Here is a 55,492-nt window from a genome sequence, read left to right as displayed (position 1 = left end):
CGCCAAGCCTGCTCAGCAGCGGCTCCACGCGTTCACGCACCGGTCCGTAGACGCTGTCCTGCACCAGCACATGATCCCCGGGCGAGAGCAGCGCGATGAAGGTCAGCGAAATCGCCGCGAGTCCTGACGGCGCAAGCAGCAGATGCTGCGCCACTTCGAGTTCACCCAGCGCCGCTTCGAGCGCGCGATGAGTCGCCGAGCCGTGACGTCCATAAGTCGCCACCGGTTCTCCGGCTTCGCGCCGGTGATGCAGCTCGGCACGCGTCGCGTCACGTTCGAAGCGCAATGTGCTGGCGCGCACCAGCGGTACATTCACCGGCGCCACGCCATCGACGAACGGCGGCGCGCCCGCATGCAGCAGACGCGTGTAGGTTCGATCGCGCGGCGCCGACATCAGCCCACCGCCTGCGTCGAGCGCTGCATATGACTGGCGTTGTAACGCACCACGCGGCCCGTGTCCGGTTCGAATCCCAAACGTCCCGTCAGCGTTTCGAGAGGCCGGCCATACAGATGAAAATGCAGCGTCGGTGTAGCGCCATCCACATGGATGCTGTGAATGTCTTCCGGCAGAAATGCGATCGGCGTACCCGGACGCACGGCGACCTCACGATCCAGTTCGAGCCGCGCACGGTCCGGATCGGTCTGATCGTCCACCCGGCGATAGACGCGATTCAGCTCTTCCCCATGCACGGCGACGATCACCGCCCACGTGTCGTGGTTATGCGGAATCGTCGTCTTGCCGGGCAGAAGCGAGTTCAGATAGAGCGCGAAACCGTCTTCGCCCGGATTGAGCCGATAGCGCACCGACGTATCGCCACTGTCCGGCTGCGGCGGCGGGAAGTCGGCGGTATCGAAGAGGTCCTGGCTCGTAGCCAGCACGGAAAGCCGCTCGCTCAGCCGCCTGAGCGCTGCGCGTGTCACGCCCTCTTCTGCAACGATACCGCGCGCATCGTCCAGCAACGCCTGCACGCTTTCATTGCGCTTCTTTGTGATTAGTTCGTTATGCTCGGTAGTCATGGGGGATCGGGGAGATTATCAAACAGGGGTTAGCGATGCATAGCTTCGCTTCTCGCCTCTTGCGCGCTGCAGAAAGAGGCGCGTTCGCTCGTTGACCGGATTGCCGAACATGCGCTCGGCCGTTCCGTGTTCGACGATGGCGCCCTGCTCCGTAAAGAACACTTCGTCGCTGATTTCCGCGGCGAAGGCCATTTCATGTGTGACGAGCACACAGGTCTGCCCTTCCTCCGCAAGTTCGCCGATCACGTTGAGCACTTCGCCTACGGTTTCGGGATCGAGCGCGGACGTCACTTCGTCGAACAGAATCAGGTCCGGCCGCATGGCAAGCGTGCGCGCGATCGCAACGCGCTGTTGCTGACCGCCCGACAGCGCACCGGGATAGGCGCGCGCCTTGTCGGCCAGCCGAACCTTGGCGAGCAGAGCATGCGCTTCGCTTTCGGCCTGCGCACGGCTCTTGCCAAGCACGCGGCGCGGTGCAATGGTCAGGTTGTCGAGCACGCTCAGGTGCGGAAACAGGTTGTATTGCTGGAATACGAAACCAACACGCTTGCGCAATGCAGTTCGCTCTGCCTCGCTTTGCTGTGCGACCACCTCGGTTCCATCGATATGAATCGTGCCGCGTTGCGGCTTCACCAGCCCGTTGATGCAGCGCAGGATCGTCGACTTGCCCGAGCCGGAAGGCCCGATGATCGATACGGCCTGCCCGCGCTTCACGTCCAGATCGATACCGTTCAGCACCGTCACGCCGTCATACGCCAGATGCAGATCGCGGATCGACAGCAAGACGCCTGGCACATGCAGATCGGGCGCCTGCCGCGCTTCGATATCCGGGACGACAACGGCGCTATTCATGCGGCCTCCTGAATCGGCATAGTGTTCGGTAATGCGTCCGGGCGAGATACCTTCGCACGATAAAACCCGCCTCAGACCAGCCTTTGATTTTATGAAGCGTCCCGGCGCACGCTAAACAACGATTGCGCACATGCATATCGCAAACCGTGCGATGTGCCCTTGTCATTGCCGGTGATTTGCTTAGCAGATTCGTTTCGTTTCCGATGCCAGGCGATCTCGCTATCGTTCGATGCTGCCCTCGTTCGCCAAAACCGTGCGAGGCCCGTATCTCGTTCATCCGACCTGCATGATTACGACCCTATACAAAAACTGCATCCGCACGCGTCCGTTGCTTCGGTTTCCTGCGCTGATCGCCGCCCTGCTGGCAACGCTCAGCGGTCCGGCCTGCGCGGACGCCACGCTTGACCGAATCGCCTCGCGTCATGAGATCGACGTGGGTGTGATGATCGCCGGCAGTCCGTTCGGATCGCTCGATCCTCAAACGCAGCAGCCGCGCGGCATCAATGTCGATCTGGCCAACGACATCGGCAAACGGCTCGGCGTGAAGGTGAATTTAGTTTCGGTCCAACCATCGACGCGCGTACAGTTCCTTCAACAGGGCAAGGTCGATATCCTGATCGCGAATATGGAATACAACGCGCAGCGCGCGGAGATCCTGGATTACGTGCCTACGCCTTACTATCGCGTCGGCGGTACCGCCATCACCGCCAACAACAGCGGTATCACGCGCTGGGAAGATCTGCGCGGCAAGCCGGTTTGCATATCGCAGGGGAGCAGTTATATCCGTCCGGTGGTCGAGCAATACGGCGCGGTGCCGCGCGCGTTTCCGGGTGCATCGCAGTCCTTGCTGGCGCTGCGCGGCGGAAGTTGCGTCGCTGCCGTACACGATGCTGCGCCGCTTCTTTATCCCTTGCAGCAGCATGATCCCGAATGGCGGGACTATCGGACGCTGCAACCGGAGCTGATTCCGGCATCGTCGGTGATCTGGGTGCGTCAGGGCGAAAAGGATACGGTCGCGAAACTCAATGGCATTGTCGAGGACTGGCATCGCAGCGGCTTTCTGATTGCTGCCGAAGCCAAAGCGGGCTTGCCGCCCTCTCATGCGCTGGTCGAATGGCACGCGAATCTGCCCAAGGGTCCGTGAGATGAATGGATCGCTACATGCGCTGCTGAATACGGCGGCACATCACGGTCTGGACTTCCGCTTCCTGCTCGATGCCTATGACCGCGACCCTTTTCTGCATGGTCTGGCCGTGAGCATCGAAATCATCGTTGCGACGATGCTCGGAAGCGCCGTTGCCGGGATCGCGCTGCTACTGGCTTCACGCAGCCGCCACGCATGGATGGCGGCAAGTGCACGCGCATTCATCGAACTGACGCGTTGTACGCCGACCGTGGTGCAGCTTTACTGCGCGTTTCTCGTGGTGAACATGCTGATCACGCAGTGGCTGCAGCAGCACCACGCCGAGAACCCGTTCCGACCGATGTTCTGGGTCGTACTGGTGCTATCGCTGCATCAGGGCGCGTTTCATGCCGAAGCATTGCGGGCCGGGTTCGACGCAGTGCCTGCGCAGACAATCGAGGGCGCCGAGTCCCTCGGACTGGACAGGCGCACGCGTTTCTGGCGCATCGAAATGCCGCTGGCGCTGCGCACCGCACTGCCTACGCTGATCAATAACGCGGTGGAACTGGTCAAGGCTTCGTCGCTCGCCTCGGCCATCGCGGTCGGCGACATCACGTATCAATCGATCATGATCTGGACGCAGCGCGATAACGTACTCGCGCTGATGCTGCTGATCCTGCTGTTCTACGGTGCATTGACGTTGCTGGTCAGCCGCACGGGGCGCTGGCTCGAACACCGACTCTGGATTCCCGGCTATGGCACTTGATACCTTTGCGGCGCGGCGTACCGCTGAATCCCGCGCGGCTTCGAAACTATCGAACCGGATCCGCGCGGGCTCGGGCTTCGCATCCGGACCCGCTGCGATCCTCGGCGTACTCGTGTTCGGCGGATTGCTCTGGGCGGTAGCGCCCGAGTCCGGCTCGCGGATCGACACGCTGCGCCGGTTGATCGAATGGGCGCCGGCGCTGGCGCGCGGTTTCGCATTGAACGTTCTGATCAGCCTCGGCGCCGTGGCGATCGGCACCGCCATAGGCGTGATCGTCGGCGCGCTGGCCTTGTCGCACTCCGTCGCAGGCCGTCTGGCGCGTGGGTTGATTCAGGTCTTCCGCAACGCGCCCTGGCTGGTGCTCATCTACTTCACCACCTATGTCTTCCCATTCGAATTCAACCTGTTCGGCAAGATCCTGCCGTTTCCCGACTGGCTCAAAGTGACGCTTGCACTGGCCTTGCCCGCGAGCGCGAATATTGCCGAAATCTTTCGCGGAGCCATCGCCTCCACACCGAGCACCCAGTGGGACGCCGCCCGATCGCTCGCATTTTCGAGGCGCCAGGTTCTGGTTCTGATCGTGCTGCCTCAATGCGTGCGCCGCATGTTGCCGCCGTGGACCAATGTCTACGCCATCATCACGATGGGAACGGCCCTGTCCTCGCTGGTCGGCATTCATGACCTGATCGACACGGCACAGATCGCCAGCAGCACCGTGGCGCGATCGAGCTTCACGGTGCTGACTTATGTCGCGACGCTGGTGATCTTCTTCGCCTATTGCTATCCGGTATCGCGTCTGACGCGCTGGCTCGAACGGCGCGTCAGCATCGCGTGACGTTTCAGCTCAGCACCGCATCCCGGGTCGTGATCTTGCGAGGAATCAGCTTCAGGTCGAAGAACGTATCCGCGATGCGTTGCTGCTCGGCGAGAACGGGCGCATCGATCGGCTTGTAGATGTGTTCGTAGTGCTGCAAGCCGGCCTGGATGGTAGCGGCATCAAGCCCCTGGATGGGCGAGAGTTGCGCGGCGGCGGCCGCCACGTTCTGGCGCACCCACTGCCCTTCCTTGCCTAGCTCTTCCATGGTGATGCCGATCACGTCTTTGCGCTTCTGCGCGAATTCGCGCTGGCTGAGAAAGAACTGGTGATGACTGGCGACGCCATGCGCATCCGCCAGCAACCGTGCATTGCCTTGCGACTGCGCGGCCGAGAGGAACGGGTCCCAGATCGCCCATGCATCGATCGCCTGGCGTTCGAGCGCGGCGCGCGCGTCGGCGGGCGCGAGGAACGTCGGCTGAATGTCGGTGTAATCGAGGCCGTGCTTGCGCAGCAGCGCGACGATAAACCAGTGAACGTCCGAACCCTTGTTGAAGGCAACTTTCTTGCCCTTGAGATCGGCGACCGTCTTGATCGGCGAGTCCTTGGCGACGACCACGCCTTCGGCATGCGGCGTCGGCACTTCGTAGGCGGTGTAGACAAAGTCAGCGCCCGCGGCTTGCGCGAACACAGGCGGCGCTTCGCCGACATACCCGAAGTCGATCGCGCCGACGTTCAGCCCTTCGAGCAACTGCGGTCCGGCAGGAAACTCGGTCCAGGTGACCTTCACCCCGAGGGGTGCAAGCTTCTTGTCCAGCGTACCCTTGGCCTTGAGCAGCACGAGCGTGCTGGCCGCCTTTTGATAGCCGATCCGAAACTGCCCGTCTTCGTATTTGGCCCAGGACGGCAAGGCGAATCCCGCCAGTGCGGCAGGAACGGTGGCGAGGAAGGTTCGGCGGCCTTTCGAGGTCAGGCGATTCATGTTCATGCGTCCGGGAAGAGTGTTCTGAAGAATGCGCCTGCGCGGACAAAGCGCCGGGCGGCGCGGCGAGCCATGCTATCTCGCGCGGTCGAATCGGCTAAATGATGTATGGAGCTAAGCAAAGCACGCGCTGTCGCATATGCGGCGTCGTCGGAGACGCTTGCGGGATGGGCCGGCATCAGCGGCAAGGCGTGTGGATCGCCTGCAGATCCGGAAAACATCCTTTTTTGAGGCTATGGTCCAGCCGCCGCCTTGCCTCGGTGATCCGATGGAGCGGGGTCGTGGCAAGCTGGGTATCGTGCGCGCACAGGATTGCCTCGATCGACTTGCATCGAAGATCGTCGATGTGCCAGGCGTCGGGTGCGACCGGCTCTCTGATGAAGGCCTTGAGAATCGCTTCGGCCGCAAGATAGGTTTCGACCGGCGGCTCGAACCGGTTCGGATCGCAGATGAAATAGGTCAGATACAAGGTCTTGATCAGTTCGCTGATATGTTCGGCGCTGCCATATCCGTTGCGCATCGCCAGCAGCGCCAGATGGTTTCTCAACGAGACGGTTCGCACAGTCGCGGCTGACAACGGAAGCAACTGAGTTCGAGTCGGCGGCGGGCGCTTGGCCGCGTTCGTTCTTCCGGGCTTATTCGACATGACGCTAAGCTCCACGGGATGCAATCTGTCCGGCATGCGGATGCGGCAAACATTACGGTAGTGCATTGAATCATTCAGCGGGCGCGCGCCTTGCTGAGTCGTCTCCCACACTCTTTCCACTACGGCGGAGAAACCTCATGTCGGATCACGTGTACAAGCAGATCGAGCTAACCGGTTCATCGCCTGTTTCGAGCGATGACGCGGTGCGCGTCGCATTGAACAAGGCCTCGAAAACGCTGCGAAATATTCACTGGTTCCAGGTAACCGAGACACGCGGTTTGGTCGAAAATAACACTGTCGCACATTGGCAGGTCACATTGAAGGTCGGATTTCGTATTGATGATTGAACGGTCTGGGCGGCGCACAAAACAACGCGTCGTCTCGGTCTATATTCAGTAACCCGAATGAGTTTCCGAGCTGATCGAGGAACTTGTTCAGGCTGGCACAACGACCGTTTTCCTGGCTTCCCCGTTTCCCGCACTCACCCCCCATCAACACTCTTATCTACAATGTCGGGACCGGGCGCCTGATCGACGTATCCGACGCGCCGTCCGGCGTAAGCCACTATGGCGTCGACACCCATTCAGTCACCGCGAGACCTGTCACGGTTTTGTTCGGGGCTGCGTCAGGTCTTCCCTAAAGACAATGAAATGAAGAGAAGATCCACGGTCATATGCGAGCGCGACGGATATGTTCTGCTGGTGGCAAGAGAAGCGGGCCGCTGGTCCTTTCCGGGCGGGCGGCAAAAGGCCGGCGAAGACGCGGCGGACACCGCACGGCGCGAACTGCTCGAGGAAACCCGCCTCGTCGCAACCCAGATGCGCTATGCCTTCCAATTCCGCGGAATGCGCACGGGCCATTTTGTCTTTATCGCGCAGGTCGACGGCGGGGCCGAAGCGGTACCATCGAACGAGATCGCCCGCTGTCAATGGATGCGGCTCGGTGAACTGCTCCGCGTCCAGGCCAGCATTCCGACCAAGGGCATTGCAGAAATATTCCTCAAGCAGGCACGCAGCACGCGGGTTACATCCCTGCAAGAGGCCATTGGTTCGATGGCTAGCTGAGCCGTGCATCAACGCAGATAAGCGTCATTTGCGTGCGAGATGCTTTCTCTCGCGCAACCATTCCCGCCCCGCGTACACCACGGAAAATACCCCGATAAGCAACGCCGCGACGGCCAGCGATTCATCATCGGGGTCGGGCACGATCAGTGATCCGCGTCACCATAATGCGGCGGTCACGGTCATCAAAAGACCGAACGCGACACCCCATGCGGGACCGGCTTTCGCGGCGCTTTTTCCGTCACTCATGATCGCTTGCCGTCGACTGCGCGGATGTCGAATGCACCGCCGGTCTGCCGCGCATCGGTGGTCACGCGGCCTTTGCCTGGCAGCAGCGGAAACACCAGTTCGGCAAAGCGATACGCTTCCTCCAGATGAGGATAGCCCCACAGCACGAAGCTATCCGCGCCCGCTCCCACGTACTCCTGCAAACGTGCCGCGACGGTTTGCGCATCACCTACCAGCGCCGTGCCCGCTCCTCCGCGTACCAGTCCGACACCCGCCCACAGATTCGGGCTGATCTCCAGCCGATCGCGCCGGCCGCCGTGCAATTCGGCCATGCGTCGCTGGCCGACCGAATCCATGCGGGCGAAATTCTGCTGCGAACGCGCGATGTCTTCATCGGACAGGCGACTGATCAGGGAATCCGCCGCGGCCCACGCTTCCTCGTTGGTTTCGCGCACGATCACATGGAGGCGCACGCCGAAGCGCAGTTGCCGTCCGCGACGCGCGGCGCGTTCGCGCACGTCGGCGAATTTTTCGGCGACTGCGGCAGGCGGCTCACCCCATGTCAGATAAGTGTCGACATGTTCGGCCGCGATTTCGTGTGCCGCTTCCGACGATCCGCCGAAATACAGTGGCGGATAGGGCTTCTGCACGGGCTCATGGAAATTCCTGGCGCCGCGCACGCGCACATGTTTGCCGTCGAAGTCGATCGACTCGCCCGAGAACAGCTTGCGCCACACGCCGAGAAATTCGTCGGCATATTCGTAGCGCTGTTCGTGATCCAGAAAAAAACGCCGTCGGCGGCGAGTTCCGTCGCATCGCCGCCGGGCACGACATTGAGCAGCAGGCAGCCGCCCAGCGCTTCGTCCAGCGTGGCCGCCTGACGCGCCGATGCGGTGACATTGCCAAGCGACGTGCGCAGCGCAACCAGCAGCTTGATCCGTCGCGTAACGGCGACGAGACTGGCGGCCGTCACCCACGGATCGAGACAGCTGCTGCCAGTGGGAATCAGCAGACCGTCGTAACCGAGTTCGTCTGCGGCGACCGCGACCTGACGCATATACGCATTGGTCGGCGCGCGGCCGAAATCGGACACGCCGAGATAGCGGGTATCGCCCGAGGTCGGCAGAAACCAGAATATGTCGACACTCATTTTGCACTCCAGAACAGCGTGTGACGGGCCATGATAGCGTCGTGAGGTCGCCCGTTTGGGCAAATGGTACCTGCAATTATGCGTTCCGCAATACGGGCGCTTCTTCGCACCGTGAGCGATTTGGATATAAAAATTGATTCGTTGAATACGACGATCAGACAGCCAACAATCACGCTCTCGCCAACGCGGAACCGGCTGGCATCGGCAGCCCGATCGTCCCGCGCACAGCCCCCTGGAATTACCCTTCTGACCTGCGCGAACGTTCGCGCGTGCTTCCCCTTTTTTCTTCCATCACTTTCAGGGCGCGCAGGCGCTTCGCCAGATGAGCAATGTCTTTACGCTGGAGCATGTGAGCAAAACCTTCAGCAGGGCCGGCGAGTCCATCCACGCACTCGACGACGTTTCGCTCGACATTCCTGCCGGCTCGTTCTACGGAATCGTCGGCACCTCGGGCGCTGGAAAGAGCACGCTGTTGCGCCTGCTCAACCTGCACGACAAGCCCACCGCCGGTTCGATCCGATTCCACGACACGGCGCTCGCGGATTTGCAAGGACCCGCGCTGCGCGCCTATCTCAGCAAGGTGGCGACGGTATTCCAGCACTTCAATCTCTTTCACGGCAAGACCGTGGCCGAGAATATCGAACTGCCGCTCGCGGTGCGCGGCGTGTCGCGTGCAATACGCCGCAGCAAGGCAGCGGAACTAATCGAGCTGGTCGGCCTGCAAGGCAAGGAGCGCGCCTATCCGTCACAGTTGTCGGGCGGACAGACGCAGCGCGTGGGTATTGCGCGGGCGCTCGTCGCTGACGCCGAAGTCCTGCTCTGCGACGAAGCCACCAGCGCCCTCGATTCCGATACGACCATGGTCGTCCTCGATCTGTTGCTGAGACTCAAACGCCAGTTGAATCTGACCATCGTGCTCATCACGCATTCGTGGCATGTGGTCCGTTACGCCGCCGATATCGTCACGCTCGTGCAAAAGGGCCGCGCTGTCGAAACCGGCGCCGTGCGCGATCTGCTGCACGACGCGGACTCGTGGCTGGGACGTCAATACTGCCCGCGCCGGATCTGGGCCCGGCACCCTCGAATGGTTGGATTCGCTACGAACTGATCCTCGCGGACGTAAGAGAACAAAGCACTTTTCTCCGATGTCGCGCGTCGCCTGGATGTGACCGCCTCGGTCGTATCGGGCAGTGTCGAGCGACTCGGCGGAACGGAAGCCGCACGTTTCAAGGTGGATTTCGATCTGCGCGACAAACAGCCGACCATCCGCGATACGCTTTCCTCGATGCTGCGTGAAAAGAGCATCGTGCTCGGCAAGGTGGCATGATGGTCCGCGACTGGAAACAATACATTCCCGATTTCTGGGTCGCACTCGGGCAGACGCTTTACATGGCCACGCTCTCCGGCGTGCTGGTCATCTCGCTCGGTATTGCGATCGGCCTGCTGCTGTATCTCAGCGCGCCCGACTCCTGGAAGCCGCGCCCGGTGCTTTATCAGGTGGTCAACACCATCGTCAATGTAGGCCGGTCGATTCCATTCATCATCATGATCGTCATTCTCATACCCGTGACGCGGATGGTGATCGGTACGCCGCTCGGCCCGGTCGCCGCGCTGTTTCCGCTCACGGTGGGCTTCACGCCGTTTTGCTCGCGACTGATCGAATCCAACTTGCGCGAACTGGATCAGGGGCGCATCGAAGCGGCGCGCGTCATCGGCGTGACCACGCGCCAGTTCATTTTCCGCATTCTGCTGCCTGAGTCGCTGTCGGGGATCATCGCCTCGGCAACCATCATTCTGGTCGGTCTGGTCGAAGGCACAGCGGTTGCCGGTGCGATCGGCGCGGGTGGCGTAGGAGATTTTCGCCCTCACCTATGGTTATCAGCGCGGGTTCACCCAGCTGATCCTGATCGCCGTGGTGTCGATGGTTCTGATCGTCAAGGTCATTCAGATCACAGGCGATGTGTGGATCAGACTCAGACGGCACAAACGTTGATACGACTTTTACCAGTACTCCCAAGGAAATCACCATGTTCCAGCGCGCCGTATCCGGCCAATCCATTGTTGCTGCCGTCGCCTTGTCTTTCAGCTGTGCATTCACCGCGGTTGCGCCGACGGCGGCTCGCGCAGCCGCTGTCTCCGGCGAGCCGCTCAAAGTCTACGTCACCCCCACGCCGCAAGGCGACGTGCTGCGCTACGTGCAGAAACTCGCCGATCAGGACGGCAGCGGCCTCAAGCTCAAGGTGATCGAGAGCAGTCAGGGACTCGACTCGAATCAGTTGCTGTTCAAGGGCGACGTGGATGCCAATCTCATTCAACACCGGCCTTATTTCAATTCGTGGATCGCCGTGCACCCTTAAGCCAAAGGTCAGATCGTGAATGTGGCGACAGTGCTGATCAACGTCTTCGGGCTGTATTCGTCCAAATATCGCTCGGTAAAGGATATTCCGGATGGCGCTTCGCTGCTGGTGCCCAATGAACGGACCAACCTGCCGCGCGCGCTCTTCATTTTGCAGAACGACGGTCTCATCAAGCTCAGTTACCCGAAGTCCGATGGCTCGTCTTCGGCGGTAGCCATCGACGAAAAGAATATCGTCGCCAACCCGAAGCATCTGAAATTCATTCCGACCGAAACGCAATTGCGCGCCAAGTCCTTGCCGGATGTTCAGGCCTCGTTCATCAATGGCGATATCGCGCTGACCAACGACGTCGATCCGTCGACGGCGCTGTCGATCGAAGACAAGCAGAATAATCCGTATGCCAACGTGCTGACGACGCGCCGCGAACTGGTCAAGGACCCGCGCATTCAACTGCTGATCAACTACCTGACCGGTCACAAGGTCGCGCGTTTCATCAACGACAATTACAAGGGCTTCGTCGCGCCCGTGCAGGCGCGACTGGTTCAGCAGTGAGCATGAAGGCGTGCGGGGCGGTCAGAAAAACAGTAGCGTGCGCAGTTCGATACTGCGGCGCGGCCGCGCATCCGGCGGCGAGGAAGGATCGTCGAAGGCCGTGTGCGCGGTGAAACGCGCCACGCCGTCGCCGGCCGAATCGTAGATCTTGATCAGGATGGCTTCATCGGGCGACATCTGCGGGAAGTAGTACCAGCGATGCTGCGCGTTGTGAACGAAGGCGTAGGTCTCGCCCGTCATGGTCGGATAGATGAAGTCCTGCGCGACCGCATCGCGCGCATCGATGCTGCGCGAATCGCACAGAGCGAGCGGCGAAGATTCCACCGGCTCGCCGATCGGACGCCAGAGATTGACGATGGCGAAGCGCCCGCGCAAGAGCTGGGCGGCTTCATCGGCGGGCAGATGATCGCGCACGCGGCGCGGACCGGAAACGAAGGTCTGGTCGTTGTGAATCAGATGCACCGGCTCCTTTACGCCGCCGGAGCGTGACGCGCTGTCATCGCGCAAAGTGTGGTCAAAGATGACCACGCGGTTCGCACCGGTCCACTGTATGAGCAGCCGTTCAGATTGCGCGTAGTAGGCCGAACGAATCGACGCCTCATCCGAATAGTCGCTTACGGCGCTTCGCTCGCGATGCAGTTCGAAGCCGTTCCGGTCCAGCGATAGGCCGGCCGGCGGCGGACGCAGGCGCGCATTCGCAATCTTTACCGCATGCGTACGATATTCCCCGGTGCGGCGCGGCACACCCGGCGGCGGTTCGTAGGCGTACGAACTCGGCTTGACGCCGGTAGGCACCAGATAATTCAGACTGGCCTCGACTTCCGTCAACTGCTCAACCGGCCGCTCGATGATGACGTCGCTCATTGCGTGACTCCGCGCGGGCAACCCGCTTTTTCCTGTGAAAAGATCGGCAGGCCCTCAATGCCGCGGCGTTTCGAAGCCATCGACCGTGTGACCGATATCGAAATAGCCTGCGCGTGCATAGACGGCGATATCGGCAAGCTGCTCGGCGCGGGTAACACGATCCGTAACGCGATCGCGCCCGGCGTTCCCGGCATGCGCGTCGGGTGCCGGCGTGCGGCGAGCCGGATGCGATACCACCCGCCAGCATTGCGTAAGAAAATGGGACATGCTCGCCTCCCGCGTGACCTGATCATTCAATCTAGGCCGCTGGAAACGGTCCCACAACCAAGCGATTCTGCAATGCATTGCACGACATCATGGATGTGCGGATGCCGCCCGCCGCTCAAACGACGCACAGCGATCGCGCGGCATCACCAGCACGTCGTGCAGCAGGCACAGACGGCTTTCACCTACGCTCGCGCCGTATGCCGAACCGAACGACGCCAGCCCCGCAATCCGCCGCTCCAGCAAGGCGCGGTCATCGGCACGATGCACACAGGATGCGCACGTGGCCGGCGAGGCGGCGTCGCAGGCGCTCATTGACCGAGCGCCGCCCAATACGGCGCAAACACGTGGACCGACAGCAGATAGCCGATCACGACATTGACCACGACGCCTGCCGTGAAGGCCACCAGCGGCTTGCCGCCCGCACCGGCAAGCAAGGAAAATCGCGTGGTCAGTCCGATGCTCAGAAAGCAGAAGGTGAAGGCCCATGTGCGCAGCGCAACGATAGGCGCCACGAACGCGGGTGTCACGACGCTGCGATAGTCGGCCAGCGAATAATGCGAGGCGACCCACGTGACGCTCGCCGAGGCAATCACGAAGCCGATGACGAACTTGGGAAAGCGGCTCCATATCTCGCCTGCGTGCGGCCTGGCTTGCACGCCATCGGCGGCGTCCCGCTCCCATCGCGTGGTCGCGATGATCGCCAGCACGAAGGCCCAGATACCGATCCAGATATCGCGTCCGACCACCTTCATCAACACGAACGCCTGCAACGATGCTTCCGGCGCACCGGCGACTGCGCCGGCTGCGTGCCGCGCGTAATCGCCGTATGCCTGTGCGGCGGCGATCCCTGCCGCATCCGCGAATTCCGACGTCCCGATCCACGCGCCCGCGATACCGGTCGGCAGACCGAGCACGCGCGACACGGCGGGCAGCGCAAACACCATCACGATTGCCCAGATCACCACCAGCGTAATCGCCACCGACGCTTGCTCGCGCCGCGCCCGCACGGCGCCGGCAATCGCAATCGCCGCAGATACGCCGCACACCGCGCCACCCACGCCCAGCACGGCGGCAAAACGCTTGTCGATCGACAAGGCGCGCGCCACGCCGTAAATCACGAAGAACGTCACCAGCGAAACGATGGTCGCCTGCCCGATCGCAACCGGTCCCGCCCACACGATCAGTGTCAGCGGCAGCGTTGCGCCCAGCAGGACGATGCCCACCTTGATATAGAACTCGACGCGCAGGGCCGGTGCGAGCCAGGCCGGCAGCGTGAACAGATTCGACACCACCAGTCCGAGCGCCAGCGCAATCAGCGGCGGCTCCAGGTTATAGGTGCTCGCCTGAGCCCATGCGCCTGCGGCGAAAATAATCGCCGAGGCGACGAACACCACGAAAAAACCCGCCAGAAAGCGACCCACGGGCAATCCCAGCGCACCGATCGCTAACGAGAACGCGGCGGCAAATACGACGAAAAGCGCGATATACCCGTTCGCATGACTCGCGAGGTCGCCCGTGAGCTGAGTCACGCTCGACCATTTCGCAGGCGCGACCGCCAGCCACTTGATGCTGCTGCCCGCAGCGAACGACGCGTAGGCCACCACGATCGCCAGCAGCCCGATGCCGACGGCCCACCAGTCCTCGGTGCCGATGGGCTGCCGCGCTTCGGTGAGCGGAGCATCGCCCGCATCGCCGGTGATGGATCGGTTGCTCATTGTTTTCCCCTCGTGCGTTGTCTAGACGTCTCAGTATGAAATCGTCGCAAGAACGGGGGAAATGACTTTTTTGTCTTTGTTTATAGCCGCGAGTCAGACAAGGATTTCGCCTGATTGCATTCCAGCATCATGGGCATGCGTCAGTTCGCGGGTTTGGAAAATCCCGCGAAACGCTCGTCGATCACCCGTTTGAATTCCTCCGAACGATAGGCATTGGCGATGTCCTTCACATACGGCTTGTTCAGGTCTGCCGTACGCACGGCGACAAGGTTCAGGTAGTACGGCGGGATCTTTTCGAGCAGCAGCGCGTCTGGAAGCTTCAATCCCGCCGCCAGCGCGAAGTTGCCGTTGACGAAGGCGTAATCCACATCGTCCAGCGAACGCGGTAACTGGGCGGCTTCCAGCGGAACGAGCCTGATTTTGTGAGGATTGCTGGCGATATCGCGCTCCGACGACTTCACCGGATCGACGCCGGGCTTCAGCGTCACCCAGCCGAGTTGCTGCAACAGAATGATGGCGCGCGCCTGGTTGGTGACGTCGTTGGGCAAGGACACCGTGGCACCCTCCTTCAGTTCGTTCAGGCTTTTGTGCTTGTGGCTGTACAAGCCGATTGGTGCGGTCGGCACCTTCACGAGCTCGGACAGCGCCAGCTTGTGATCCGCGGAAAATTTCTTCAGATACACCTCGTGCTGAAAGGCGTTGGCATCGAGCGCGCCATCCGCGAGCGCGAGATTCGGCTGCACATAGTCGCTGAATTCGACGATGCTCACCTTGTAGCCTTCTTTCTCGAGCTGCGGCTTGATTCCATAGCGGATCTGATCCGAATACGGGCCCGCCGTGGCGCCGAAACGAATCTCCGGTTTGCTCGGATCGGCGGCATGCGCGTGGGCGATGAAACATGCGCTCAGCAAAAGGGCCAGCAAGGCATTCGATTTCTTCATAAGGTTCTCCTCTGCGCTTCGCTCTTGGGTCGCGACGCATTCGTTGTCGATGTGGCGCACAAGCTTACAAACCCGTGGCGAAAAGCCAAACCAAGGAATCAATCTATCAATTTGCGGATTGCTTATGGATGAGCCGCGGCAGGATCTGAAACAACGTCTTCGCTTATGACGCCGGCAGCTTTTCAAACGTCGATTCCTTGGTTCCCGGCGTCTTATGGCGAAGGTAGATTCAAGAGTTGATCCGCGTTCGCGGCATTTCGTTTTCTCCGGAGATCCCACCGATGAAGCTGTCCTGGTCTCGCGTGCTGCGCCACGCGGCCCTGCTGATGATGTCGCTTACCAGCCTGGTTGCGCTTCAAGCACGCGCCACGACGACGGCCGCGCCTGCAGAAATTCGCGTCGACTACGCGTATTACTCACCGGAGAGTCTCGTCATCAAACATTTCGGCTGGCTCGAAGAAGAGTTCAAGCCGGATCAGACGTCGATACGCTGGGTATTGAGCCTCGGTTCGAATCGGGCGCTCGAATATCTGAATAGCGGCGCGGTGGATTTCGGCTCTACTGCCGGGCTCGCCGCCGTACTCGGCCGCGCCAACGGCAATCCGATCCGCACGGTCTACGTGTTCTCGCGTCCCGAGTGGACCGCGCTGGTCGTGAGCAAGGATTCGCCGATCCATTCCTTGGCCGATCTCAAGGGCAAGAAGATTGCCGCCACGCGCGGCACCGATCCGTTTCTCTTCACGCTTCGGGCGCTGAAGACGGCCGGTCTCTCGCGCGACGATGTGGAGATCGTCAACCTCCAGCATCCCGATGGCCGTGTCGCTCTGGTGAAAGGACAAGTGGACGCCTGGGCCGGACTCGATCCTCACATGGCGCGGCTCAGGTCGATGACGGCGCGCGTCTGCTGTATCGCAATGTCGGCTTCAACACGTATGGATTCCTGAACGTACGCGAGGCTTTTGCGAATCAGTATCCGCAAGCGGTGGGACGTGTACTGAAGGTGTATGAGAAGGCCCGCGTCTGGATCGTCGCGCATCCGGATGACACGGCGAAGATTCTTGCCGATGAGTCGAAGGTGTCGCTTCCGGTTGCGAAAGTGCAACTCGAACGCAATGACTTCAGCGACCCCGTGCCCGGCGATACGCAGCGGGCAGCGCTCAAAGCCGCTGCACCCATTCTGACCGATGAACAACTGGTGAAGTCAGGCGTCGATCCGGCCAAGGTCGTCGATGCACTGATCGACCCGGCGTTCGCGCGGCCCGTCGCCGCCGCCTCCCGTTAAAGCGCTGGCAATGAACGACACCGCCGCCCGCCGCGATACTCTGGTTTCTGCAAGCGCATCTGCCGGGACGGAGAAACCGCGACATACGCTGCGGCGCTGGCGAATCGCGGGCATGGCGTTGCCGTTCGCGTTGCTTGCACTCATCGAACTCGCCGTGCGCGCGGGCTGGCTGCCCGATCATCTCGTGCCTGCGCCGAGCGAGATCTTCTCCACGCTCAGCCGCATGGGGATGACGCGGCTCGCGCGCCATGTCGGGGCCAGCACGCTACGGGTATTCGCGGGCTTCGGCGCGGGCGCGCTGCTCGCACTGGTCATCGGCGGCGCGATGGGCCTGTTGCAACGCATCGAGGCACTCTTCGAACCGAGCTTCCAGGCGCTGCGCTCCATTCCATCGCTGGCATGGGTGCCGGTCCTGCTGCTCTGGATGGGGATCGACGAGGCACCGAAGATTACGCTGATCGCGATCGGCGCGTTTTTCCCGGTGCATCTCGCGGTGGTCGCGGGCATTCACGGCGTCGACCGCAAACTTGTCGAACTCGGCGCGGTGTATCGCCTCGGTCCGTTTGCGCTGTTCCGGCGTATTCTGCTGCCCGCCGCGCTGCCGCAGATCGTCACCGGCCTGCGTACGGGCCTGAGTCTCGCGTGGATGTTCATGGTCGCCGCCGAACTGATCGCGGCCACGCGCGGGCTCGGCTACATGCTGAGCGACGGCCGCGAAACGGGCCGTCCGGACCTGGTGTTCGGCGCCATTCTGTTGCTGGCCCTGCTCGGCAAACTGACCGATGGCGCCATGCGTCATATCGAGGCGCGCCTGCTGTCCTGGCGCGACGCGTTCGACGGCGCAGCACGCCGGGGAGCACGATGAACACCTTATCGCCTGTATTGCCTGTATTGCTCGATGCTCACGTCGCCCGCAAGCGCTACGGCGCGCACACGGTCATCGCCGATGTGGGCCTGCAGGTGCGGCGTGGTGAGATCGTGTGTCTGGTCGGCCCGAGCGGTTGCGGCAAGAGCACGCTGCTGCGTATCGTGGCGGGACTGGACGCCGATTTTCGCGGCACGGTCACGCTCGGCGGCCTGGCGCTCGACGGTCCGTCCACGCGTGTCGGCGTGATCTTTCAGGAGCCGCGCCTGTTGCCGTGGCTCACGGTGGCGGACAACGTAGGCTTTGCGGCAGGCCGTCATGGCGGGCGCGATCCGCGCGTCATGCATCTGCTGACCGAAGTGGGCCTGGGCAGCTTCGCGCACGCGCTTCCGTCTGCGCTGTCGGGCGGGATGGCGCAGCGTGCCGCGATCGCGCGCGGCTTGTTCGGCGAGCCGGAGCTGCTGCTGCTCGATGAACCCTTCAGCGCCGTCGATGCCATGACGCGCATGCACTTGCAGTCATTGCTGCTCGATGTCGTCGCGCGTCACGGCACCAGCGCGATCGTCGTCACGCACGATCTCGACGAGGCGCTGTATCTCGGTGACCGCGTACTGATGCTCGCCGCGGAACCGGGGCGCATAGACGGTGAAATCACGGTCGGTGTGCCGCGCCCGCGCGACCGGCGCGACCCTGAACTGGCGCGCCTGCGCACCCGGCTATTCGATGCTTTTCATCGCTTCTGGGAAGCCTCGGCGACCGACACCCGGCGATCGTCGGTCGAGACCTGACGCGCGAACGTTTCGATTGCATGCCGGGCCAGCGGCCACGGGCCGAATCCTGCCGATGCATCGATATGTCCCGCATCGCCGAGATTGACGAATGCGCTGTTCCAGCGCTGCGCCAGACTGCGTGCTTTCTCGATCGGCATCCAGGGATCGGTGGTGCTGCCGATGACGACCGAAGGAACGTCGAGCCGCCGTGCATCGAATGCGCCGGCCGAGCGGAAGCCTTCCGGACTGCCGGGCGCCACCATCAGCACCCCGAGAACGGTCGCACCGGGCAGATAAAACGCGCCATGCGGAAGATGCGAAAGCGCATGTGCGGTAGCAAGACATCCGAAGCCGTGCGACGCAAGGACGACGGCACCCGATATTTCCGCCAGTGCATGACGCACGGCCTCGCTCCACGCGCCGAGCTGGGCGGCGTCGCGCCCTCGCTGCCTGACGCGCACGGCTCGCTTCACCTGCTCTTCGAGCCACGTCTGCCAATGCGTATCGTCGCTGCCATGCAGTCCCGGAACGGTGACGAGCGTGATGGGTGGAGCGGCCGGCCTATGGTTCGCGCCCGGAGACCCGCTCGGGATATCACTCATGACTCACCCCGTCACATGACGACATATCGAGACTCGATTCTCAGGGGATGAAGCGTTCGGGCGAACTAACATATCTTCATTTCTTTATGGTGACCTTCGATCGTCGCCGCGTGATGCCTTTCGTTGGTGCGGGCACACGCATGCGAGTTCGTCCCGATGCGCTGCTTCATGCGTTTTGATGCAAACCACATCAGCGACGAACTGATAACGAAATTCCATTTACTCGCTTCGAATTTGCCGACGCGCACGTCATCATTCGCTATTGGCTTCCCCGTTTTCTCCCACCCGACGAGGCTCGTCCTCGCTCTGCATTCACAGACCGACCCATGCGCACGTTCTCATCAGTCCTTCGCGGACTGGTCTTCGCCGCCGCCTTGTCCGGCGCTTTCATCGAAACCGCTCTGGCCGCCAGCACCGCGCCCGCCGTCGACCGCGATACCGTGGTGATCGGCGTCGAAAAGGAGTTCTACAACCTCGATGGTCTGGTCGCCGTGAGCGGCGATTCGCTGCGCTACGGCTGGCAAATCTACGACACGCTGTACGGCTTCGATCAGAAGGGTAATCTCGTGCCCCGCCTGGCCACCAGCCTCAAGGTCTCCGACGACGCGCGCGTGTTCACCTATAAATTGCGTCCCAACGTGAAGTTTCACAACGGCGCGACGCTGACCTCGCGCGATGTGAAGGCATCGCTGGAACATGTTCTCGATCCGCGCAGCAAGAGCACACGCCGCCCGTTCTTTGCGCCGGCGATCGACTCGGTCGAGACGCCCGACGACCTCACGGTGATCTTCAAGCTGAAGGAACCGGACGGCGCTTTCGCCAACAAGGTCGCCGGTTACCTGTACATCATTCCCGCCGACTATCTCGCGAGCCTGCCTAATCCGGATGCATTCGCTCAAAAGCCCGTTTCGCTCGGATCGTATAAGTTCAAGTCGCTTGCGCCCGGTGGCAGCGAACTGGTGCTCGAACGTTTCGACGATTACTGGGGCGAAAAGCCGCGTGTGAAGACGCTGATCTTCCGCGCGATCACCGAACCCGCCAGCCGGGTGAACGCCGTGCTGCGCGGCGAAGTGGATCTCTCGGTCGCCCTGCCCTTCTCCGACTATGCGCGTCTGAAAAAAGAGAGCGGGCTCGACGTGATCGAAAGCCGCGTGGCTTCGCCGGTCTATGTGCGCGTCTATACCAACGACAAGAATTCGCCATTTTCAAACGTGAAGGTGCGTCAGGCGCTCAGCTATGCACTCGATACCAACGCCATCATCAAGAGCGTGCTGTACGGCGTGGGCGAGCCGCTCGGCACCATGATCTCCAACTACTATCCGTACGGCGCGGACCGTTCGATCAAACCGTACCCGTATGATCCCGCCAAGGCCCGGACACTCCTCGCGGAAGCGGGTTATCCGAAGGGCTTCGACACCACGCTCAATATTCAGGGCGACATACCGCAAGGCGTGGCTGAAGCAATCGCCGCGTACTGGGGTCAGGTGGGCGTGAAGGTCAAGCTCAATCGCCTGACCTACGCGACGTTCCAGCGCCTGAACAACACGCACACGTCCGGGCCGCTCGCGCTGAGCCAGTTCACCAACGCGCTCTATGATCCGGTCCATCCGGTGAGCGGCGCGTTCGCTTCGAACGGTAGCTGGTCGGACTATTCGAATCCGAAGGTCGATCAGTTGCTTGCCGATGTATCGAAAGTCAGCGACACGGGCAAACGCGGACAGGTCTTCCAGCAGATCGGCCGCGAATTGCACGACGACGCCGCCGCGTTCTTCATCTCCGAATTCACTTACGTCTATGCCAAGAAGAAGACGCTTCAGTGGCAGCCGCAGCAAGGAAGCGGCTTCCTGAATTTCCGCAGTATCCAGTGGGCGCCGCAGACGGTGGCCGGGAAGTAAGGCCATGCTCGCCTATGTCCTGCGCCGCCTGGGCTCCGCGCTCGTCACGGTCTGGCTGATGTCTATGCTGATCTTCGTGCTGGTGCGCATGGTCGGCGATCCTGCGTATCTCCTGATGCCACCCGAGGTCACCGAAGCCGATCGTCAGTTGTTCCGCGAACAACTCGGTCTCGCGGATCCGGTGCCGCTGCAATACGCGCGTTTCCTGCTCGGCATGCTGCGCGGGGACATGGGCAACTCGTTTCACTTCGGCGCACCCGCCTTGTCGATGGCGCTGACCCGCCTGGGCTCCAGCCTCGTGCTGGTCGGCATTTCGCTCGCGCTGGCGCTGATCGTCGGACTGGCGATGGGCGTGGCGTCGGCGGTCCGGCGCGATGGATGGATCGACCGCTTCAATACGCTGTTTGCGGTGCTCGGGCAGGCCGCCCCGCCCTTCTTTGTCGCGCTGCTTTTGATTCGCCTGTTCTCGGTGCAATGGGGCTGGCTGCCGACCGGCGGCTACGGTAGCTGGCGCCATCTGATCCTGCCGGTCTGTGCGCTCGCGTGGTACTCGGCAGCGGGCATTGCGCGCCTCACGCGCGCCAATATGCTGACCGTGCTGGATGCGGACTATATCCGGATGGCGTGTATCAAAGGATTGCCGGAGCACGTGGTGATCGGCACACACGCGCTGCGCAATGCGGCGCTGCCTATCGTCGCGTTCACGGCCTCGCAGTTCGGCGTGTTAATCGGCGGCGCGGTGGCGATCGAAACCGTGTTCTCCTGGCCCGGCTTCGGCAGCCTGATGGTCGAGGCCATCAGTACGCTGGACTTTACCGTGGTGCAGGCGGCCGTGATCGTGTCCGTGCTGCTGTTCGTTTCGATCAATCTGGTGGTCGATGTGCTCTACGCCGTCGTCGATCCGCGTATCCGGTATCGGATATGAAAGCGCGCTTCGTTGTGCTCGGCGGCGTGCTCGTCGCGATCGTCGCGGCATCGGTGTTCGCGCCGTGGCTCTCGCTTGTCGACCCCAATGCGATCGACCTGTCCGCCACGTTTCAATCGCCCGGCTGGCACCACTGGTTCGGCACCGACCAGATGGGCCGCGACGTCTTTACGCGCACGCTGTACGGCGGCCGCATTTCATTATCGATTGCTTTTTGCGCAGTGCTGCTCGCGGGCTTCTTCGGCGCAATCGCCGGCTTGTTATCGGCCTATCTGGGCGGCGCTTTCGACGCAACGCTGATGCGCGTGGTCGATGCGCAATACGCATTGCCGCCCGTGTTCCTGGCCATGCTGATCGTCGGCATCTGCGGACCGAGCGTGACCAATATCGTGATCGTGGTGACGCTGGCCAACTGGGGACGTTTCGCACGCATCATCCGCGCCGAAGCGCTCAGCCTGCGCGAACGCGACTTCATTCTGATCGCCCGGCTGGCGGGCGCGAAACCGCTCTACGTCGTATGGCGGCATCTGTTGCCCAATGTGCGCAACACCTTCGCCGTGCTGCTCACGCTCGACATCGGACTGGTGATCTTCATGGAAGCGGCGCTGAGCTTCGTCGGCCTCGGCGTGCAGCCGCCCGATCCTTCATGGGGCGGCATGATCGCGGATGGCCGCAATTATCTCGATACCGCATGGTGGCTTTCCGCCCTGCCCGGTCTCGTGCTGATCACCACGGTGTTGTGCAGCAACCGCATCGGCGAATCGTTGCAGCGCGGTGAAGGAGCGGCGCGATGAACATACTCACCGTTCAGGACCTGGTAGTGCAGACGCCGACGGCGCGCCTGGTCGATGGCGTGAGCTTCTCGGTGCGCGCGGGCCGCACGCTCGGCCTGGTCGGCGAATCCGGCTCGGGCAAGAGCGTCACGTGTCTCTCGGTGCTGGGTCTGCCGCCGCGCGGCGTACAGGTGAGCGAAGGCCGCATTCTGTTCGACGGCGAGGATTTGCGCGCCCAAACGCCTGCTCAGCTCAATGCATTGCGCGGCCGCGAGATCGGCATGATCCTGCAAGACCCGATGACATCGCTCAATCCGCTGCTGACCATCGGGCGGCAGATCACCGAGATGTTCCGCTATCGCGATGGCATAGCGAGCCGCGCGGAACGCCGGGCACGCGCCATCGACTTGCTGCGGCGTGTGCGCATTCCCGCGCCCGAAAGCCGTCTCGACAGCTACCCGCATCAGTTCAGCGGCGGCATGCGCCAGCGTGTGGCGATTGCGATCAATCTCGCCTGCAATCCGCGCCTGCTGATCGCCGATGAACCGACCACCGCGCTCGATATCACCGTCCGTTTGCAGATTCTCGATCTGCTGCGCGGAGTGCAGAGCGAACGCGGCACGGCCATCGTGCTGGTCACGCACGATCTGCATCTGGTGCGCCGCTACTGTGACGACGTGGCTGTGATGTATGCGGGTCGTATCGTCGAACAAGGGCCGGTGGAAGCGGTCTTTGCGCGGCCGCGTCATCCTTACACGAAGGGGCTGCTCGGCGCGGTGCCGCGTCTGCGTGACTTGCAGCATCGGCTGACGGTGATTCCCGGACAGCCGCCCCAGCCCGGCAGCATTGCACAGGGATGCCGTTTTGCGCCGCGCTGCCCGCGCGCTCAGGCCGATTGCGCCAGCACCTATCCCGCCATGCGCGCACTCGATTCGCAGCGCAGCGTCGCCTGTTGGCACCCCGAACCGAGTGCCGCAGCAAGCGATTCTCTTCTGGCGGCCACCACATCATGAGCGCTCTCGAAGTCTCGGACATCTCGCGCGCGTTTCCGATCCGCAATGGTCTTTTCGCACGACCCGCATCGTTGCGCGCGGTCGAACGCGTTTCATTCGAACTGCCTCAGGGCGGCACCTTCGGTCTGGTCGGCGAATCGGGTTCGGGCAAGTCGACGCTCGCGAGGCTCATTCTCGGCGCCGACGAACCCACGGACGGCGAAGTGCGCTTCGGAGACCGTGTCTTCGGCAGGCGCACGCAGGATCGCCACAAGCGCTGGCGTCAGCGCGCCGTGCAAGCCGTCTTGCAGGACCCGTTCGGCTCGCTCGATCCGCAGATGAGCATCGGCGATATCGTGCTCGAGCCTTTGCGCATTCAACAGCACGACTTCGCGCGCGATGCTTTGCAAAAGCGTCTCGACGCGTTGTTGATGCAGGTTGGCCTGCCGCAGGAATTCAGGCATCGCCGCCCCGGAGAACTGAGCGGCGGCCAGCGGCAGCGCGTGGCGATCGCGCGGGCGCTCGTGCTGGAACCGGAGATTCTCGTCCTGGACGAACCGGTCTCCGCGCTCGACGTATCGATTCAGGCGCAAGTGCTGAACCTCCTCAAGGATCTTCAGGATGCGCTCGGCCTATCGTATTTGCTGATTTCGCACGATCTGGCTGTGGTCGCCTTCATGAGCAGCCACATTGGCGTGCTGTATCTCGGGCGATTCATGGAACAGGGCACGCGCGACGATATCGTCGAACGCGCGGCGCATCCTTATACCCTCGCACTGATCGCCGCATCCGAACCCGATGCGCTCGACGTGCAGGCCGATGTGCAGCCGATAAGCGGCGAGATTCCGTCACCGTTCGCGCCTCCTTCGGGCTGCGTCTTCCACACGCGATGCCCCGCCGCACGCGACATCTGCCGGACCGATGCGCCGACGGAGCAGCGACTGTCCGAAACACATCGCGTGACGTGTCATTTCCCGATCATTCCGCAGGTCTAGAGGACTAAAGGACGTTCAACATGTCGAAAGAGATTCGCATCAACGCGTTCCTCGCCTTTGCGCCGACCCATTTGTCGCCGGGCCTGTGGGCGCATCCGAAGGACCGCGCGCTGGACTACAACTCGCTCACGCTGTGGACCGATCTGGCGCGCACGGCCGAGCGCGGCGGTTACGACGCGCTGTTCTTCGCCGACGGAATCAGCCAGTACGACGTCTATGGCGGCTCGAACGCGGCGGGCGTGCGCTGGGGCCTGCAATTCCCGCGTCTGGACCCGCTGCTGCTCGTCTCGGCGATGGCGCAGGTCACCGAGCATCTCGGCTTCGCGGTCACCAGCAGCGTGAGTTATGAAGCGCCGTTTTTGTTCGCGCGCCGCATGTCCACCCTGGATCATCTGACGCGCGGACGCATCGGCTGGAATATCGTCACGAGCTTTGGTCAAAGCGGCTCGCGCGCCATCGGCCAGAAAGATGCGCGGCCGCACGACGAACGCTACGACCTCGCCGACGAATATCTGGAGGTCGTCTATCGCCTGTGGGAAGAAAGCTGGGAAGACGGCGCGGCCGTGCGCGATCGTCAAGCTCGCGTGTTCGCCGACCCCGCGCGCGTGCATGAAATCAGCCACGAAGGCCGCTTTTTCTCGATGCAGGGCACGCACTATTCCGAGCCTTCGCCTCAGCGCACGCCGCTGCTCTATCAGGCAGGCACGTCGAATCGGGGCAAGGATTTCGCGGCGCTGCACGCCGAATGCGTGTTCCTCAGTTCACCGTCCGCGCATCTGGTCGCACGCGACGTAGCCGATGTACGCGCACGCGCCGCCGCGCGCGGCCGCGACCCGGCCTCCGTGCTGTTCTTCGCGCTCGCGACCGTGATCGTCGCGCCGACATCGGCGCAAGCGCAGGCGAAGTGGGACGACATTCAGAGCCATGTCAGTCTCGAAGGCGCGCTCGCATTGTTCTCGCGCTGGAGCGGCATCGATCTGTCCCAATACAGGCCCGACGATCCGCTTCGTTACGTGAAAAGCGAAGGCATGCAATCCGCCATCGAGGCGTTCACCGTGGCCGACCCAGAACGCGTATGGACCATCGGCGAGTTGGCGATCTTCAATGCCATCGGCGGAAAGGGACCGGTGTTCATCGGCTCGCCTGCGGAAGTGGCCGACGCGCTCGAACGCTTCAAGGCGGAGACCGGCATCGACGGATTCAATCTCAGTCATGCACTGCTGCCCGGCACGCACGAGGACTTCGTCGACCTGGTCGTGCCAGAATTGCGCAGTCGCGGGGTATACAAAAACGAATATCGTCCGGGCACCTTGCGTGAAAAGTTATACGGCGAGGGCCATGCCCATCTCGCCGCACCCCATCCGGCCGCGCAGCACCGCGCGTCATCCGTCGATTCGAAGGAGGAGCACAGTCATGCTTGATACCGCCTATGAAACCATTACCGTGGATCCGCTCACGCGTCATATCGGCGCGTTGATCACGGGTATCGATCTGCGGCAGACGCTCACGCGGCAGCAAGTGGCCGATGTGCGCCGTGCGCTGCTGGCGCATCAGGTGGTCTTCTTTCGCGATCAGCCCATCACGCTCGATCAACATCTCGCATTCGGGCGGGAATTCGGTTCGCTGCACGTTCATCCGAATAGCCCGGGACCGGACGGCTATCCCGAGATCCTGACCATCCACAGCGATGCAAGCACGAAACGCGTCGCCGGCGACCGCTGGCATAGCGACGTCTCCTGCGACGAAGCTCCGCCGATGGGCAGCATCCTGCATCTGCACACGCTGCCTTCACACGGTGGCGACACGCTGTTCTCCAGCTCTTACGCGGTGTATGAATCGCTGTCGCCGGGTTTGCGCGCGTATCTGGAAGGTTTGACGGCGACGCATGATGGCGAGCCGACCTATCGGCAACGCAACCGGCTGCGCGGTATCGACGATACCGGCAAGCGGTTCCCCAAAGCGTCGCATCCGGTGGTGCGCACGCACCCCGAGAGCGGACGCAAGGGCGTATTCGTCAACTCCAACTTCACCACGCATATCGACAATGTGCCCGCGGCCGAAAGCGAAGGCATTCTGCGTCTGCTGTTCGAACGCTTCGCCTCGCCTGAATTTCAGGTGCGCTTTCGCTGGGAGCCTGACTCGATCGCCTTCTGGGATAACCGCGCGGTGCAGCATCTCGCTGTGTGGGACTACTACCCCGAGGTGCGTTCGGGGTATCGCGTGACCATCAACGGAGACAAGCCTTTTCTATGAGCACGCCGCCGAGGAAAGAGATTCGCGTCAATGCGTTTGCGCTGCATAGTCCGGTGCATCATTCGCCGGGCATGTGGCGGCATCCGCGCGACCGCTCGCTGCATTACAACACGCTCGACTACTGGGTCGATCTGGCGAAGACGCTCGAACGCGGGCTGATCGACTCGCTTTTCATGGCCGACAGCATCGGCGTGAACGACGTGTACGGCGGCAGTGTCGACACAGCGCTGCGTCATGGCGCACAAGTGCCGAAGCAGGACCCGGTCATGTCGCTGTCTGCGATGGCGTATGCCACACAGCATCTCGGCTTGTGCGTGACGAGCAACGCCAATCACGAGCCGCCTTATGTTTTCGCGCGGCGCATGTCGACGCTCGATCATCTGACGCGCGGACGGATCGGCTGGAATATCGTCACAGGCTTTGCGCAAAGCAGCGTCAGAGTGCTCGGAAAAAGCGGCGTTGCATCACGCGATGAACGCTACGACATCGCCGATGAATATATGGACGTGGTCTACAAGCTGTGGGAAAGCAGCTGGGAAGACGGCGCGAGCGTGCGCGATACCGAAAGCGGCACCTTCGCCGATCCGTCCAAGGTTCATCGCATCGATCACGAGGGCAAGTATTTCAGGGTCGAGGGCATTCACATGACGGAGCCGTCGCCGCAACGCACGCCGGTGCTGTTTCAGGCGGGTTCGTCGGCGCGCGGGCAACGCTTCGCGGGCCGGCACGCGGAAGGCATCTATCTGAGCGGACCGAGCAAGAAGGTGCTGACGCCCGTGGTGGCGGGCACGCGAGCCGAAGCCGTGACAGCGGGACGCGACGCGCGCGACATTCAGTTCTTCACCATGGCGACCATCATCACGGGGCGCACGTCGAAGGAAGCACGCGACAAGTACGAAGACTATCGCCGCTATGTCACGCCCGAAGCCGCGCTTGCGATGTTCTCCGGCTGGACCGGCATCGACTTTTCCACCTACGATCCCGACGAACCGATCCCCTATATGCAGCTCGACGCGGGCACATCGTCGGCGCTCGAAGGTTTTACCAAACTCGATCCCGAGCGCGTGTGGACGGTGCGCGAACTGGCGCTGCACAACGCGATCGGCGGACGCGGGCCGGTGTTCATCGGCGCGCCTCACGAAGTGGCGAGCGCGCTGGAGGAATGGGTGGACGAAACCGATATCGACGGATTCAACCTGAGTTATGCGGTGACGCCCGAAGCGTACGAAGACTTCGCCGATTTCATCGTCCCCGAACTGCAGAGGCGCGGACGCTACAAGACGGCTTACGCTCCCGGCACCCTGCGCGAGAAGCTGAGCCGTGCGGGCCGCCTGTTGAATGATCGTCACCCTGGCTCCGCCTTCCGCCATCGATAAGCACCGAATCACACCATGACCCAATCAACAAGCAAACTTTCCGAAGCACTTGCCGCCCTTCCGTCCCTTGCGCGGGAGATCGGCGTCGATGCCGCCCAGCGCGAGATCAGACGCGAACTACCCTTCGCGGCCTTCGATGCATTTCGTCGCTCGGGGCTCGCCGCGTTGCGCATTCCCGTGGAACGCGGCGGACTCGGCGGATCGCTTGAAGACGCCATCCATGTCGTCACCACGCTCGCCGCGCATGAATCGAATGTCGCGCATGCATTGCGTGTGCACTTCGATATGGTCGAGTCCCTGCGACTCGCGCCGCACACGCCTTTTCATGACCGGCAGATCGGCCGCATCGTGGAAGGCGCGTTGTTCAGCGGCGCGTCGGGCGAACCGGGCACGGCGCGCGCCGGCGAAATCGAAACCGTATTGCGCCGCGAAGGCGATCACTTTCGCGTGACGGGGAAAAAGTACTACACCACCGGCACGGCCTATGCCGACTTCGTGCGCACCAACCTCGTGAACGAAGAAGGCAAAGGCGTGACCGCCATCATCCCCTTGCGCTCGGAAGGACTTGAAGTGCTCGACGATTGGGACGGCATGGGTCAACGCATGACCGCGAGCGGCAGCACCGTGTTCGACAACGTGCGTGTCGAAGCGAACGAGGTCGTCGAGAAAGGCTATGGATCGCTGATCGGGCGACATGGTGGCGCGTATCGGCAGTTGCATCTGGTGGCGGTGGCGGCGGGCATCGTCCGCAATATCGTCGCCGATGCGCGCGCGTATGTGACCGCGCACGGCCGCCCCGTGCTGCACTCCGCTGCACCGAGCGCGCGCGAGGACGTTTTCATCCAGCAAGTGGTGGGCGAACTGTCGGCCTTGAGCCATACCATCGACGTGCTGGTGCGCGACAACGCGCGCACGCTCGGGGTATCGTCGGATGCGATTCTGCGCGCCGACCCCGCAGCAGACGAACTGGTGCTGCAAAGCGCGCTTGCGACGGCGCGTACGCAGATCGTGGTGGGCAGGCTCGCGTTGCAGGCAGGCGAGCGTCTCTTCGATGCGGGCGGCGCTTCGGCCACTTCACGCAAGCATAATTTCGATCGCCACTGGCGCAATGTGCGCACGATCTTCAGTCACAATCCGCTTTCGCACAAAGCCAGGGTAATCGGTGATTACGTCCTTAACGACGTGAAGACACATCTGATCGAAGGCCGGACCTTTTGAGCCTGCGGCGATCCGCTTATTCGAATGGCACGTCGGGCGGTGGCTGAAAGAGATCGAGTGCATAGCCCATGTTGAAGTATCCGGCCTGAGCGAACAACGCGATATATTCCAGCCGCTCCGCGCGGCTGGCCGTTGCGTCGCGTAGCGCATCTTCCGTTGCCGGAGTGCACGAGCAGCTTCCCATTGCACGCCGCGCCTCGCGCAGGAATCGGCGCTCACGCGCGCGTTCGATCTGACCAGACAGTTTCGACCAGCGACTGATGAGTAACGCGATCATGGCACCATTCCCGCAAACGGATGAATGGAGTCAATCTATGTCGCCGTGAGGTCCGGCACAAACAAGCTTTTCTGCGATGCATCACGCGCGTCATGCTTAATCGAAGCAACCGAGAACGCTCGGGCATCGCGCATATGGATAGCGTTCGATATTATTTGCAGTGCTTGAGTCGGGCAACTAGGATCGGTAGTCTCTCAACCTGTACCCGGCGCCTTCGTGAAGATCAAGCAGCCCATCAAAGTCCTTCTGTTTTGCTTTGCACTGGCCACCGCGGCTTTCGGCGCACAAGCGTCCCTTGCGGCGACTCAGACCGTTCGCGTGGGCATCATGTCGGGCGAAGATGAAGACATCTGGCGCACCGTGACGGCGAATGCAGCGAAGCACGGCATCACCATCAAGCTGACCACCTTTTCCGATTACACCCAGCCGAACGAGGCACTCGCCCAGCACGATCTCGACGTCAACGCGTTTCAGCACAAGCCGTATCTCGAGGCGCAAATCAAGGCGCGACACTACGACATCGTGCCGGTGGGCTACACCTACGTCCAGCCGATCGGACTGTATTCGCGCAAGTGGAAGTCGGTCGACACGCTGCCGCAGAACGCGACCATCGGCGTGCCGAACGATCCGAGTAACGAGGGCCGTGCGCTGCTGTTATTGCAGGCCAATGGACTCATCAGGCTGCGCGACAGCGTGGGGCTGCTGCCGACCGCGCGCGATATCGCCGACAACCCGAAGCATGTGCAGATCAAAGAACTCGACGCGGGCATCGTAGGCCGCGCGATCGACGATCTCGACGCCGCCGTGGTCAACACGGGCTGGGCCTTCAAGACCGGCATCAAGGTGCCGCAGGAACGGATCGCGCAAGAGAAAGTCGCCGACAATCCTTATCGAAACTTTTTGGCGGTCAATGCGAAGGACGCGCAGGCGCCGTGGGTCAGGGAACTGCTGGACAGCTACCAGCAAACGAACGTGGCCACGACCATCCTGAGCGTGTATCACGGCGCGGTGCTGCCGGCATGGGACGGTGCGCCACGGCAATGAGCGCCCGGCTGTGACCGATTGCGTGCGCTGTCTTCCTTCGTCAGCGGCCTTTTTTTACGAGGCCGTTTCCGCAGCAAGCGCACCGCCGAGGTAGGCATCGCGGATACGCTGATCTCCGAGTAACTCATTCGCTGTGCCCGAAAGCACGACGCGCCCCGTCTGCAGCACATAACCGCGATGCGCGATCTGCAAAGCGAGGCTCGCGTTCTGCTCGACCATGAAGAACGTCACGCCCTGCTGATTCACCGTGCGAATCAGGTCGAGCACCTTGTCGACGTACAGCGGTGAGAGACCCATCGTCGGTTCGTCCATGCAGACCAGCGAGGGCCGGCTCATCAGCGCGCGTGCCATCGCCACCATTTGCTGTTCGCCGCCCGACAGCGTGCCGGCGCGCTGTGCGAGCCGCTCTTTCACACGCGGAAACAAACTCAGCATGCGGTCGTAGTCTTCCGCGATGCCGCTTCGGTCCGTGCGCGTAAAAGCGCCCATCAAAAGGTTTTCGCGCACCGTCATATCGCCGAACAAGCGACGCGCTTCCGGCACCGAGGCTACGCCACGCCGCACGATCTGAGCGGTCGAAAGTCCCGCAAGCGACTGACCGTCGAAGATCACGCGGCCGGAACGCGGCGGGTGCAGACCGAGGACCACCTTCATCGTCGTCGACTTGCCGCTGGCGTTGCCGCCCAGCAAACACACGATCTCGCCGCGCGGCACCGCGACATTCACGCCGAAATGGACCTGGCTTTGGCCATAGAAGGTATCGATATTCTCGAGTTCGAGCAGCGGCGTGGTCATGATGTCTCGTGTCTTGTCTGGTCGGCTTCGTTCCGGGCGATATCGGCGGCGGCGATACGCTCGTCGCGCACCTCGCCCAGCTGCCGGTGTCCGAGATACGCCTCGATCACCGCCGGATCGTGGCGCACTGCTTCGGGCAGTCCGGAAGCGATCTTGCGGCCGTCATCGAGCACCAGCACCAGGTCGGACAGGCGCATGACCAGATCGAGTTTGTGTTCGATCAGCAAAATGGTCAGTCCTTCGCGTTTCAGCTCGAGAATGAGTTCGAGCATTTCCGCCGTTTCCGACTCGTTCATGCCGGCCGTCGGTTCGTCGAGCAGCAAAATACGCGGACACAACATCAGCGCGCGGGCGATCTCCACGCGCCGACGGTTCGCGTACGACAGACTGTGCGCCGGTGCGTCAATGCGCGGCGCGAGGCGCGTGCCGAAGCGGGCGATCACCGCCCGTGCTTCTTCGCGCAAACGTGATTCCTCTTCGCGCACTTGTCTTGCGGGTACGAGTGCGCGCCACAGTTCGGCCAGCGCGCCCGCGACAGGGAGACCGGGACGCGCCGCACCGAGCCGCGCATGAGCGCCGACCAGCACGTTGTCCAGCACGCTCAGATTGCCGAATACTCGACCATGCTGAAACGTACGCGCCACGCCGCGCCGCGCGAGCTGTTCGGGCGCGTAGCCGGTCACGTCCTCGCCGTCGAAGCGCACGACGCCTTCGTCGGGCATATCCGCGCCGGTCAGCAGATTGAACAAGGTGGACTTTCCCGCGCCGTTCGGCCCGATCACACTCACGCATTCGCCCTGCGCCACGGAGAAGCTCACGCCATCGACGGCGGTCAGTCCGCCGAAGCGGCGTGTGACGCGGCGTACGTCGAAAAGAATCGCGGGGGTTGTCATTGCAGTGTCGCTCATACGGAACCGAACAATCCCTGCGGACGAAAACGCACCAGCAGTAACAGGATCAGGCCATACACCAGCATGCGGTAGTCGGCGGCGAAGCGGAATACTTCGGGCAGCCCGACCAGCGCGAGCGCACCGAACGCGGCGCCGAACACGTTACCGAGGCCGCCGAGAATGACCATCGTCAGGGCGAGAATGGAGACCTGCGAATCGAAGGTCTGATAGTTGATGTAGCTGTACGAATGCGCCGCAATCGCACCGCCGACGCCCGCCGTAAAGCCGCCGCACGCGAATGCCAGCGCCTTGTAGCGATTGAGCTTCACGCCGTAGGCGCGCGCCGCGACATCGTCTTCACGAATCGCGCGCCAGGTGCGGCCCAGATGCGAGCGTAGCAGGCGCAGTTGCAGCCAGGCCAGCACCACCAGCACGATCAGCGTGAACCAGTAGGTCGCGCGCGGCCCGAAAAGCGACCAGCCGAACAGCGACAACGGCGCAATGCCCGTCACGCCGATCGGCCCGCGCGTCAGACCATCCCAGTTGAGAATCACCAGCCCGACGATCTCGCCGATGCCGAGCGTCGCAATCGACACATAATGGCCGCGCAGGCGGAACGACGGATACGCCAGCAACGTGCCGACCAGCGCCGTGATGACGCCGGCAAGTGGAATGGTGATGCCCGGCGACCAGTTCAGATCGACCGACAGCAGCGCGGACGCATACGCGCCGATCAGCAGCAAGGCGGCGTGCCCGAGCGAGATCTGCCCGACCGTGCCTGCCACGAGCGTCAGACTCAGCGCGAGCAGACCGAAGATCCAGCCATTGGACAACGTCTGCAGCACATACGCCGATGGCACGACCAGCGGCAATAGCAGCGCGGCGATCACGGCCAGCGCCACCACGCGCGGCGGCACACTCACTGCCTTGCGATGCGGCAGGAAGGTGCCTGTAAGCGGCTCGGGCGGCAAGCGGCGGTTGGCGCTGAACAGGCCATTGGGACGCAGCACGAGGAACACCAGCAGCAGCACGAAAGCGAACAGATCGCGGTAGCTGGTGCCGAACAAGGCCACGCCATAACTTTCGACCAGTCCCAGCAACAGACTGCCCGCAATCGCGCCGGGCACATTACCCAGCCCGCCGATCAGCAGCGCCACCACGCCCTTGAGCGTGGCCTGAAAGCCCATCGCCGGATCGATGCTGTTGTAGTACATGCCGACCAGCACGCCGCTGAGTCCACCCAGCCCGCAGGCGATGGCGAACACGGTACGGTTCACGGCATCGACGTCGACACCCATCTGCCGGGCGGCGTCGCGGTCCTGGGCGGTGGCGCGCACGGCCCAGCCCAACCGCGAGAAACGAAGAAACGCATACAGCACGGCGGCCGCACCGACGCCGATCGCCGCGATCAGCACATCCAGCGACGCGATGGTCGCCCCGCCGATACTGACGCTCCATTCCGGCAGCGGCGCGGGCACGGGACGCGGATCGGCGCCGAATATGAGTTGAGCGCCTTGATCCAGCACGAAGCTGATGCCGATGGTGGCCAGCAAGGGCGCAATGCGCGCCGCGCCCTGCAAGGGCCGCAAGCCGATACGTTCGATCAGCATGCCGAGCACTGCACACGCCGCGATCGTCACCAGCAGCGCCACCGGCAATGGCAGCCCGAAGCGCGTCAGACACAGCCAGCCGACGAACCCGCCGACCATATACACGGAGCCGTGCGCGAAGTTGATCAGATGCGAGACGCCGAAGATCAGCGCGAGTCCGACCGCCAGCAACGCATAAATGTTGCCGACGATCAGTCCGTTGAGAGTGTAGGTAAGCCACACGGCCATCTTGGTTCAGGCCTCGCCGGTCATTGCGCGTGCGGCGCTGCACCGCCGTCCCACAGCGCGAACTTGCCGTCCTTGACCACGAGGTCGAGGTTCTTCGCGCCCGCCACGCGGCGCGTCTGCGGATCGAAGCGGAAGCTGCCGAAGATCACGCTCGGCACGTTATCGATCTTCGCAATGCCATCGTGCACTGCGCTGCGGCTCGCGCCATAGCGGCGGATCACTTCGGCTGCGAGGGTGATGGCGTCGTAGGCGCGCGCCGCGAACGTGTCGGGATCGGCGTTGTATTTCGCGCGATAACGTTCGACAAAAGTCTTCACTTCAGGACGCGGATCGCCCGGAAAGAAGTTCGATTCCGTATAGACGCCATTGACCGCCGCGCCGCCCAGCTCAAGGAATTTCGGCGAATACACCGACCCTACGGCCGCGATCGGCTCCTTGACGCCCGCCGCCCGCGCCTGTCGCACGATCTGTGCGCCATCCGAGTAGTACGAGATCAGCACCAGCGAATCCGGGTTGGCGCTGCGTACGCGCGTAAGCGTCGCGCGGAAGTCCTTTTCGTTCGGCTGATAGCCCTCCGATGCCACCACCTGCGCACCGTTCGCCTCGGCGGCCTTCACGAAGATGTCCTTGCTGGTACGCCCCCAGTCGGTGTTCAGATACAACACCGCGATCTTCTTGAATTTGAGTCCCGTGGTGACATAGCGTGCGAGCAAGGGCTGTTCTTCCGCCTGGCTGATGGCCGTGCTCCACATATAATCGCCGCCCTTCGTGAAGTCAGGGTGAGAGTTGGTGAAGCCGAACTGCACCAGCCCTGCACGCTGGTAAATGGGCGACGCCGCCATCGATGCCCCGCTCGACAAATCGCCCAGCTCGATCAGGATGCGCTTGTCATCGGCGAATTTTTGCGCGATCGCCACGGCCTGTCGCGGGTCGCTGCGGCTGTCCTCGAAATCGTATTGAAGCGGATGGCCGTTGATGCCGCCCTTCGCATTGATCTCTTCCAGCGCGAGATCGAAACCGCGCTTCCATTGTTCGCCATACTGCGCGTCCTGTCCGCTCAACGGTCCGGACACACCGACCCAATAGGGATCGCCCGCCGCCTGCGCAGATGTGCCGCAGAGCAGCGCCGCCGACAGGGCGGTTGCAACGGAAAGCAGACCGGCTACGCGCCGCAGGGAAGAAAATGCCAGAGTCATCGGTTGATCGCGGTGAATGAATGGTGATGCGATGAAACCATTCGCCCAAAAGCGGACCAACCAAGTTCGTCGGCAAATCTTATGGTGCTGAGCGTGCATTGCTTATGTGGTTTTGCCATATAGCGCAGTCGCATCGATGAGCGGCGCGCAATCCCCCGTCCGTGAAGGCTTGCAGCATTCGCCGGGCGAACTGTAAGTAAGGACACTTGCTGTTCAATCGTGCCTTACGAGCTTTGAATAGCTCGATTTATTATAAGAACCGCGCATGATTACCCCTCTAGAATGCTCGCATCACATGATCGGAAAACGGCATGGAGTCGCATCAACTCGAGGCGTTCGCGGCCGTGATGTCGGCTGGCAGCGTCACCGGTGCAGGCAAATTGACCGGTCGCTCGCAGCCTGCCGTGACACGGCTCATTCAGGAACTCGAGGCGGAGATCGGCTACGCGTTGTTCGACCGGCGCGGGCCGCGCGTGACGCCGACGCCGCGAGCCTTTCGCCTGTATGAAGAAGTCGAACGTTCGCTGATCGGTCTGGAGCGTATTCGCGCGAGTGCGCTCGCCATCGGCCGGGACGATGCGCCGCCGCTCACCGTTGCCGCCACCCCGGCGCTTGCGGCATCGCTCGTGCCGCGCGCGCTGGCCGGATTGAGCGATGCGCATGCAGGCGCGGTGCAATTGCGCAGCGCCTCCGCGGAACAAGTGGTGCAGGCGCTGTTGGCGCGCGCCGCCGACGCGGGCATTGCCACGTTGCCGCTCGATCATGCCGCGCTCGATCTGCATTATCTGATCGAAGCGCCGTGCGTGGTCGTGATGCGTCGTGACGATCCGCTCGCGGCGCTGCCCGTTGTGTCGCTCGAAGCGCTGCGCGAACGACGGCTCGCCACCGTATCGAACCGCTATCGCTTGCGCCGACGCATCGACGATGCTTTTGGCCAGGCAGGCTTTGCACCGCACGTTGCGCTGGAAAGCAACGCATCGCTCAATGCGGTCATGGCGGCGCATGCGGGACTGGCCATTGCACTTGTCGATCCCGCAACCGCGTTCGGCACGCCGGTCAGCGATGTCGTCACCCGTTCGCTCGATGTGCACATCCCGTTTTACTTTGGCGTGGTCACGGCCGCGGACCGCCGCCGCAGCGACGCGATCGAGGCGCTTATCGACGCTATCTTGCAGGCCGCACTAGGTTTGCTGCCCGGCGCGATCCGACACGACGCGACGCGGCATGCCGCACTGCTCACGCCGATGGCCGCGCCGCCTCCGTCATCCGCAAAGAGGATTACTGCATGAACCAAGCATTGCTCGACGCACGCACCGGCCTCGCCGCGCTCGAAGCGCGTCTGGCAGATGACCTCGCGTTGCTCGAATTGCCCGCGCCTTCCTGGGTACCGGCGCGCTATATCGACGGCCGCCAGGTCCTCGATGTCGCCGTGATCGGCGCAGGCATGGCCGGGCTAGCAGTGGCGGCGGAATTGCGCCTGCTCGGTATCGACAACATCCGGCTTTTCGATCAGGCGCGCGAAGGCCTCGAAGGTCCGTGGGTGACGTATGCACGCATGAATACGCTGCGTTCTCCGAAGCAACTGACCGGCCCAGCTCTGCGCCTGCCGGCACTGACATTCCGGGCCTGGTTCGAAGCGCAATTCGGCCGCGTGGCATGGGACGCACTGGGCAAGATTCCGCGTACGCAATGGATGGATTACCTGCGTTGGTATCGACGCGTTCTGGCACTTCCTGTTCAAAACGAAACGCGTCTCGAACGGCTGCGTGCTCGCGACGACGATCTGCTCAAACTGACGCTGAACGGCGAGCCGACGTTCGCGCGTCATGTGGTGCTCGCCACGGGCCGAGAGGGTTTGGGCGGTGCGTACTTACCGCCGCTCGTGCACGGCGTGCCGCGCATACGCTACGCACATTCGTCCGAGCCGATAGATTTCGCCGCGCTTGAAGGCAAGCGCGTGGCGGTGATCGGTGCCGGCGCTTCGGCTTTCGACAATGCGGGCACCGCTCTGGAAGCGGGCGCGGCAAGGCTGGACTTGTTCGTGCGGCGCGCGGATCTGCCGCGTATCAACAAGCTGACGGGTATCGGCAGTCCGGGACTCGTGCACGGTTTCCAGCATCTCGCCGACGAAGACAAATGGCGCTTCCTGCATTACTCGGCTCGCACTCAGACACCGCCGCCGCGGGAAAGCGTGCTGCGCGTGTCGAAGTACGACCACGCGCATTTCCATCTGGATAGTCCTGTTACCGGCGTAGCGACGAGGGACGACGAGGTGATCATCGAGACGCCCAAGGGCCGCTACAACGTCGACTTTGCTATTTTCGCCACCGGCTTTCATTCCGATATCGACACGCGCAGCGAATTCGCTGAAATAGCGCCTCATGTGCGGCGCTGGCGGGACCGCTTCGCTCCGCATGACGATCTGCCCAGCGACGAACTCTCCGCATCGCCCGATCTCGACGCCAACTTCGCATTCCAGTCGCGCGTGCCCGGCGCGTATCCGGCGCTGGCGCGCATCCATTGCTTCAATCATGCGGCCAGTCTTTCGCACGGAAAGGTCGCGGGCGATGTGCCCGCCATCAGCGACGGCGCGCAGCGACTGGCGCGCGGCGTTGCCGCCATGCTGTTCGATGCTGACCGGGACCGGCATTTCGCTGCGCTCGAAGCCTTCGACAAAGCCGAGTTGCTCGGCGACGAATGGCGAGACGCGGACGCGCCTTAACTTTGCTCAAGGAGCTTCGATGAATCCTCCACTCCGACTCTCCGACGACGATGTCGTCGCGCGGCTTGCCGGCATTGCACCGCATGGCACGACCGCCGAGCTGCGCGCCGCGCGCAGCGATGCATCACGCTTCACACAAGGCAGCTTCGATGCGCTGTTCGCACGCGATGCGACAGCGCTTTCTCTCGACGAGAAATTGGCCGCAGCCGCCTATACCGCACATCTTGCCCGCGCACATGATGCTGCGGACTTCTATCGGCAATCCATTGAAGCGGGCGACGTCCGACACGTGCTCGATTCATTCGTCGCCGACGACTTGGCACCGGCCGGAACGGAAGCCCGGCTTACCGCGATTCTTGCGCATACGCGCGCTCTGAGCGTGCTCGACGCCAGCGCCGACCAGCCAGCGCTCGGCACACTCGAACATGTCGGGCTGTCCACGCCTGCCATCGTCGCACTGTCGCAATTGGTGGCGTTCGTGTCCTATCAGGTACGGGTCGTGGCAGCGCTGCGGGCGCTGGAGGCATCTGCATGATCAATCCACACTCATTCACTTCGCAGACGCTCGGATGGGCTTCGTGGCTGGACAAGGTGGACCTGTCGCAGGCCACGCCGGAGCAAATCGCCATACTGGAAAAGAGTCATCCGCAGGCGAAAACGTCCGATTACTATCTTCTGCTGGCTCACGAGCCGCACATCCTCGAACAGCGTTCGGGTGCGTTCAACAGCGTCATGTATGCGCCTGGCGGTCTGCCACGCGCCGAGCGGGAATTGGCCACCACGGTGGTGTCGCGCGTCAACGGCTGTGTGTATTGCGCATCGGTGCATGCGCAGCGCTTCACGCAACTCGCGAAGCGGGACGATGTGATCGCACAGGTCTTCGCCGACCCGCAGACGGCCGGCACCACCGACCGCGAGCGCGCCATCGTGCGCTATGCAATCGATCTCACGCTCGCACCGGAATCGATCGATGCAGAGTCTGTCGCCGCACTCGCGGCGGCGGGGCTGACCCGGCCCGAGATCCTCGACCTGTCCTACGCGGTGGCGATGTTCGCGTGGGCCAACCGGCTGATGCTCACACTTGGAGAGCCGGTGTTTCCGGACTGAAGCAAGAACGAAGCGCCGCACGCGGTCCGAAGCCCGCGTGTACGCGATCAACCGCGCCGGAAACTCGCGCCGATATGCGGCGCCTGCAAACGCGCACCGTGCCCCAGCAACTTTTCGCGCAGCGTACCTTCGGCGTAATGCTGCTTGTAGACGCCGCGCCGTTGAAGTTCCGGTACGAGATATCGCACGATGTCGTGAAAGGTGCGCGGCGACTCGACCCAGGTCAGATTGAAACCATCGATGCCGGTTTGTTCGACCAGCGCCTGCAGTTCATCGGCCACTTGAGCGGCATCGCCCACCACGACCGCGCCGCGGCCACCGATCGACACGAACTCCACCGCGTCCCGCACGGTCCATTCGCGTTCCGGATCGAGTTTGCTGAACGACGCGAGCGCGGATTGTCCGGCGTCGGTATCGACATAGCTGAGCGTATCGTCCGGCCGGTAGCGCGACAGATCGATACCGGTCCATCCCGAAAGCAGCGCCAGCGCGCCCTCGTCGCTCGCGCGTTCCTTGTAAGCCGCATAACGGGCCTGCGCGCGCTCGGCGGTTTCATTGACGATCACGGTGAGCATGGCGAAAAGCAGCGCGCTGTCAGGCTCGCGCCCCGCCTCGCTCAATACCGAGCGGATGGCGCGCGCCGAACCGCGCAGACCATTACGCGTCGGCGCGCCGAGAAAGATGCATTCGGCATGCCGCGCCGCGAAGCGAGTGCCGCGCGCCGACCCGCCCGCCTGAAACAGCAGCGGCGTTCGTTGCCGTGATGGCTCACACTGAAAAATGCCGTCGCTTTCGAAATAGCGGCCTTTGTGCTCGACGGGGATGCGCGCGGGGTCGGCGTAGATGCCGCGTGATGCATCGCGTTGAAGTGCAGCATCTTCCCAGCTTCCTTCCCAGAGCTTGAAACAGACCTCGAGAAACTCGTCGGCCCGATCGTAGCGCTCGTCGTGCGCACGCAGTTCGTTCTGGCCACGACTGCGCGCTCCGCTTTGCAGATACGACGTGACGATGTTCCAGGCCACACGTCCCTGGCTCAGGTGATCGAGCGTCGTAAACCGCCGGGCAAGCAGATACGGCGCCTCGTAGGCAACCGAAACCGTCACGCCGAAGCCGAGGTGCTGTGTTGCGTGCGCCATCAGCGGAATCAGCGGTACAGGGTCGTTCATCGGCGTTTGCGCGGCGGTGCGCAAGGCGGCGTCCGGACTGCCGCCTTAGACATCGTAGAGTCCGGTCACATCGCCCAGAAAAAGGCCGTCGAACAGGCCGGCTTCGAGCGTTTGCGCAAGGTCGACCCAATAGCGCGTGTTCAGATAAGAGACGGATTGGTCGCCGGGTGCGGTCCATTGACCAGGGGCAAGGTGGCCGACGCAATTCATCATGAACGCGTTGAGACGGATCTGGCGGGGCATGGGAGTCTGGGTAACGATGGCTAACCCTGAAGTCTAAGGTTCAGACCGCGCCGCCAATTGACGATCTTTTCATACGCTTATGCGATGACGCGATATAAGGAAATCGCGCTCGCCGGAATGCAAACTGCATTCGCCATGCAGTCGTGGGGCCCTCGATAATCGAAGTGCAGATGATGTGCGAGGTGAGTCGCATCACCATCCGCGCTCTGCTTCAACGACGTCCCGACAGATGCTTCACCACCGAGATGAAACGATCCACTAATCGCACGTGTTGTAGAACGCGAGTGATGGCCTGACGGTCGCTTCCACGCCGAATCGCCGCAAAATAGGCTGCGCGCAATGATGCCCCGAGCGCACCGCAATGCCCTCTTCGTTCAGCGCCTTGCCCACTTCTTCTGTTTCATAGCCCTTCAACACGAAGGACAACACGCTCGCTTTATCCTTAGCCGTACCGATCAATCTGACACCAGGAATCGGTGCGAGCAGGTTGGTGGCATACGCGAGCAAATCATGTTCGTATCGTCCGATATTCTCGATGCCGATACGCGTCACATAATCAAGCGCCGCGCCCAGACCTACCGCATCCGCGATATTGCCCGTCCCCGCTTCGAAACGATTTGGTGGCCCCTGAAACACGGTGCGTTCGAAGGTGACGTCCTGAATCATGTTGCCGCCGCCTTCCCACGGCGGCATATCTTCCAGCACGTCACGCTTGCCATACACCGCGCCGATGCCCGTCGGTCCAAAAATCTTGTGGCCCGAAAACACGAAAAAGTCGGCATCGATCTGCTGCACATCCACGCGCATATGCGATACAGACTGCGCGCCATCCACCAGCGCACGCGCACCCGCACGATGCGCCATCGCCACGATCTCTTTCACCGGCACGACCGTGCCCAGCGCATTCGCGTTCGTGCAGCAGACAAGCGTGCCGTCGCAGGTTCGCCATCTCGTCGATCGGCGGTGCGCATCGCAGAAGTGTCATCCCTGCTCCATGAGGATCTGAAGGTGGGCGACGAAGTGAAGGTAGCCGCTCCGTATGGCACCTCTCATATCGACGTCAACGCGAAAACGCCTATCGTCTTGATCAGCGGTGGCGTGGGCCTTACGCCAATGGTAAGCATGCTGAAACGCGCAATTCAGAATCCAGACAGACGGGTCGTTTTCGTGCATGGCGCAAGAAATAGCGCCATTCACGCAATGCGTGATCGCCTTCGACAAGCTGCAGCGACTTACCCAAATTTTACCGCCGTGATCAACTACGACTCGCCCTTGCCGGGTGACGTGCCTGGAAAAGGCTACGACAGGCCAGGCTTCATCAATTTGAGTGATCTGCGCGACAAGATTCTGCTTCCCGGAGCCGACTACTACATTTGCGGTCCCATTCCGTTCATGAGAGCGCAGCATGATGCCTTGAAAGCGCTAGATATCCGCGGGTCGAAAATCCACTACGAAGTCTTCGGACCCGATTTGTTCGCCGAATGACTATGCGTCAGCGCTTCCGGCGCAGCGGCGGTTCAAACAAATCGAACTTCAGCCATCGTCGCGCTCCCCATCATCCGATTCCATGCGCGGATCGGGGGGGCCGTGGCCGGAAACCCTGCAGTTCGGCATGCGCCTGCGCCATGAACACATCAGGCCAGGAGCCGCACAGGATCTCGAACGGGATCCGCGCATCGAGCAGGGGCGCGGCGAGACCATGGTCTTCCGGCAAGTCGCCCCACAAGACCCGCTGTACCAGGACCACGGCACCGCATTTCGCGATGTGCTCGAGCGCGGGCTCGAATTCTTTGCCGAAGAGCAACGGGCCATAGGTCTGCGCGAGAACGGTCATGACCCGCAATTCAATATGGCTGGGTTTGACGGGCAAGGGCACGGCGCGCCCTTCGACGATGTGAACTATCGCGCCCGCACGGCGGCGCCGCGTGATGGTCCGGTCGAGTTCAAGCACGATGCGCGCGACTTCCGGGTCGGGAAACGACTCGAATGCCTCGTCGTCGTCAAAGTCGTCTGCACCTTGCGCCACAGCCCTGCTCTCTATAGTAGATTGACATTCTTCAACTTTACCACCAAAACGCTACTGCAATAATATCTGTTAATAGTACTGCGAATTATCTAACAGAGTACAGACCGCCATACAAGCTGGTGCGAACATGCCGCCATGGGCACGCGTCGACCGCGCAGCAAGTAAGGCCGATCATGTGCTCTGCGTCGCGCAGGCTCTGGTTCGGCCTGCAACACAGCGCCTGCATACCATAGGCTCCGTGAGTGTGCGCAGGTGGCGACCGACCTCGTGACCCTACCGGAGCAGCAACGCGTACGGCTCGTCGATATCGCAAGCCCGGCGCAAGTACCACGTTCAGCTTGTGTTTGCCGCTCGAAGCAATCCATGCAGCCTGAACCCGGCATCCGGCTGTTGCTGATTGATGACCACGCCGTCGCTCGCAACGGCGTTCGCCTGACGCTCGGAAGCGGGTTGCGCGCGCAGCAACCTGCGCTGGCGGTGTTGACGCTCAGCATCTACGGCGAAGAAGTGTTCGCGTTGCGTGCGATCGAACATGCCACAGCTACTGCAGACGTATCGACCGAGACTGACCTTGCCCCTGTTTCACGAATCCCATAGCTTAAGACGTCAGGCCGCTTGCCCTCGCTGAGCGGCGGCCAATTCTTCTCGAACGTCATAGGGCTGACGTAGTTCAATGTCGAATGCACGGCGGGCATTGTAGAAGCCGAGCCAGTCGATAATTTCATCCGTCGCATCACGCCGCGTCGCGAAGTGCCGACCGTGCAGTCGTGCGACCTTCAGCGAAGCCCACAGGCTTTCGGTCGGTGCATATCCTAACAATCGCCGCGCCGGCTCATCGATGAGCGCGTATTCGCGCAGATCGATTTCTGATTGCGATCTCAGTGTCGCGTTTCGCCGTCATAACCCGAAGGTTCCCGCCAACGAAAAGGCAGGTGGGGAGCAGCCTCGAAAGCCGCTCGCCGCCCGCAAAGGGCTCAAACCATCGTCGTTCTTACTTTTGAACGATGTTCGCCTTGTTGAACGCACCGGCCTGGTTGACGACCGTCGCGTTGCCCACACCGCTTTGTGCCGTCGTAGCCGTGTTGGCGAAGCCGACTTGCGTGATCAATGCCGTGTTGTACGAACCCGCTTGCGAAGCGTTCGCGCTGTTGAGGTCGCCGACCTGCGCGATCGTCAGATCTTCCTTCGCGCCCGACTGCGATGCCTTGATGTCGTTGTAGCCGCCGAGCTGACCGGCCAGCAGCGTGGACTCGAACGCGGCCTGCTGCGTCAGATCCATCTTGTTGTGCCCACCGACTTGCGCCGCGATGACGGTGTTGCCGCTTCCATAGTTCTGGCGCGCCGCTGCCTTGTTGGTGTCGCCGTTCTGGATCAGGAGCGCCGTGTCGTTCGACGAACGGATCTGGTCGACGTAGCCTTCGTTGTATTGCGTGCCGGTCTGGATGATCGTCGTCGTATCGTTGGTGGCGTAGCTCTGGTTGATCTGAGCGTAGTGCGGTGCGTTGGCGCCGCTCTGTACGATCGTGTTCGTGTTATTGCCGCCGTATTCCGAGTGGATGCGCGAACGTGCCGCGTCGCTTTCCTTGATCGACGCGTGATCGCCCACTTCCGACCATTGCTCGATCGTGGCGTCCGTGCCGCCGCCCGTCTGCTCGACGCGCGCGTGGTTGTAGCCGCCGTCACGCTGGTCGATCGTCGCGATGCCCGCCTTGCCGCCTTGCAAGATGTCGACAGTGTTGGCCACCGTGTTGGTCTGCGTGACGGTCGCCTTGGCGCCGTCGGTGTGGCCCGAGGTCATGCCCGTGCCCTGATCGATGTTGACCGTGTTGTAGGCCGAGCCATTGCGGGTGATCGACGCCGTCGCGTTCTTGCCGGCCTGCTTGACCGTGTCGGTGTCATACATCGACGACGTTTGCGAGATCGTCGCGGTGAGGCTGTTGCCGTTTTGGCGGACCGTCGTATTTTCGCCGATCGTCTGCTTTTGCGTGACGGTCGCGCTCAGCTTCGACGCACCCTTGACGTTCCCGCTTTGCTGGATATCGGTGACGTTGTAGCCGCCTGCGTCCGAACTGACGCTGGCGTTCGCGCCGTCTGCGGTTTGCAGCACGTTCGCCTTGTCGTTGTGCGAATTCGTCTGCGTCACACCCGCGATGTTGCCGTTGCCGAACTGGTTGACCGTTGCGCCTTCGAAGCTCGAATCGGCGAATGCCGACGTCGATGCCAATGCTGCCAGACCCATAGCGATGGTGATTGCCTTGACTTTCATTTTTATGCCTCGTTGATTGAAGTTTTAATTACAGCAATTCGTAACCCTAAAGGCCGCCAGCCCCCGCCGACGACCGATTCCACCCCATTCACCACATCCACACCGAAATCAAACTTCCTGGTCTCCTCGCCCCGGCATATCGCCGGCAAGGATCACTGCCTACTTCATGAGGACTGCCGCCCTCGCACCGCCAGTCTGCGTGACCGACAGTCCCGAGCCATTCCGGTTCTGCAGAATCGAAATCTCGTTGTTGGTACCGAGCTGCGTCACCTGCGACGACATCGAGTTTCCGATCTGCGTAACCGTTGCTTCGTTACCGCTGCCGTTCTGCACCGCGATCGAACGGTTGTACTGTCCCGCCTGATAACCGGCGTACTGGTTGGCGACGCCGCTTTGCTGCAGCACCGTCCAGTTGTCGTTGCCCGCCTGCGCAGTCGCCGCCGCATTGGCGATGCCCATCTGATTCGCCATCAGGCCGTTCTGTCCTGCCTGAACTGCGCTGAGACGATTACCATCGCCGCGCTGCGATACACGCGCCACCTGCGTCGCACCACCGAAGCCCGGCTCGGGCGGACCGAAGTCCGAGATCGACGACAGATCAGCGGCATACACGGCGAGCGACACGGCCGCGCTGAGCGCTGCACACAGCGCGGCTTTCGAGGCGCGCAGTGATTTCATGCTGGTCTCCTCCTGTTCAAGTTTCGCTTGGCCGCCGATTCAACTGCCCATGGTCTTCGGCGGATCGATCTTCATCGGGCTATACGGCGGATTCACGTCTTCCATCGTCTGCGCGTAGCCCTGGTTTTCCTGCAAGTAGCGCTGCATCGTCGGGTCGTACCAGTCCTTCATGTCCTTGAGCGCCCAGGTCTGGTTCGCCACGCCTTGCACGATCAGATGCACGAGCGCCGATTCGATCGCCTCGTTCACGCAAAGCTGCTGCGGCTCATTGCGCGTCATGCCGGCTTCGGCCTGCAACAGATCCTTGAAGCCGATGAAGCGGTACACGCCTGTATCGATCTGAATCGAATAGATGGTCTTGGTCGTCGACACGCTGTTCAGAATCGTGCCGTTGCGGATATCGACCGCGCGCAGGTTCACCGTTACCTGATCGACGCGATATTGCTGCGACGCCGAGATCCCCAGATATGCGACGCCCGCGCCGCCGGTGCGGATGTTCGTGTCATACCCGACGATGCCGCCTTCGAGCACGATGCTCGCGGGCGCCAGTGCGCCGATCTGGGGAATCGCGTTCTTCTTGTCGTCGGGCGTTTCCAGCGCGCGCATGATCTTGCGCTCGGTCAGCAGGTCCTGAAGATTCTCGCGCTCGACCGGCGTGAACCAGCCGGAATCGCGCATCGCCTTGACGAGGAACGATGCACCGCCCTGCGTCACCTGCGACGAAAACGAACTGTCCGGCGACGGCTTGTACTGGCCGGTCAGATCGCGAAAGCCATACACAGCCGCGACGATCCTGCCCTTGGGCGACGGCAGATGCGTGAGGTCGCGCGTGACACGCGTCGGCGGGGTGAGCGTGGCGTTGCCCGCGGAAGGCATCGGCGTGGTGACGCAACCGGTGAGCAGCGCCGACGCGACGATGACAGCGCCCATCGCAGCGGTCCTGAAAGCGTTCTTGTTCATTGCGTGTGTGCTCTCGCGTTACTGGCCGTTGCCGACGATGAAGGTCGTGGATGCGCCTGTGGTCTTGTCGGTCGTCGTCACTTGCAGATTGCCGCCCGTGACTTGCGAGATTGCGATCGAGAAGTTGCCCGTGTTGATCGTGCCCGGATGCAGCGTGCCGTCCGTGCCGACGATCGAACTCGAAATCGACGACGCGACGCGCGACAGGATCGCCTGCTGCAATTGCGTGTTGAACTGATCGAGCGTCGACTGGCTGCCCGTGCCGAGACTGGCGGTCGACGGATCCTTATACTTGTTCTGCGCATTTGCCTCGTTCAGCAGATTCGGGCCGTTCAGCGGATTGCCGCCGAAGTTCGGATTCACCGGCTCATAGATGAGCGAGGTGGCGCCCGCGGCGAGCGGTATCGTCAGCGCGCAAGCGAGCAGCGCGCGTTGCAGGAGCGCATTCGTTTTCATCGTGATTCCCCGTAGGTTTTTGGCCTTACTGCTTTTTTTTGTGATGCGTTCTTATAGTTCGTCCGTGGCCATGTCGGCGTCACGGAACAGCAGACGGGTCAGATCTGCCTGCATGACATTCTGAAAAGCGATCTGCGCCGCGCCTTCCGCCACCGGCTTCACGTTCGAGCGGGCAATCGGCAGGAACGCCTGAAATACGCGGCGCTGGTTGTATTCGACCCACACGAGGCTGCCGTAGCGCGCGGAAGGACGCTCGTGAACCGAGACGATGTAACGTTCGGACAGGGGAATCGTGCCCCACGCCTGCGCGAACCAGGTGTAGAAGTCCTGCCCCGCGAGCGTCACCGTATCGGTCGTCACGACGCCGCCGAGTTCGTCGGCGAGCGGCTGCTTGCCTTCGATATCCGCGGTGCGGGCACGTGGCGTGCCGGACAGCGTGGCGCTCTTGTCGAGCGACGACGCGGCGTTCACCGTGCCGCGTTGCGTAAGCGGTGCGCCACCCGGGGCAGGCTGCGCCGTGGAGTGGCCGACAGGACTGGGAGTCGGCGTGCTGGGCAGCGAGATAAGCGGTTGGGCCTCGCGCATCGCATTGATGCGTGCATCCGGCAGCGCTTCCGCATCCTGCGCAACTGAACGCGTAGTCACAACAGACGCCCCGATGCACACCGCAATGACACACCCTTTCAAGCGCAGATTGTTTTTTTCTCGCTGCATGACTTCCCCGTATGTCCATGACCGCTATGGTGTGGTCTTCGGACGTTCTGTCTTAAGCGCTTCGTTTTTGTATTTGTACGACGGAACGGATTTTCCGTAATAACTTGTAATCGCAATGTTGTCCGCCCCACATTCGAACGTCGAAACGTGAAAGGAACGAAGGAGCAAAAGAAAGCGCTTTGCTGACGTTTTAATAGACTCGCGTAAGAAAACGTTTGCTGCTTCTCGTATTCGAGCGACCAGCGGGAAACAAATTGTTCATGCGTCCCATGACTCGGACTGCACGGATCAGCGCACGCACCCTGCCGTCAATGAAGGATGCAGTTGCTCTGGATAGCGATCGAGATTCCGAATCGCTGCATGAGTGGCTCAAGCGTTAATGGAAGCGCAACGGACAGTGGCCGACGCTCGGCGCACGGGGCTCGTATCGGCGGAAGTGTTCGCGTTGTGAAGCGTGGCGACGACTCTCGTCAACGCCGCGACTTTGGCGCCGATTCGCGGCGAGGAAAAATCTACCAGCTCGGAATCGCTCATTTCAGGCAGTCCGATGGCGAGCAGCTATTTCCCTAGTAGTCTGCTCACGCTCAATCGTCAGAGCGGCGACTCCACACTATATTGTCTGCGCATATCATTTCACTGAGCGGCCGCGGTCAAACTCGTCCTTCCGGGATGGATATGGAATCCGTCATATCATCAGTACTCCATACATTGGACAATCACGTGACTTGTGAGACATGTATAGCATACCGAAAACTATATAGAACCTCCGAACATCGTGGATTACACTGTTCATGCTATGCGCCTTCAGGCATGGCATGACTCACAAAGTCACACTAGCGCGGACTTTCGTACATCGCTTGCGCACGTGTCCGGCTGCGCCGAGTGAATCTGAGCTCGTTGAGTTGTTTCGTCTTAAATTCCTAGGCCCGCACCCTCGGCTCCTCTCCTCAACTTCGGAACATCCGGCCGCTGACAGGCCATTCGTTCTCTGATCGCCTCCTCCGCGAACGGCGGTAGCCAGGATTCACTGCGGGATTGGTTAATTCACTTTGAACGGGGCGCCGAGACCGGCCCGGCAATGTGCCTCTGCGTCGCGATCTTAGGCCCCGATTCGCTCGCAAGGAGATGACCGTGAAGACAAAGCATTCAACCATCGCTTCGGCAGCAGCCGTTGCGCTTTTCTCGCTCAGTGGTGCGGCGCATGCCGACGGTGACCACGACGGTGGTCATTGTTCGAACGCAACGCTAAGGGGAGCGTTTGGGTTTATCGGCCACGGAACGATTCTTGGGTTGATAGGTGATGACGGTACGGTGCATCCGTATGCGACGCCGTCAATCCTCGATGACGTCGCTTTAGTGACATTCGACGGTGTCGGACATTTCACGCGCACGGACTTCGGCGTTATCGGCGGCCTGCCGAAGGGTGGGCAGACCACGTTCAACCCGTACCAAATGGGCGCATATACGGTGCACCACGACTGCACCGGATCCATGAAGATCATCTATACCGCCGGCGGAGCCGTGCCAGCCGGTGTCGAGACCGATCTGAACATCGTTGTCGCATCGGACGGCACGCTCATCGAATCGGTAGTCTACCGAGCGGTGACTGTGGCGGGCTCTAGCGCAGATGGCGCCGTAAAGTGTCCACCCAATTGCCAGCAAGGCGTGCAAGAAAGCTTTGAGGGGAAAAAAGTCTCGGTGTTCGGTTTCCGATAGCCCAGTCATCCGGTGACAGGCGGGTAAGGATTTGTTCGCACCGCGCGCGAAGTAGAAGACTTGATCAGGGACGCGGGAGCCAAGCCCGCGACGATCGCACTGATCGATGGACGAATCCGCGTCGGCCTTGTGGATGAGGAGCTCGAACTGCTTGGCAGTTCCAACAAGGTGCAAAAGGTCAGCCGCCGCGACCTGCCGGCTGTCCTAGCCAGCGGGAGACTCGGCGCCATGACAGTGGACGGCACGATGATATGTGCCGCACTGGCCGACATCGAGGTACTCGTTACCGGCGGCATTTGCGGTGTGCATCGGGGTGCGCAGGAAACCTTCGACATTTCAGCTGATCTGCAGGAACTGGCGAGAACGTCGGTGGCATTGGTCTGTGCTGGCGCGAAATCGATCCTCGATATCGGGCTCACATTGGAATACCTCGATACACATGGCGCACCGGTGCTCAGTGGCGAGCAAGACAACTTCGCTGCGTTCTACATGCGCGATAGTGGATTTCGCGCGGACTTGAGGCTGGACGACACGCGGCGGAGCAAGCACGCCTCATTCGAACCAATTGGGACCTGGGTCTAGCCGGCGGCATGTTGTTGAGCGCTCCAGTCCCAGAAACGTCTGCGATGATCGCGGAAGAAGTCGACGCGCTGACTCAGCAGGTGCTCGGCGAGGCAACGGCGCAGGGAATTCATCCACGAACTGACGGGTCGACGCAGCCTAGCGACCAACATCGCGCTCGTGAAACACAATGCCGAGGTCGGTGCTAGGTCAGCGTTGGCACTAGTAAGCGCGGTACAAGACAGGGGGGCGGCCTAACGCTGCAGCCGTCGACTCAGGCTCTCATCAGGCGCAGCACGGTTGCGAACGCTTGGCCTTGAATCCAAATAATCCCCCCACTCCTTGCCCAATTCGGTCGGGTGTAGTCGACCGAATCGGACATAGAGTCGCTCCCACCATAATCGGCGGCTCTTGAGCAATGAGATGCCATTTGAAGCTCGGTCGTTGTCGTTGTGATCGCTCAATACAAATAAACCGGTCGTGTGCCGAAAATTGGAATACGCAGTCCGCGGCACCTCCGCACCGAATAACGCGGAACATATATCGTCGAAGCGCGGCTGTCGTTAGCGCAGCGGCCGAAATTTTCGCTCGTGAGATAGATGAGATACCGAAATCGAGGCTACGCGAGCGCGGGCGCCCGTTAAGCGAATGCAAATGTGGGCGCCGCCTATTAGAATAAAATGTCGGGCGGTCTGGACGCTTTCGGGCTTGCTTTACATTCCGCGACATCGACTTTTTGAATGGTCGTGCAATTCGATGACGCCGAAGGGAGGACGTATGTGGCACACAACACGGGTAGGGCGAAGCCTCGCTGTCATCTTGCGAGCCTTTTACGGGTTGCTACTAGTCGCGATCGCGCACCCCCGCCCAAGCGCAGACCATCACTACCTTCGCAGGCGGCGTCGGCGCGCAGGGAATACAGGCCGAAGCCATCGCGGCGGACCGATGGGGGAACATCTATACAGCCGAACCGACACATCACGTTGTTCGGCGCATTGACCACAGAAACGGCACGGTGACGATCATTGCCGACACCGGGCAGGCAGGCTATAGCGGCGACGGCGGACCGGCCACGCAGGCCCTGCTCGACTATCCGACAGGGGTCGCGCTTGACCGCGCCGGTAACGTCTTCGTTGGCGATTCGGGTAATGCAAGAGTCGTTCGAAGGGTCGATCGTGACACCGGTGTCATAACCACGGTGGCTGGCCCGCACCCCATCCGCCTCGACGCTGGCAGAAAGCACCACACTCTCGCGAGTGAAGCGCCGTTCCAAGAACGGGTTACGTTGTTCCAGTGGCTTCACACCAAATCGTTACCAACTCGGCATGCACCGGTAGGTTACGATTGACGGAACAATCGGTTCCTCTTCTGGCCGAAACCAGACGGAACAATCCTCTACGCGACTTTCACGTCGCACTAACTGAACGGCATTAGCCTCGGTAAGGCCCTTAAGGCTCGGTGGGCACCGATGGATTCGATAGTCGACCAGCGAATTCGAGACATCCTGCGTCGACGATCTATGCTGACACCACTACGTACTTCACGAACCGGAGGTCACCTTGAAATCGCGCCTCGGCGATAGAGGCACCGCTCGTCCTTCACCTCGTCGTCGTACTTCCCTGGACCGTACTTGTCGGATAACAACTGAATGATTGGCCAACGCTAGTGCTAAAGCTGAGGCGCAAGGCTCTGCTGCAGTCGTCGTCGCGCATCATGAGCCGACAGCGGCATGAAGTGCTCGCCGGCTTCAGCATATTCACGGGGCGGAGAGGCGTACTAGCCCGCGCGAGTTGCGTGATCGGTCAAGCGGGACAACAACCGCTCGAGTCGTGAGCGTTGTGAGGGAACTAGTCCTGGCGTCGCGCGCGCCTTGACGACACGATTGCGCCAATAGGTTCGACCGAATAAGGAGTTTGCCGCGTCTCCGGTGAGAACGCGCTCGAGATGCTCGATTTCGGAGTCGAGATTTCTGGGCGTAAAGCTGGTCAGTGCGCGAAATGCTGGTGTCATATTGTTATAGATCTCTCAGGTTCATCCTTGCGACGGGGCCCCGAACAACTTCCCGTCGTACCGCTGGAACAGCCGTGCTGGTGCCCGCCGTTGTGTGGGCGTTAGCTCACTGCGGCTGGATATTTGCCGCCTGCTTGCCTTTCGGTCCTTGTTTAATCTCGAAGCTCACCTTCTGGTTTTCCGCCAGTGACTTAAAACCTTCGGTCCGAATCTCGGAGAAGTGCGCGAACAGGTCATCGCCTCCGTCGTCCGGCGTGATAAACCCATAACCCTTTGCGTCGTTAAACCACTTCACAGTCCCTGTTGCCATGCTCGTCCCGTACAAAAGAAAAATGGTGATTGACGAGAATAGCAGCGCCCGGTGCGTCGCGGTATGACGTTTAGCAAATATATTTATCATTTTGATAACGGTAAGGAAATATCTTCCGGCACGATCGATCGTCCCGCGTTTGGCCCGGGATCCTCCGATGTTAGCCGCGAGGCGTGGCCGTTCTTCGTCACGGCATCTCCAATGTCGCCGCTTCACTCGGCCTCACCCGAAAAGACAAGCAGCGAGCCATCCACCGCGACTTACGTCGTTTCGCGACGCTGATAACGAAATGGTGCGATTGAGACTAAAGCGCGGCGCATGCCCGTCTCAATCGCGCGCCGCGCGCTGCTTGCGGCGCGTCTCCAGCAACGTGATCGCACGCTGGAGCACGCGCTCTGCACTCGCCTTCAGGTTGAGGAACCGGCAGCCCAGAATGGTCCGATGCTCGCCCGTTGGAGTGACCATCTTCCGGGTTGCGACGACCTCCAGATCGACTAACACGGCGCCGAGCCCGCCCACCTGAAGTTCTACGTCGTTCCAGACGGTCCCCGCCGCGAGCCTTTCGAAGCGTGCGTCCCGCGCACGCAGCGCCATGCCGCCGAGCGAAAGGTCGTGCAGTTCGAGCCGGAACGCGGCGCCCGCTCCGTCGACTCCGCTCGCGACGAACGGATCGAACATGGGCGTATCGACGCGATGGAAATCCCGGCGCTGCACGTAATGAAGCAGCGCGGGAAACGGCACTTCGAATGCCGGACGCCCTTCGAAGGTCACGACCACGGCGCCGCCCGTCACGAAATGCGTCCGGATGCCCGAAGGCTGGCTGCGGAACGTGAGCTCGTCCGCATCGACCAGCGCGCGATTGTCCCGCGCCGTGCTGCCGAAATCGAAGAGAAAACGCGCGCGGCGCGAATCGACGTCGAGCAGTTGCGTGACGAACTGCGTGTCGCCGAACTCCACTATTAGGAAATCGCGGCGCGCAAGCGACGCCCGCAGGCATACCGCGATCTGCAGCGTATGCCGCTGCGCATAGCGGTCGTCGGTCTCCCACGCATTCGTTGTCGAGGCGCTTGCTCCGCTCAGGGTAGGTTCGGCAATCATCGTGGTGTCGTTATTCTGCCGGGCGGCCTCCCGGCGTATCGCTCTCTTTGCTATATCTTATCAAATTGATAATCTAATGTACGAACATCACGTGGATAATCATCCTGAATCTTGAAACGAGCGACGCCCCTGGGACGACGGGGTTCATCAATGATCTGGCCGGCTACCCGTTTCCGGGCCGCGGCACCGGCAGAAAATGCAGCAGCGCCTTCAGCGTGTAAATAACGATGACGGTTCCCACCAGGTCGCCGACGAACATCGCGAAAAATCTCGACGTGATGTTCTGCGCATCGCCCTGAAGATAGAACCAGATGTTGTGCAGGAATGAACCGGCGATCGCATACGCGACGGTCAGGATCATCAGCCTGCCCGCCGTCAGATTCGAGAGCGATGCGTTCAGCCCGTAGGTCTCGCGCGCCAAGCGATAGACCGCATAGGGGGCGGCCGTCGCGATCATGCCGCCGACGAAGGACCGCACCGGGTCATTGGGAAAGAAATAGAAGAAGTCGACGACCCAGCTCGCGAGCAGCAGTCCGAGCGCGCCGTCCGCGCCGAGCAGAAGCGTGCTGAGCAGCCGGATGCCGGCGGGAAGATAGACCCAGTTCACCCCGCGCACGAACTCGGAGTGAATGAAGATTTCCTGATTGAGCCAGAGCGAACCGACGAAAAACAGCGCCGTCCCGACGACGGAACATAAACGAAGCAGAAACGAAGACATTGGCGTGACGAGCCAGTAAGCGGCGGACGTATCTTACCGCAGCGCTCATTCGGCTTCACGGACGGGCGCGCAGCAAACGTTATCGCCGCGCCTTGCCAAAAGCTACGCCGGCCGCATGCCCGTCGGCTGGCGGAAGCTCGCCGTAGCTCGCAGCGGGATCGAGTTGCGCCGCGATTCGCTCCAGCTCGGCGAGCAGCGAGCGCAGCTCATTCTGCTGGAGCGGCGCGACGGCCGGGGCGTGCCGCAGCTCGTCGATGCGCTCGCGCCAGTACGACACCGGCCATGCGGCGCTTCGATGCCAGTGGCGCGAACGGATCATCCTCGCCAGATGATCGATTTCCTGCTCGATGAAAGTCGGTGTGATGTAAGTGAAATCGCGTCGTTGAACCACGCTCGTGCCTCCGATAGCGGCTCGGGAAAGAAAAAGATCGATGTCTTCGTCCGGCCTTTGCTGTTGAACTATTTTAGCACTCACTTATCAGAATGATAAATACTTGGGCTGCGATCATAATTCGATTTTCGCCGATGCTATGATTGACGCTGTCCTCACTCAATCGATTCTTCATGGCCAAAAAGCGCGTCTTCGATGCTTATTTTCGCTTCCTGAATCTCGCTCAGGCTGTCCAGGCTTTGCCCTCAGTGCCGAAGCTCGATGCCGCCGAGGAACGCTTGCTGGAAGCACTCACTGCGTCCTGGCATGCGGGTCATACGCTAACGGTCACGGAGACGATGGCCCTTTCGGTGGCGGGCGCGCCGGCCACCGTGCATCGCAAACTGACGAACCTGAGGAACCAGGGTCTCGTGTCCGTCGACGAGAGCAGCGACGATCTGCGCATCAAGACCGTGGTGCCGACGCGCAAGGCGCTCGACTACTTCGAAAAGCTGGCGGCGTGTCTCGAAGAGGCCAAGAAGCGTTGAACGTCGCGGGACGCCATATCACGAACATCGGCAACGAACGATATAATTCGTCGCTTCCCCGCGCCATGGCGCAGTAAATTTTTCCACCAGGTCGTATTCCCATCGGAGAGCGGGGACGGCCAGCAGTGTCCGACAGCCTCCGTCGCAATCGCAGGCGTTGTGCTGCACCCAGTCTGCGATTGTCATGTCCTTCCCGCGTTTCGAGGTCGCATCCTGCCGTCGTGCTTCGACGGCCGCGCGTCGTGTCCGTGTCGTTTTCGTTGGCGCGTTCGGGGCTTGCGTCCTTCCATCGTCGAGCGCGTGGGCCGCTGAAAGCGATCCGGCCGCGCAACAGCTCACGCCGATCATCGTCAAGGCTGAAAGGCAGCCCGCCGCCGAGCAGCGCACGCCGATCGCCATGAGCGTCTATGGCGATGCCTTCATCGAAAGCACCGGCGTCAGCGATATCAAGTCCCTCGCCACGATCGCGCCCGACCTCAACTATGCGCAGGTGCAAACCGTC

Annotated in this window: 55 protein-coding genes and 8 pseudogenes (1 of these 63 cut by a window edge); 34 read left to right on the top strand and 29 right to left on the bottom strand. The window is 61.8% G+C overall.

The window, feature by feature from the left end:
- The 3 genes in view from metC to PQR08_RS23300 are tightly spaced (at most 18 nt apart) and all read right to left on the bottom strand, a layout consistent with a single transcriptional unit that may run on beyond the window.
- Positions 1-394 carry the beginning of a cystathionine beta-lyase gene (gene metC, locus PQR08_RS23310; protein ID WP_250487828.1) on the bottom strand. 797 nt of this gene lie to the left of the window's left edge, so 394 of the gene's 1,191 nt are visible here — the first part of the coding sequence; its start codon is at positions 392-394; its stop codon lies beyond the left edge, outside the window.
- Positions 394-1,017 (bottom strand): cysteine dioxygenase family protein, encoded by a 624-nt coding sequence (locus PQR08_RS23305; protein ID WP_250487827.1) that lies wholly within the window; start codon positions 1,015-1,017, stop codon positions 394-396. The genes metC and PQR08_RS23305 overlap by 1 nt, the downstream gene beginning before the upstream one ends.
- 18 nt (positions 1,018-1,035) lie before the next feature.
- Complete coding sequence (locus PQR08_RS23300; RefSeq protein WP_284509272.1) at positions 1,036-1,869, bottom strand: amino acid ABC transporter ATP-binding protein; 834 nt, start codon at positions 1,867-1,869, stop codon at positions 1,036-1,038.
- Positions 1,870-2,155: 286 nt separating this feature from the next.
- Between PQR08_RS23300 and PQR08_RS23295 the strand changes: the two genes are divergently transcribed.
- Genes PQR08_RS23295 through PQR08_RS23285 form a run of 3 tightly spaced genes read left to right on the top strand, consistent with a single transcriptional unit; the run spans position 2,156 to position 4,593 of the window.
- The gene (locus PQR08_RS23295; RefSeq protein WP_250487826.1) at positions 2,156-3,013 is read left to right on the top strand and encodes a transporter substrate-binding domain-containing protein; all 858 of its coding nucleotides are present in this window, start codon (positions 2,156-2,158) and stop codon (positions 3,011-3,013) included.
- 1 nt (position 3,014) lies between these two features.
- Positions 3,015-3,758 carry an amino acid ABC transporter permease gene (locus PQR08_RS23290; RefSeq protein ID WP_250487870.1) on the top strand — a complete coding sequence of 248 codons (744 nt, stop codon included), beginning with the start codon at positions 3,015-3,017 and terminating at the stop codon, positions 3,756-3,758.
- The gene (locus PQR08_RS23285) at positions 3,748-4,593 is read left to right on the top strand and encodes an amino acid ABC transporter permease (RefSeq protein ID WP_408162433.1); all 846 of its coding nucleotides are present in this window, start codon (positions 3,748-3,750) and stop codon (positions 4,591-4,593) included. The genes PQR08_RS23290 and PQR08_RS23285 overlap by 11 nt, the downstream gene beginning before the upstream one ends.
- A 4-nt stretch (positions 4,594-4,597) precedes the next feature.
- On the opposite strand, the gene PQR08_RS23280 is transcribed toward PQR08_RS23285, so the two are convergent.
- Both PQR08_RS23280 and PQR08_RS23275 read right to left on the bottom strand, forming a co-directional pair.
- On the bottom strand, positions 4,598-5,560 hold the full coding sequence (locus PQR08_RS23280) for a sulfonate ABC transporter substrate-binding protein (RefSeq protein WP_408162432.1): 963 nt from the start codon (positions 5,558-5,560) through the stop codon (positions 4,598-4,600).
- Positions 5,561-5,732: 172 nt separating this feature from the next.
- Positions 5,733-6,266, bottom strand: coding sequence for a hypothetical protein (locus PQR08_RS23275; RefSeq protein ID WP_250487823.1), 534 nt, complete (start codon positions 6,264-6,266; stop codon positions 5,733-5,735).
- 71 nt (positions 6,267-6,337) lie between these two features.
- Here PQR08_RS23275 and PQR08_RS23270 point away from each other — a divergent pair, with 71 nt between their 5' ends.
- Together PQR08_RS23270 and PQR08_RS23265 are read left to right on the top strand one after the other, a co-directional pair.
- Complete coding sequence (locus tag PQR08_RS23270) at positions 6,338-6,547, top strand: dodecin (protein WP_408162430.1); 210 nt, start codon at positions 6,338-6,340, stop codon at positions 6,545-6,547.
- 303 nt (positions 6,548-6,850) lie between these two features.
- Positions 6,851-7,264: an NUDIX hydrolase gene (locus PQR08_RS23265; protein WP_408162428.1), complete on the top strand. Its 414-nt coding sequence runs from the start codon at positions 6,851-6,853 to the stop codon at positions 7,262-7,264.
- 242 nt (positions 7,265-7,506) lie between these two features.
- Here PQR08_RS23265 and ssuD read toward each other — a convergent pair.
- Positions 7,507-8,639: pseudogene (gene ssuD / locus PQR08_RS23260) on the bottom strand (FMNH2-dependent alkanesulfonate monooxygenase).
- A 322-nt stretch (positions 8,640-8,961) separates the two neighbouring features.
- Here ssuD and PQR08_RS23255 point away from each other — a divergent pair.
- The 4 genes and pseudogenes from PQR08_RS23255 to PQR08_RS23240 all read left to right on the top strand — a co-directional run bounded on the left by PQR08_RS23255 (position 8,962) and on the right by PQR08_RS23240 (position 11,548).
- Positions 8,962-9,747: a methionine ABC transporter ATP-binding protein gene (locus PQR08_RS23255; protein WP_250487820.1), complete on the top strand. Its 786-nt coding sequence runs from the start codon at positions 8,962-8,964 to the stop codon at positions 9,745-9,747.
- A gap of 57 nt (positions 9,748-9,804) precedes the next feature.
- The gene (locus tag PQR08_RS23250; RefSeq protein ID WP_250487819.1) at positions 9,805-9,966 is read left to right on the top strand and encodes a hypothetical protein; all 162 of its coding nucleotides are present in this window, start codon (positions 9,805-9,807) and stop codon (positions 9,964-9,966) included.
- Positions 9,963-10,883, top strand: coding sequence for a methionine ABC transporter permease (locus tag PQR08_RS23245; RefSeq protein WP_408162426.1), 921 nt, complete (start codon positions 9,963-9,965; stop codon positions 10,881-10,883). The genes PQR08_RS23250 and PQR08_RS23245 overlap by 4 nt, the downstream gene beginning before the upstream one ends.
- A pseudogene (locus PQR08_RS23240) lies at positions 10,823-11,548 on the top strand (MetQ/NlpA family ABC transporter substrate-binding protein). The gene PQR08_RS23245 and the pseudogene PQR08_RS23240 overlap by 61 nt, the downstream one beginning before the upstream one ends.
- Before the next feature lie 21 nt (positions 11,549-11,569).
- Here the strand turns inward: PQR08_RS23240 and PQR08_RS23235 are convergent.
- From PQR08_RS23235 to PQR08_RS23215, 5 genes are all read right to left on the bottom strand, one after another.
- The gene (locus PQR08_RS23235; RefSeq protein WP_250487817.1) at positions 11,570-12,412 is read right to left on the bottom strand and encodes a CmcJ/NvfI family oxidoreductase; all 843 of its coding nucleotides are present in this window, start codon (positions 12,410-12,412) and stop codon (positions 11,570-11,572) included.
- Positions 12,413-12,466: 54 nt separating this feature from the next.
- Entirely contained in the window at positions 12,467-12,679 is a 213-nt protein-coding gene (locus PQR08_RS23230) for a hypothetical protein (protein ID WP_250487816.1), read from the bottom strand.
- A gap of 87 nt (positions 12,680-12,766) precedes the next feature.
- Positions 12,767-12,991: a hypothetical protein gene (locus PQR08_RS23225; protein WP_250487815.1), complete on the bottom strand. Its 225-nt coding sequence runs from the start codon at positions 12,989-12,991 to the stop codon at positions 12,767-12,769.
- Complete coding sequence (locus PQR08_RS23220) at positions 12,988-14,394, bottom strand: YeiH family protein (RefSeq protein ID WP_250487814.1); 1,407 nt, start codon at positions 14,392-14,394, stop codon at positions 12,988-12,990. The genes PQR08_RS23225 and PQR08_RS23220 overlap by 4 nt, the downstream gene beginning before the upstream one ends.
- A 140-nt stretch (positions 14,395-14,534) precedes the next feature.
- Positions 14,535-15,335 carry a MetQ/NlpA family ABC transporter substrate-binding protein gene (locus tag PQR08_RS23215; protein ID WP_250487869.1) on the bottom strand — a complete coding sequence of 267 codons (801 nt, stop codon included), beginning with the start codon at positions 15,333-15,335 and terminating at the stop codon, positions 14,535-14,537.
- Between the two features lie 329 nt (positions 15,336-15,664).
- Here PQR08_RS23215 and PQR08_RS23210 point away from each other — a divergent pair.
- The 3 genes and pseudogenes from PQR08_RS23210 (at position 15,665) to PQR08_RS23200 (ending at position 18,270) form a co-directional block, all read left to right on the top strand.
- Positions 15,665-16,617 (top strand): annotated as a pseudogene (locus PQR08_RS23210) (aliphatic sulfonate ABC transporter substrate-binding protein).
- A 10-nt stretch (positions 16,618-16,627) separates the two neighbouring features.
- Positions 16,628-17,482, top strand: a complete 855-nt coding sequence (locus PQR08_RS23205) for an ABC transporter permease (RefSeq protein WP_250487812.1) — start codon at positions 16,628-16,630, stop codon at positions 17,480-17,482.
- Positions 17,479-18,270 (top strand): ABC transporter ATP-binding protein, encoded by a 792-nt coding sequence (locus PQR08_RS23200; RefSeq protein ID WP_250487811.1) that lies wholly within the window; start codon positions 17,479-17,481, stop codon positions 18,268-18,270. Before PQR08_RS23205 ends, PQR08_RS23200 begins: the two co-directional genes overlap by 4 nt.
- Here PQR08_RS23200 and PQR08_RS23195 read toward each other — a convergent pair.
- Entirely contained in the window at positions 18,213-18,854 is a 642-nt protein-coding gene (locus PQR08_RS23195; RefSeq protein ID WP_408162424.1) for an RBBP9/YdeN family alpha/beta hydrolase, read from the bottom strand. The genes PQR08_RS23200 and PQR08_RS23195 overlap by 58 nt on opposite strands.
- A 326-nt stretch (positions 18,855-19,180) precedes the next feature.
- Here PQR08_RS23195 and PQR08_RS23190 point away from each other — a divergent pair, with 326 nt between their 5' ends.
- From PQR08_RS23190 to PQR08_RS23150, 9 genes are read left to right on the top strand one after another with little or no spacing between them, the layout of a single operon-like run.
- Positions 19,181-20,749, top strand: a complete 1,569-nt coding sequence (locus PQR08_RS23190; RefSeq protein ID WP_408162422.1) for an ABC transporter substrate-binding protein — start codon at positions 19,181-19,183, stop codon at positions 20,747-20,749.
- A gap of 4 nt (positions 20,750-20,753) precedes the next feature.
- The gene (locus PQR08_RS23185; RefSeq protein WP_408162421.1) at positions 20,754-21,674 is read left to right on the top strand and encodes an ABC transporter permease; all 921 of its coding nucleotides are present in this window, start codon (positions 20,754-20,756) and stop codon (positions 21,672-21,674) included.
- Entirely contained in the window at positions 21,671-22,468 is a 798-nt protein-coding gene (locus PQR08_RS23180) for an ABC transporter permease (RefSeq protein WP_250487807.1), read from the top strand. Before PQR08_RS23185 ends, PQR08_RS23180 begins: the two co-directional genes overlap by 4 nt.
- Positions 22,465-23,460: an ABC transporter ATP-binding protein gene (locus tag PQR08_RS23175; protein ID WP_408162419.1), complete on the top strand. Its 996-nt coding sequence runs from the start codon at positions 22,465-22,467 to the stop codon at positions 23,458-23,460. Before PQR08_RS23180 ends, PQR08_RS23175 begins: the two co-directional genes overlap by 4 nt.
- Entirely contained in the window at positions 23,457-24,434 is a 978-nt protein-coding gene (locus tag PQR08_RS23170) for an ABC transporter ATP-binding protein (RefSeq protein WP_408162417.1), read from the top strand. Before PQR08_RS23175 ends, PQR08_RS23170 begins: the two co-directional genes overlap by 4 nt.
- Positions 24,435-24,454: 20 nt before the next feature.
- Positions 24,455-25,855: an LLM class flavin-dependent oxidoreductase gene (locus tag PQR08_RS23165; RefSeq protein WP_408162415.1), complete on the top strand. Its 1,401-nt coding sequence runs from the start codon at positions 24,455-24,457 to the stop codon at positions 25,853-25,855.
- On the top strand, positions 25,848-26,687 hold the full coding sequence (locus tag PQR08_RS23160; RefSeq protein WP_408162413.1) for a TauD/TfdA dioxygenase family protein: 840 nt from the start codon (positions 25,848-25,850) through the stop codon (positions 26,685-26,687). Before PQR08_RS23165 ends, PQR08_RS23160 begins: the two co-directional genes overlap by 8 nt.
- Positions 26,684-28,063 (top strand): LLM class flavin-dependent oxidoreductase, encoded by a 1,380-nt coding sequence (locus tag PQR08_RS23155; protein ID WP_408162411.1) that lies wholly within the window; start codon positions 26,684-26,686, stop codon positions 28,061-28,063. Before PQR08_RS23160 ends, PQR08_RS23155 begins: the two co-directional genes overlap by 4 nt.
- 15 nt (positions 28,064-28,078) lie before the next feature.
- Positions 28,079-29,281, top strand: a complete 1,203-nt coding sequence (locus PQR08_RS23150; protein ID WP_408162409.1) for an acyl-CoA dehydrogenase family protein — start codon at positions 28,079-28,081, stop codon at positions 29,279-29,281.
- A 16-nt stretch (positions 29,282-29,297) separates the two neighbouring features.
- Here PQR08_RS23150 and PQR08_RS23145 read toward each other — a convergent pair whose 3' ends face one another.
- A complete protein-coding gene (locus PQR08_RS23145) occupies positions 29,298-29,558 on the bottom strand; it encodes a hypothetical protein (protein WP_408162407.1) in 261 nt (86 codons plus the stop codon).
- Between the two features lie 234 nt (positions 29,559-29,792).
- On the opposite strand from PQR08_RS23145, the gene PQR08_RS23140 reads away from it, so the two are divergent.
- On the top strand, positions 29,793-30,602 hold the full coding sequence (locus PQR08_RS23140) for a MetQ/NlpA family ABC transporter substrate-binding protein (RefSeq protein ID WP_408162473.1): 810 nt from the start codon (positions 29,793-29,795) through the stop codon (positions 30,600-30,602).
- A gap of 54 nt (positions 30,603-30,656) precedes the next feature.
- Here PQR08_RS23140 and PQR08_RS23135 read toward each other — a convergent pair whose 3' ends face one another.
- Genes PQR08_RS23135 through PQR08_RS23120 form a run of 4 tightly spaced genes read right to left on the bottom strand, consistent with a single transcriptional unit; the run spans position 30,657 to position 35,321 of the window.
- Entirely contained in the window at positions 30,657-31,397 is a 741-nt protein-coding gene (locus tag PQR08_RS23135) for an ABC transporter ATP-binding protein (protein WP_408162405.1), read from the bottom strand.
- Positions 31,394-32,290, bottom strand: coding sequence for an ABC transporter ATP-binding protein (locus PQR08_RS23130; protein WP_408162403.1), 897 nt, complete (start codon positions 32,288-32,290; stop codon positions 31,394-31,396). Before PQR08_RS23130 ends, PQR08_RS23135 begins: the two co-directional genes overlap by 4 nt.
- Before the next feature lie 11 nt (positions 32,291-32,301).
- The gene (locus PQR08_RS23125; RefSeq protein ID WP_408162402.1) at positions 32,302-34,125 is read right to left on the bottom strand and encodes an ABC transporter permease; all 1,824 of its coding nucleotides are present in this window, start codon (positions 34,123-34,125) and stop codon (positions 32,302-32,304) included.
- 20 nt (positions 34,126-34,145) lie between these two features.
- Positions 34,146-35,321, bottom strand: a complete 1,176-nt coding sequence (locus PQR08_RS23120; RefSeq protein WP_408162400.1) for an ABC transporter substrate-binding protein — start codon at positions 35,319-35,321, stop codon at positions 34,146-34,148.
- 311 nt (positions 35,322-35,632) lie between these two features.
- Between PQR08_RS23120 and PQR08_RS23115 the strand changes: the two genes are divergently transcribed.
- From PQR08_RS23115 to PQR08_RS23100, 4 genes are read left to right on the top strand one after another with little or no spacing between them, the layout of a single operon-like run.
- The gene (locus PQR08_RS23115; protein WP_408162398.1) at positions 35,633-36,610 is read left to right on the top strand and encodes a LysR family transcriptional regulator; all 978 of its coding nucleotides are present in this window, start codon (positions 35,633-35,635) and stop codon (positions 36,608-36,610) included.
- On the top strand, positions 36,607-38,043 hold the full coding sequence (locus PQR08_RS23110; RefSeq protein WP_408162396.1) for an NAD(P)-binding domain-containing protein: 1,437 nt from the start codon (positions 36,607-36,609) through the stop codon (positions 38,041-38,043). The genes PQR08_RS23115 and PQR08_RS23110 overlap by 4 nt, the downstream gene beginning before the upstream one ends.
- Complete coding sequence (locus PQR08_RS23105) at positions 37,952-38,578, top strand: CMD domain-containing protein (protein ID WP_408162394.1); 627 nt, start codon at positions 37,952-37,954, stop codon at positions 38,576-38,578. The genes PQR08_RS23110 and PQR08_RS23105 overlap by 92 nt, the downstream gene beginning before the upstream one ends.
- Positions 38,575-39,150 (top strand): peroxidase-related enzyme, encoded by a 576-nt coding sequence (locus PQR08_RS23100; RefSeq protein ID WP_408162392.1) that lies wholly within the window; start codon positions 38,575-38,577, stop codon positions 39,148-39,150. The genes PQR08_RS23105 and PQR08_RS23100 overlap by 4 nt, the downstream gene beginning before the upstream one ends.
- A gap of 47 nt (positions 39,151-39,197) precedes the next feature.
- On the opposite strand, the pseudogene PQR08_RS23095 reads toward PQR08_RS23100, so the two are convergent.
- A pseudogene (locus PQR08_RS23095) lies at positions 39,198-40,559 on the bottom strand (LLM class flavin-dependent oxidoreductase).
- A 211-nt stretch (positions 40,560-40,770) separates the two neighbouring features.
- Positions 40,771-41,468: pseudogene (locus PQR08_RS23090) on the bottom strand (aminotransferase class V-fold PLP-dependent enzyme); the annotation flags it as partial.
- Positions 41,469-41,537: 69 nt separating this feature from the next.
- Here PQR08_RS23090 and PQR08_RS23085 point away from each other — a divergent pair.
- The 3 genes and pseudogenes from PQR08_RS23085 to PQR08_RS23075 form a co-directional block, all read left to right on the top strand.
- Positions 41,538-42,044, top strand: a pseudogene (locus tag PQR08_RS23085) (NO-inducible flavohemoprotein); the annotation flags it as partial.
- 127 nt (positions 42,045-42,171) lie between these two features.
- Positions 42,172-42,648, top strand: a complete 477-nt coding sequence (locus PQR08_RS23080) for a hypothetical protein (RefSeq protein WP_408162390.1) — start codon at positions 42,172-42,174, stop codon at positions 42,646-42,648.
- A gap of 300 nt (positions 42,649-42,948) precedes the next feature.
- A complete protein-coding gene (locus PQR08_RS23075; protein ID WP_408162388.1) occupies positions 42,949-43,182 on the top strand; it encodes a hypothetical protein in 234 nt (77 codons plus the stop codon).
- A gap of 9 nt (positions 43,183-43,191) precedes the next feature.
- Here the strand turns inward: PQR08_RS23075 and PQR08_RS23070 are convergent.
- From PQR08_RS23070 to PQR08_RS23045, 6 genes and pseudogenes are all read right to left on the bottom strand, one after another.
- A pseudogene (locus PQR08_RS23070) lies at positions 43,192-43,430 on the bottom strand (integrase core domain-containing protein); the annotation flags it as partial.
- A gap of 146 nt (positions 43,431-43,576) precedes the next feature.
- Complete coding sequence (locus PQR08_RS23065; RefSeq protein WP_408162387.1) at positions 43,577-44,851, bottom strand: hypothetical protein; 1,275 nt, start codon at positions 44,849-44,851, stop codon at positions 43,577-43,579.
- 159 nt (positions 44,852-45,010) lie between these two features.
- Entirely contained in the window at positions 45,011-45,529 is a 519-nt protein-coding gene (locus tag PQR08_RS23060; RefSeq protein ID WP_408162385.1) for a hypothetical protein, read from the bottom strand.
- A 39-nt stretch (positions 45,530-45,568) separates the two neighbouring features.
- Positions 45,569-46,489 carry a CsgG/HfaB family protein gene (locus tag PQR08_RS23055; protein WP_250491020.1) on the bottom strand — a complete coding sequence of 307 codons (921 nt, stop codon included), beginning with the start codon at positions 46,487-46,489 and terminating at the stop codon, positions 45,569-45,571.
- Between the two features lie 18 nt (positions 46,490-46,507).
- Complete coding sequence (locus PQR08_RS23050) at positions 46,508-46,945, bottom strand: curli assembly protein CsgF (RefSeq protein ID WP_408162383.1); 438 nt, start codon at positions 46,943-46,945, stop codon at positions 46,508-46,510.
- A 51-nt stretch (positions 46,946-46,996) separates the two neighbouring features.
- Positions 46,997-47,590, bottom strand: coding sequence for a CsgE family curli-type amyloid fiber assembly protein (locus PQR08_RS23045; protein WP_408162381.1), 594 nt, complete (start codon positions 47,588-47,590; stop codon positions 46,997-46,999).
- Between the two features lie 1,200 nt (positions 47,591-48,790).
- On the opposite strand from PQR08_RS23045, the gene PQR08_RS23040 reads away from it, so the two are divergent.
- The 3 genes and pseudogenes from PQR08_RS23040 to PQR08_RS23030 all read left to right on the top strand — a co-directional run bounded on the left by PQR08_RS23040 (position 48,791) and on the right by PQR08_RS23030 (position 51,284).
- On the top strand, positions 48,791-49,375 hold the full coding sequence (locus PQR08_RS23040) for a hypothetical protein (protein ID WP_250491022.1): 585 nt from the start codon (positions 48,791-48,793) through the stop codon (positions 49,373-49,375).
- A 33-nt stretch (positions 49,376-49,408) separates the two neighbouring features.
- A pseudogene (locus PQR08_RS23035) lies at positions 49,409-50,194 on the top strand (pseudouridine-5'-phosphate glycosidase); the annotation flags it as partial.
- Positions 50,195-50,951: 757 nt separating this feature from the next.
- Positions 50,952-51,284 carry an NHL domain-containing protein gene (locus PQR08_RS23030; protein ID WP_250491023.1) on the top strand — a complete coding sequence of 111 codons (333 nt, stop codon included), beginning with the start codon at positions 50,952-50,954 and terminating at the stop codon, positions 51,282-51,284.
- A 768-nt stretch (positions 51,285-52,052) separates the two neighbouring features.
- Here PQR08_RS23030 and PQR08_RS23025 read toward each other — a convergent pair.
- From PQR08_RS23025 to PQR08_RS23010, 4 genes are all read right to left on the bottom strand, one after another.
- A complete protein-coding gene (locus PQR08_RS23025; protein ID WP_086971064.1) occupies positions 52,053-52,256 on the bottom strand; it encodes a cold-shock protein in 204 nt (67 codons plus the stop codon).
- A 327-nt stretch (positions 52,257-52,583) separates the two neighbouring features.
- Complete coding sequence (locus PQR08_RS23020) at positions 52,584-53,354, bottom strand: flagellar brake protein (RefSeq protein ID WP_408162378.1); 771 nt, start codon at positions 53,352-53,354, stop codon at positions 52,584-52,586.
- A gap of 163 nt (positions 53,355-53,517) precedes the next feature.
- The gene (locus PQR08_RS23015; protein WP_408162377.1) at positions 53,518-54,072 is read right to left on the bottom strand and encodes a hypothetical protein; all 555 of its coding nucleotides are present in this window, start codon (positions 54,070-54,072) and stop codon (positions 53,518-53,520) included.
- Positions 54,073-54,151: 79 nt separating this feature from the next.
- A complete protein-coding gene (locus PQR08_RS23010) occupies positions 54,152-54,463 on the bottom strand; it encodes a hypothetical protein (RefSeq protein WP_408162376.1) in 312 nt (103 codons plus the stop codon).
- Positions 54,464-54,636: 173 nt separating this feature from the next.
- Between PQR08_RS23010 and PQR08_RS23005 the strand changes: the two genes are divergently transcribed.
- Positions 54,637-54,990 (top strand): winged helix-turn-helix domain-containing protein, encoded by a 354-nt coding sequence (locus PQR08_RS23005; RefSeq protein ID WP_408162374.1) that lies wholly within the window; start codon positions 54,637-54,639, stop codon positions 54,988-54,990.
- Positions 54,991-55,174: 184 nt separating this feature from the next.
- Positions 55,175-55,492 (top strand): hypothetical protein (locus PQR08_RS23000; RefSeq protein ID WP_408162373.1); only part of this gene is annotated, 318 nt, incomplete at its 3' end.

It is taken from the genome of Caballeronia jiangsuensis (genome assembly GCF_046030135.1).
GTDB classification, from domain to species: Bacteria; Pseudomonadota; Gammaproteobacteria; order Burkholderiales; family Burkholderiaceae; genus Caballeronia; species Caballeronia jiangsuensis.
Note: the sequence above shows the minus strand (reverse complement) of the source record. Positions and strands in the feature narration are given on the sequence as shown.

Bases quoted from the DNA above. Each gene is read 5' to 3' on its own strand.
- PQR08_RS23050 (WP_408162383.1), bottom strand. From the start codon at position 46,945: ATGAAAACGAATGCGCTCCTGCAACGCGCGCTGCTCGCTTGCGCGCTG.
- PQR08_RS23110 (WP_408162396.1), top strand. From the start codon at position 36,607: ATGAACCAAGCATTGCTCGACGCACGCACCGGCCTCGCCGCGCTCGAA.
- PQR08_RS23145 (WP_408162407.1), bottom strand. From the start codon at position 29,558: ATGATCGCGTTACTCATCAGTCGCTGGTCGAAACTGTCTGGTCAGATC.
- PQR08_RS23060 (WP_408162385.1), bottom strand. From the start codon at position 45,529: ATGAAATCACTGCGCGCCTCGAAAGCCGCGCTGTGTGCAGCGCTCAGC.
- PQR08_RS23075 (WP_408162388.1), top strand. From the start codon at position 42,949: ATGCAGCCTGAACCCGGCATCCGGCTGTTGCTGATTGATGACCACGCC.
- PQR08_RS23290 (WP_250487870.1), top strand. From the start codon at position 3,015: ATGAATGGATCGCTACATGCGCTGCTGAATACGGCGGCACATCACGGT.
- PQR08_RS23265 (WP_408162428.1), top strand. From the start codon at position 6,851: ATGAAGAGAAGATCCACGGTCATATGCGAGCGCGACGGATATGTTCTG.
- PQR08_RS23300 (WP_284509272.1), bottom strand. From the start codon at position 1,869: ATGAATAGCGCCGTTGTCGTCCCGGATATCGAAGCGCGGCAGGCGCCC.
- PQR08_RS23020 (WP_408162378.1), bottom strand. From the start codon at position 53,354: ATGATTGCCGAACCTACCCTGAGCGGAGCAAGCGCCTCGACAACGAAT.
- PQR08_RS23025 (WP_086971064.1), bottom strand. From the start codon at position 52,256: ATGGCAACAGGGACTGTGAAGTGGTTTAACGACGCAAAGGGTTATGGG.
- PQR08_RS23055 (WP_250491020.1), bottom strand. From the start codon at position 46,489: ATGAACAAGAACGCTTTCAGGACCGCTGCGATGGGCGCTGTCATCGTC.
- PQR08_RS23065 (WP_408162387.1), bottom strand. From the start codon at position 44,851: ATGAAAGTCAAGGCAATCACCATCGCTATGGGTCTGGCAGCATTGGCA.
- PQR08_RS23305 (WP_250487827.1), bottom strand. From the start codon at position 1,017: ATGACTACCGAGCATAACGAACTAATCACAAAGAAGCGCAATGAAAGC.
- PQR08_RS23190 (WP_408162422.1), top strand. From the start codon at position 19,181: ATGCGCACGTTCTCATCAGTCCTTCGCGGACTGGTCTTCGCCGCCGCC.
- PQR08_RS23005 (WP_408162374.1), top strand. From the start codon at position 54,637: ATGGCCAAAAAGCGCGTCTTCGATGCTTATTTTCGCTTCCTGAATCTC.
- PQR08_RS23015 (WP_408162377.1), bottom strand. From the start codon at position 54,072: ATGTCTTCGTTTCTGCTTCGTTTATGTTCCGTCGTCGGGACGGCGCTG.
- PQR08_RS23125 (WP_408162402.1), bottom strand. From the start codon at position 34,125: ATGGCCGTGTGGCTTACCTACACTCTCAACGGACTGATCGTCGGCAAC.
- PQR08_RS23155 (WP_408162411.1), top strand. From the start codon at position 26,684: ATGAGCACGCCGCCGAGGAAAGAGATTCGCGTCAATGCGTTTGCGCTG.
- PQR08_RS23130 (WP_408162403.1), bottom strand. From the start codon at position 32,290: ATGACAACCCCCGCGATTCTTTTCGACGTACGCCGCGTCACACGCCGC.
- PQR08_RS23295 (WP_250487826.1), top strand. From the start codon at position 2,156: ATGATTACGACCCTATACAAAAACTGCATCCGCACGCGTCCGTTGCTT.
- PQR08_RS23185 (WP_408162421.1), top strand. From the start codon at position 20,754: ATGCTCGCCTATGTCCTGCGCCGCCTGGGCTCCGCGCTCGTCACGGTC.
- PQR08_RS23235 (WP_250487817.1), bottom strand. From the start codon at position 12,412: ATGAGCGACGTCATCATCGAGCGGCCGGTTGAGCAGTTGACGGAAGTC.
- PQR08_RS23115 (WP_408162398.1), top strand. From the start codon at position 35,633: ATGGAGTCGCATCAACTCGAGGCGTTCGCGGCCGTGATGTCGGCTGGC.
- PQR08_RS23225 (WP_250487815.1), bottom strand. From the start codon at position 12,991: ATGAGCGCCTGCGACGCCGCCTCGCCGGCCACGTGCGCATCCTGTGTG.
- PQR08_RS23205 (WP_250487812.1), top strand. From the start codon at position 16,628: ATGAACGACACCGCCGCCCGCCGCGATACTCTGGTTTCTGCAAGCGCA.
- PQR08_RS23285 (WP_408162433.1), top strand. From the start codon at position 3,748: ATGGCACTTGATACCTTTGCGGCGCGGCGTACCGCTGAATCCCGCGCG.
- PQR08_RS23280 (WP_408162432.1), bottom strand. From the start codon at position 5,560: ATGAACATGAATCGCCTGACCTCGAAAGGCCGCCGAACCTTCCTCGCC.
- PQR08_RS23150 (WP_408162409.1), top strand. From the start codon at position 28,079: ATGACCCAATCAACAAGCAAACTTTCCGAAGCACTTGCCGCCCTTCCG.
- PQR08_RS23135 (WP_408162405.1), bottom strand. From the start codon at position 31,397: ATGACCACGCCGCTGCTCGAACTCGAGAATATCGATACCTTCTATGGC.
- PQR08_RS23180 (WP_250487807.1), top strand. From the start codon at position 21,671: ATGAAAGCGCGCTTCGTTGTGCTCGGCGGCGTGCTCGTCGCGATCGTC.
- PQR08_RS23160 (WP_408162413.1), top strand. From the start codon at position 25,848: ATGCTTGATACCGCCTATGAAACCATTACCGTGGATCCGCTCACGCGT.
- PQR08_RS23220 (WP_250487814.1), bottom strand. From the start codon at position 14,394: ATGAGCAACCGATCCATCACCGGCGATGCGGGCGATGCTCCGCTCACC.
- PQR08_RS23215 (WP_250487869.1), bottom strand. From the start codon at position 15,335: ATGAAGAAATCGAATGCCTTGCTGGCCCTTTTGCTGAGCGCATGTTTC.
- PQR08_RS23270 (WP_408162430.1), top strand. From the start codon at position 6,338: ATGTCGGATCACGTGTACAAGCAGATCGAGCTAACCGGTTCATCGCCT.
- PQR08_RS23105 (WP_408162394.1), top strand. From the start codon at position 37,952: ATGCTGACCGGGACCGGCATTTCGCTGCGCTCGAAGCCTTCGACAAAG.
- PQR08_RS23255 (WP_250487820.1), top strand. From the start codon at position 8,962: ATGAGCAATGTCTTTACGCTGGAGCATGTGAGCAAAACCTTCAGCAGG.
- PQR08_RS23170 (WP_408162417.1), top strand. From the start codon at position 23,457: ATGAGCGCTCTCGAAGTCTCGGACATCTCGCGCGCGTTTCCGATCCGC.
- PQR08_RS23165 (WP_408162415.1), top strand. From the start codon at position 24,455: ATGTCGAAAGAGATTCGCATCAACGCGTTCCTCGCCTTTGCGCCGACC.
- PQR08_RS23200 (WP_250487811.1), top strand. From the start codon at position 17,479: ATGAACACCTTATCGCCTGTATTGCCTGTATTGCTCGATGCTCACGTC.
- PQR08_RS23245 (WP_408162426.1), top strand. From the start codon at position 9,963: ATGATGGTCCGCGACTGGAAACAATACATTCCCGATTTCTGGGTCGCA.
- PQR08_RS23100 (WP_408162392.1), top strand. From the start codon at position 38,575: ATGATCAATCCACACTCATTCACTTCGCAGACGCTCGGATGGGCTTCG.
- PQR08_RS23195 (WP_408162424.1), bottom strand. From the start codon at position 18,854: ATGAGTGATATCCCGAGCGGGTCTCCGGGCGCGAACCATAGGCCGGCC.
- PQR08_RS23080 (WP_408162390.1), top strand. From the start codon at position 42,172: ATGCGCCTGCGCCATGAACACATCAGGCCAGGAGCCGCACAGGATCTC.
- PQR08_RS23120 (WP_408162400.1), bottom strand. From the start codon at position 35,321: ATGACTCTGGCATTTTCTTCCCTGCGGCGCGTAGCCGGTCTGCTTTCC.
- PQR08_RS23230 (WP_250487816.1), bottom strand. From the start codon at position 12,679: ATGTCCCATTTTCTTACGCAATGCTGGCGGGTGGTATCGCATCCGGCT.
- PQR08_RS23275 (WP_250487823.1), bottom strand. From the start codon at position 6,266: ATGCACTACCGTAATGTTTGCCGCATCCGCATGCCGGACAGATTGCAT.
- PQR08_RS23175 (WP_408162419.1), top strand. From the start codon at position 22,465: ATGAACATACTCACCGTTCAGGACCTGGTAGTGCAGACGCCGACGGCG.